Raw genomic sequence first — 57,671 nt, forward strand, 5'->3', positions numbered from 1 at the left:
TACATCCTATATAAATTTATCAACTTACTTAATAGTGTAGAATACACAAATAAACCATACAATTAATAATTTTAACTTTTATTCAATAATACCTAAGTTTATTACTCCCTCTTCTCATCATTAAAATCTCCTTTATAATTAACAAAAATTCTCAATATTTCATCTTCTTTAAATAGCTTTACTGATTATTTTATATTTTAAAAATGACTACTATCATTTTTAAATTCTATATAAAAATCATTCTTTTCATTTACAACAACCTTAGTTAAGGTTGCTTGCCCCATAACCTCAGCAGTTGACTCATAATCTTTAAAATAATGCATTATAGCCTTTAAGGTTATTCCATGAGCTACTATTAAAATAGTTTTACCTATATTTTCTTTAATTATTTTATCCATTGAATTAGCTACTCTTTTTCTAACCTCTTCTAAAGTTTCACCATTTGGTGCAACTAATTTAGTATCACCTTTCATAATAAGCTTTAAATCCCAATTAGGATTTTCCATAATAATCTCCTCAGTCTTTTTACCTTCATAATCACCAAAGCACATTTCCATAAGTCCATCATCAGTTATAATTTCAATATCTCTATCTCCTTTAATTATATTAGCTGTAATAAAAGCTCTTTCCAAAGGACTTGAATATATAGTATCTATATGTATATTCTTCATTCTTTTACTAAGCATTTCTGCTCTCCCTTTACCTTCCTCAGTCAGCTTAGAATTCCCTCTACCTTGCAATCTATTTTCAATATTCCACAAAGTTTGTCCATGTCTTGTTAAATATATTATTGTATTCATTCTTTCTCCCTTTAAACTTCCAATTATAATTTTTATAAAAATACTATTCCTACATTATTATATCAACTTAATAATTATTTAATAAATAATAAAAAATAGCCTTATCCAAATAAAATGGTTAAGGCTATAAGTTAACACTTTATATTAAATTTTTATTTCTTAATTATTTTACTTTCATAAGCACTTAAAGAAACTCCATTAAATTCCTTTGTTAATGCTGTATGATTCATAACAAAATAATATTCCTCATCATTAACAACTCTCTTAACAACTTCTACACCAGCTTCTGATTCAATAACTTCTATATTACCTTCTGATAATATTTTTCTAGCTATCATATTCATAACATTATTATCTACACCAGTACCAATATAATAAGCTTCTCCAGCACCATACTTATTTAATGTTATAGCTGATAATTCATTATAAAATTCATCATCATACATAAATAAGCTTTCTGCTGTAGTTGTTTTTAACATATCTCTAAATACTTCTCCAGTACCTTCTATTCCATTAAAATTATTTATTCCTTTAATTTTAACACATTGACCTTCTTGAAGTGATTCTATTTCTTCAACAAATCCACCAATTAAATCATTATAAAAACTTGGATTTAATTCATTTAATGTTAAGTTATTATAATAATCTTTAATTGCAGTTCTAAAGCTAAATACTACTTTACCACCATTTCTAACAAATTCTTTAATTCTTTGTTGAACTTCTGTTTTAAATACAATCATAGTTGGTATTAATAAAACTTTATATTCACTAAAATCTACATATGATGGAATAACATCAATATTTATATTATTTTCATAAAAAGGTCTATATAATCTATATACTTCATTTTTATAATCCATTAAAAAGCTTTGCTTTTGAATTCTAAATGATGCCATAGACTCATAGTCATAAATAACTGCTACGCTTGATTTTATTTCGCTATTTATAACCTCTTCATTTTCTTTCATATCTTTAAAGAAATCTTGAACTTCATAGAATTTTCTTCTTTTCTTATTATCTTGGTCTATTATTCCATAACAATATTGTTCTGCTCCTTTAGTCGCTCCTCTATATCTAAAATACATAAGAGAATTACATCCATGAGCCATTGCTTGATATGACCACATCTTAGCTTGATTTGGTCTTGGAAGATATCCTATAACATCATGTCCTTGTGCACCCATTATTGCTTCTGTAATCCAAAAGTTTTGTCTTTTAGCACCTCTCATAAAATCTAAACCACAAGCAATTTCATGTGCAGGGATTGGTTCTCTTTGCCCACCCCATACAGGATAATTGTTATATGCAACTACGTCTAAATGTTGTGCTACCTTTGAAAAATCAAAGCTTTTATCAAAATATCCACCTGAAAAATCATGAATTATAACAGAATCTTCTCCTAATATTTCTTTTAAAATACTAACTTGTAGTTTTGCATAATTTTCAACACTTGCACTTCTAAATCTTTCCCATTCCATTCTAAGACTTGGATTATGAGTAGTTATTGTTTTTGCTGGAACTGGAATTTCATCAAAATCGTTGTAAGTTTGAGACCAGAATCTAGTTCCCCATATTTCATTTAATTTATTTATATCATTATTATAATTTTTTCTTAAATACTCCCTAAAAGCATTTTTACATTCATTACAATAACAAACATCACTACCTTCATGTCCAAATTCATTATCTATTTGCCAAGCTACTATGGCTTCTTCATTTTTAAAATGATTTGCAAGCTCTCTAATTATTGTTTCACTATATTTATGATAAGTTTTACTATTAAAACAATATTGCCTTCTTCCACCAAAAATTCTCTTAGTATTATCTTCAAACTCACCTAAAACATCTGGATGTTTTTTTGCAAGCCAAGCTGGCATTGTTGCAGTTGGTGTACCAAATATTACACTTAATTCTTTTTTCTTAGCTTCATTTATTATATGATCAAAATATGAAAAGTCAAAATTACCTTCTTCTCTTTCCATCATGTGCCAAGCAAATTCTCCTATTCTTATTACATTACTGCCTAGCTCTATAATATTATTTAAATCCTCTTCTAACATATCCTCATTCCAGTGCTCTGGATAATAATCAACACCTAAAAACATTTTAACCCATCCTCTTTACTGTAAATTTTACTAAAATATTATACTATTTTTATTACTTTTTTACCATAACTTTAAATAAAAATGACAAATTGGAGAATTAAAAACTTCAATTTGTCATTTTGTGTAATCTATTTATAGATTATTTATTAAACAGCATATTCATTAGCTTCTCTCTTCTTATTTAACTCTTCCATTATCTTTTCTTGATATTCGCCATGTAACTTATATCCTTTAGCATATATAAAGAAGCCTAATATTGTTATTATTGAAGGTACTGCTATCATAAGAATTCTCATACCTAATATTGTTCCTGAAGTTTGTGTTATATTAGGAACATAACCTACTATTGTTAATCCAACACCTATTAACCATCCTGATACAGCTGATGCAGTTTTAACTAATAATGTTTGGAATGAAGCTACTATACTTTCATTTCTTGAACCAAATCTTACTTCACCGTAATCTATAACATCTGCAAGCATAACAGTTGTAGCTCCTAAAGTAAATCCTGAACCTAACTTAACTATAATTCCTGATAAAGCTATTAAGGCTGCATTTCCCGGAACAAAAATTCCTGCAAATAATAGTATTAATAAACCTGCTGCTGGTAAATAACATGCTAATCTAAATACACCTTTTTTGCTCATTCTCTTTGAAAGTAATGGGAAAAGCATAAGTGCTGCTATTTCAGCTAATCCAGCAAATGCTGTAAATACTTGATACATATTTTCATTTCCAACAACGTACTTGAAGTAATAAATTGACATTCCACCAGATAATTGAGCAACTAAGTTATACGCAAGTACAACTCCTATAAATACCATAAGTTGATCGTTTTCTTTTATAAGTTTAAACGCTTTCTTTAAGCTTGTCTTTTCTGCTTTTTTACTTGTTTCAGATTTAGTACAACTACTATCCTTAACGTTTACAACAGTTATAATAGAAGTTATTACAAATACTATTGCTATTACTACAGCAAAAGCTCCATACCCTTTAGTTTGATTTCCACTTCCTAATTTATTTACTATAGAAAGTCCAAAAGCACCCATTATTAACCATGCACAACTTGCAAATATTCTTGGTATAACTGACATTTGAGCTCTTTCTTCATTAGTCTTAGATAAAGAAGGTAACATTGACCAATAAGGAATATCCATTATTGTATAAGTCATTCCCCATAATATATACATAACTGAATAATAAGCATAAAGTGCAGTTCCTTCTAAGCCCTCTGGTCTTTTAAATAATAATACTAATACTAACGCATTTATTACTGTACCTATTAAAATCCAAGGTCTAAATTTTCCCCATTTAGTTTTTGTATTGTCAACAATCATTCCCATTGCTGGATCGTTAACCGCATCCCATAGTCTTGCTACTAAAAATAAACTCCCTACAAATGCTGGAGCCAGTCCAATTGAATCAGTGAAATAAATCATTAGGTAACTAGATACAATTGCATAACATAAGTTCTTCCCTAATGCACCAATCCCAAAAGAATACTTTTCTTTAAATGATAATCCCATAATTCTCTCCCTCCAAATATTTCATATGTTTTACTAAACCCTGTAAATATTTTCATATACTATATTTATATATTAACATACAAGAAAACGTTTTACAAGTATTTTTACAGTAAAAATTTTATATTTTTTACCAACTTTTTATTAAACTTATTATTTAATATTTATATTTATAAATCATTATTAAACTTTTAAGTTTTTTATATAAATAAAGGTAAATTGTTAAACTTCTAAAAAAGCTAATATACTTAATTAAAATTTAACAATCTACCCTTGATTAAAATTTACTAATAAATAAAAAGATTAAAATTTATTAATTCTTATAATATCACTAGCATAATCTCCAACTAATCTTATTTCTAAACCTTTATTCATTAAATAGCTACCAGATTTAATAATCTCTTCTCCATTAATTTTTATTATATATTTAGATTCACTTTCTAATCCTCTAAGTTTAACAGTAGTTCCTCTATGTCCAATTAAACTTTGAGGTAAAAATACAAATAATAAACTTTCCGCATCTTTATTATATTGATAAATCTTATAATCATTCTTTGATGTATTTTCTAATCTATAGAAATCACCTTCTTGAATAATATGTCTTATTTCCTTATACTCTCTTATTAATTCTTGTGATAACTTTACTTCTTCTTCATTAAATTTCAATATATTACATCCAATTCCTAAAGTACCCATCATTGCACTATGATATCTAAACTTCATTGGTATAACTCTTCTAGATAAGAAGTTTGGACAATCAGTTACCCAAGCTCTCATTGCTTTAATTGGATAAATGTAAGAATAACTATCTTGAACAAATAATCTATCATAAGCATCAGTATTATCACTTGTCCAGAAATCATCAAATATACCTAAAATACCATAATCAATTCTTCCTCCACCAGATGCACAAGCCTCAAATAATACATTAGGATGCTTAACCTTTAATTCTCTTACAATATCATATATAGCTTCTATATGTTTATACCAAATATCCTTTTCAACATCTGTTTGTGACATAGGTCTATTAGCATCCCATTTAATATAATCAATATCGTAAGTAGATAATAAATTATCTAACATATCATAAACAAATCTCTTTACTTCTTCCTTAGTTAAATTTAATACATATTGTCCTCTAGATGTATCACTTTCTCTAGTTTCAAAATGATATATCCAATCTGGATTATTTTTATAAAGTTCAGATAAAGGATTTACCATTTCTGGCTCTACCCATATTCCAAACATCATATCCATTTCTTTAACTTTATTAATTAATGGGTTTAATCCTTCTGGAAATTTTTCTTTATTTACATACCAATCTCCTAATCCATTATCTATTCCATGTCTTTCTCCAAACCAACCATCATCTACTACAAATAATTCTGCGCCAATTTTCTTAGCTTCTTCTGCAAGTTTTATTTGCTCATCACAACTTACCTTAAATTCAGTTGCTTCCCAAGAATTATATAATACAGGTCTTGTCCCTTTTCTTAGTACATTATCTTTTGCAAAGTTATGAAGATTGTGTGTCATAGCTTCAAATCCAGAATTACTATATCCAGCTATAATCGCAGGAGTAACAAATTCTTCTTCTGGATTAAGTTTCATTAAGAAGTCGTGTGAATTAATTCCCATTTGAACTAATGTTTCACCATATTGAGTTTGTTCTATTATTCCACTAAAATTACCAGTTAATTTTAAAGCCCCAAAGAATACTTCCCCTGTAGTCTCTGTAGCATCTTTATCTAATACAAAATATGGATTATGGTTATGACTTGATATTCCTCTTCTATTTTCTATAACAATTTTTCCATAATTAACTTTTTGAACAAATCTTTGTTGTTCTGCTCCCCAATGACCATTAACATTTGAAAAATTTAATCCTTCATATGGAATATGGAATTGTCCACTATGAATTTTTTCAATTTCAATAATATCATTAGAATTATTTTTTACACTTACATATCTTTCTATTAAATCATATTGGTCATAAACTTTATAATGAAGATTAATATTAAAATCATAGTGATTATCTTTTAATCTTATTATTAGTTCATCATCTTTAACATCATATCCTATATATTTATAAACTAACTCTCTGCTTTTATCTGCAAAAGTAGCCTTTAAGCAATTTTCCTTATATCTTAAACTACCATATACAGGGTACTCCTCTCTAGTAATTTCATATACTGGATCATTTGTTGATACCTCGCATAATACTGGCATATCATAATCTTCAATATCATTGATTTTGCTTCCCCAATATAAATTTCTTACTAACCCTTCATTATCTATTCCAAATACATATGAAGTATTTTTAGTTTGAAGGCTAAATATATTTTCTAATTTATTAATTAATATTCCCATAATTTTATTATCCCCTTTATTACATATTTTAGATAACGTTTTCTTTAAGAACATTATAATATATTTACAGTAAATTTTTCAATATTTTTAGTAAAATTATTGCAAAAATTTTTTTATTTCTTTTAAATACTCAATAAATATTTCATCATTTTCAAAAAATATTTCATGCTTAGCATTTTCAAACTTTATTTTATTACATATATTAGCACATTTACAAAACTTGTTTTGTCCACGTTCTCTTACAAAAGTATCCTTTCCTGATTGAAAAAGTAATATAGGAATATTTATATTTTTAATATTTCTTTTTTTAAGTATATAATCAGTAGCTCTTAAAGCTTCAAAACACCATTTAAAAGATCCTCCAGATCTTTGTAATTCTTCATTTGATTTTAATTCTTCTAAGTGATTTTTATATCTATACTTATTACTTGCTCCTGACATTTCTAAATTATATTTTCCATCAAATGGGCCATGTCCAAATAAATAACTTTCTCCTTTTCCAGCCATTATGTATATAGAGCTTACTATATATACTATAGGTTTTGAAAATTTCCCTGTTTCTATTTCCATCATAGGTGCACTTAATATAGCCTTTTTAAAATATCCATTATATTTTTCTAAAAACATCGTTGCTATTGCACCCCCCATCGAATGTGCATATAGATATAAATCCGAGCTATTTTTAGTAACTATTTTATCTAAAAATATCTTTAAATCTTCCACATAATTTTCAAATTTATCTATATTAACTTGAGTTTTATCAGTTTTACTTAAATGCCCTGATCTTCCATGACCCCTATGTTCAATAGCATAAACTGAATATCCCATTCCTATAAAGTAATATATCATTTCTATAAATTTATCTATACATTCAGAAAATCCATGAGATATTACTATTGCACCTTTTTCTTCTTTTATATAATATTTCTCATAGTATATGTCTAGATTATTCTTTCCCTTAAAATATCCACAAACCTTTATTTTACTTAATCTCATTTTCACATCTTTTACTTTACATTTATCAATCCCATAGTTATAAATATATCTACTAATTTCTTCATTCATTTATATAACCTCCATATTTGTTAATATCTTAGTAATTCTATAATATATCATTTTATCTCTTATTTACAATTTTTAATATTGTGAATAAAAATAAAGAGAGTATCTTTTAACATTAAATACTTTCATTTAATTAAATTAATATTATATTTTTCTAACACTATTTCTAAGTACAAATTCACTTGGTATTATAACTTTTTTGGCATAATTTCTACCATTTAATCTTTCAACCATAAGACTTACTGCAACTTCACCTAAATATTCTATATGAACTCTTATAGCTGTTAATGGAGGACTTGTATATTGTGATATTATTGTATCATTAAATCCTATTATACTTACTTCATTAGGAACCTTTATTCCCCTTTCACATAGTCCTTTAATAACACCACTTGCAATAGCATCATTTGCTGTAAAAAAGGCAGTTGGCATTTCATTATTTTTATCAATATAATTAATTATAGCTTCATGACCGCCCTCTGATGTCATATCACTATTTATTATAAATTTTTCATTTAATAACTGATTATCATTCATATATTCATAAAAATATTTTAAACGATCATCAAAATTAGGAATTTTATTATCTCCTAATGTATACTTTTCTCCAACAAATCCAATATTTTTATGACCTTGATTAACAAAATAATCTAACCCTTGCCTTACTCCTAATTTATAATTAACTTTCACACTATCATATAATTCATCATTAGGAGCAGAATCTATAAACACAATGTTTGAAGCTTTATCTGATAACTTTTCTACCTCTTCTGAAGTAAATTTTCCTATAGCAATAATTCCTTGCAATTCAATATTCCCAAGAAATTCATAATCATCATCTTTTTTAAAAAGCCTTACAAGTTTTATATCATTTTCAAAGGCTTTTTTTTCAACAATATTTCTTAAAAGCAAATAATAAGGATCTTGTAATTGCTTAACTACATCATACATTTCTACAATTCCTATAGTAACTAATTTCTTTTCTAAATTTTTATTTTTTCTTTGTTTTGCAGTTTTATAATTTAATTCTTCTGCTACCTTTAGTATTTGTACCTTAGTTTCATCAGCCACTAAAATTCCACTATCATTATTTAATACTCTTGATACAGTTGCTAAAGATACTCCTACTTTATCCGCTATTTCTTTTAATGTAGCCATTATTATATTTCACCTCAATATTCCTTTTAACTTTCTGTATTTTATTAACATTATAATACAAATTAATTTAACTTTATAGTATTATAATAATTTTTATCCAAAGAGCTTTTTGTATTTTTCTAAATTTCTAATAGAATTAAGCTCTTCATCTTCCTTCATGTAACCTTCAAAAAACTCATTTAACTCTATAGATTTTAAAACATCTTCAAGTGCTAAATCTAATTTATTTATTCCTACATAAAAACAAGCTCTATTATAATATAAAAATCCTTCATCTTCATTTTGTAAAATTCCTTCATTTATTATATCTATAGCCTTAAAATAATCTTCTTTTTCTCTATACATAACAGCATAATTTAAATAACTATAAGGATAATAAGGATTTTCTTCTATTGACTTTTTATAATATTCCTCTGCTAAATCTAAATTTCCTAGCTTTTTATAAAAAACACCTAAATTAAATAATATTCTAAAATGATTTTTATCTATTTCAAGTGCTTTTTCCATATATCTTAAAGCTAAATTTATATTACCTAATTCATCATAAATACATCCTAAATTAGCATTTGCCCATAAATCCTTTGGATTTAACTCTAGTACCTTTTTATAATTTTTTATTGCTTCTTCTTTATTTCCTATTTCATCATAAGCATTAGCTAAAAAGAAATATGCTTTTTCATACTTTTCATCATATTTTATAGCCTTTTTGTAATACTTAATGGCTTTTTCATATAATTCATCATCGTCATAAATTATTCCTAGTCCATAATATGCTATAGAATTAGTTTCATCTAGCTCTAATACTTTCTTATACATTTTTTCTGCTAAATCAAAATTTGCTATCTTATCATAAAGAAATGCTAAATCTAAAATTAAGTCTATGTCATTTTTTCCCCCTTCACACTTATAGGCTTTTTTAAAAAACTTTAAGGCCTTCAAATAATTTTTTTCAGTCATAAAGTTACGTCCTATAGATATATAATTATCAAACATATATATATTATCCAAATAAATTTCCTCCAAATCAAATAAGATTGTACCTTAACTGGTACAATCTTATTTTTTATACTCATTTTAATATTATATTAAATTACAATTGCTCCATCAACAGATAAAACAGCTCCACTTATATAACTTGCCATATCTGAAGCTAAGAATAAGAATGCATTTGCAATATCTTCAGGATTTCCGATTCTTCCTACTGGAATATTAGCTGCCATTGCATTTATCATGTTTTGGTCTAGTGCTGCAACCATATCAGTACCAATTATTCCTGGTGCTACTGCATTAACTCTTATTCCGTCTTTACCTAACTCTCTTGCTAAAGATTTAGTTAATCCATTAACTGCAAATTTAGAAGTTGGATATCCAACCCCTGATTTTTGTCCATTAATACTTACTACAGAACTTGTATTAAGTATTACACCTTTTCCATTTTTCTTCATCTTTTCAGCAGCTATTTTACTACAATTAAATACTGCTTCTACATTTATATCTATTACCTTTTTAAAATGATTTGCATCTTGGTCATATATACTAACGTTATCGCTTATTCCTGCATTGTTTATTAAAACATCTATAACGCCCCACTTATTTATAACTTCTTCCATCATTTTTTCAACTTCTGATATGTCTAATAAATTTGTTGAAAAACCAATAACTTCATAACTAGAATTTATTTTATTAAGCTCTGATAATGCCTTATCTACAGTTTCCTTTCTTGATCCACATAAAGCAACCTTTGCTCCATTTTCAAGAAATGTCTTTACTGTTGAAAATCCAATTCCTCTAGTTCCTCCAGTTACTATAACAACCTTATTTTTTACACCTTTTTCTAATATTCCCATAATTCTCTTCTCCCTTCTAATTAATTAAATATAATTTTTGCAATAATATATTTAATTATTCTATATATTTATTATTAAATTAGTTAAAAAATTGGCTCTTGATTATTCATTGAATATCCATCATTTCTAACATCTTTCATATCTACAATATTATCTTTTATCTCAAGTCTACTAAGTTTTTTAACTGCACCATAAGGTTCCTTTAATGAAAGCTTATCTCCTCTTCCAGAAATAACCCATAAAACCTTATACCCTCTAGGCTTAATCTGTAGTCTATCCTCCCCCTTTCCATCAGTAAAATATACTAATAAATTACTATTTTTATTATTTGCATATTCAAAAACAGGCGTGAACCTAGTTCCTCCACCAGAAGAACACCTATCTTTTATATCATATATATTTTTTACCTTGTATGCATTTTTAATTTCCTTATCACATTCAACTATAGTTATTTCATGATTATAATTTTTTACTATCGATAAAACTTCCTTAACTGCTTGTTTAAATTCTTCATCACTAATACTTCCACTTATATCAATTGCTACTATAATTTCTGCTTTATGATTTCTAAGTTCACCTCTTAAGTCTAATCTATTAGGTTGTCTTCTATTTCTTCTTGTTATAGTTTTCTTTTTGTTACTTTCTACAGTACCCATTAACTTTTTAAGATAGAGATTCCAAGGCAATTCGCTATTGCTTTGTCTTAAGTTAGATATCATTCCTTCTATATGAATTGGAATTACACCCTTTTCAGCATTACTTATAAATTTTTCTGTAAAATCTTTAAGCATTTTTTCATCTAAACTTTCATTTTCGTTCCATAAATCATGTGCCTTTTCTATATCAAATCCATTATCTAGATTTTCCCCTGTACTATCATCTTCCTCGCCCTCATCACTTTCTTCAAGAACATTTAATACATTTTGGATATTTTCTGCATAATATTCAAATGTATTAAAGGGTTCAAGATTTAACTCATACTTTAAATTTACTCCCTTTAAAGTAATTGCATATGGTGGCAAATTATTAATATATTGATTTACTACTATATCCATAGCTAAATTAATTGCAAGAGTGCTAAAGTTTCCTTTTAATTCCTTAGCTCTAACTAAGTGCATAGATAATATATGATGAATTTCATGCTTTATTGTACTTTCCATTTGTTTTATATTAAGTTGTAAAAATATTATAGGATTAAAATATATAACATATTTTGCGCCCTTAAAATTTATAGCAGTAGGAGTGTTTATATCAAATCTTATTTCTCTATCCATTTGAAATAAGAAGTATCCATAAAAATTATCTTTTTCCTCCATAAGACTTAAATTTACTTTATCAATAAGCTTAAAAAACTCTACTTCAAAACTTTTTTCAACTTCTATATCAAACTTTTCTCCCATGCGAAGCTTCTTAAACATAACTGAACTATTTATTATTTTTTCAGCATCAAAATAAAGTTCATTTTTTAATTTTTCAAAGTTACTTTCCATAAATTATCCCCTTATTGCACTATAAGCTTCAAAATAACTTTCTACAAACTTTTCATTTTCTAAAGCTCTTTTGTAGCTTTCAGGATAACTACTTTTCATATCTTTCATTATTCCAACCATTAAATCTATAGGATATTCATTTAAAAATTCAATAAATCTATTTATATAATAAACATATTCTTCATTAATATTTTTTATGTTTTCCTCTAAACTCTTTAAAATGTTCATAGCTGTTAAATAAAGTCTAGTATGACTTTCACTTTTTATTTTTTCTATAATTTCACTATTTAAAGTATCACCTAAAAAAACTTCATAAAAAGATATTAAAGGAGTATGGTCCGATTCAACAAAATTTACAAACTCTTCAGCTATAACCTTTCCAACATTACCTTTTATAACATTTAAAAATACCGACTTAGGTATTGAATCCTTTCTTTCTTTATATTCTTTAAAAGCTTTAGAAACCCTTTCATAACTTCTTGGAGTTGCTCTTACATCATCTTCATTTATCTTATGTAAATATTCTGGAAAAACCCCAATAAACTCTATTACTTTTTGTTCAATTCCAGATTCCATAGCCCATTTAAGCCAAGCTTTATGATCACTTTCCATATTAAGCCATACAAATCTATTTTCCTGAGCAGCATCCATATCAACCACTTGATAATCAAAATCTGAACCATATTTGCTTGATGGATTCATTGCAGCTAATATATTTACATCATCATGTAACCTGTAACCATTTATTTCTCTATTCAATATTAAATTCATAAGTTCCTGCTGTACTGTATGCTCACAACGATTTATTTCATCTATAAATAAAAGAACCCTTTTTCCCTTATTTATTTCCTCATCAATTTCCCTAAGCTTCGTATGAACAGCATATATTGTTGTTTTCTTTTCTAGCCTGTTTCCATTAGAATCCACAGTCATATATGATTCTATCGTAGGCAATCCCCCTATTTCTCCCTCTTTAAGAAGATTACCATCAATAACTACTAAACTCCAATTATTATCTTTAGCTAACTTCTTTGCTAATGCTGTTTTTCCAATTCCACTTTCACCTATTACTAGTGGAACTTCCTCTGTTGCTAATACTAATTCTACACTTCTTAATGTATCTATAAAATTCATTTTTAATCATCCCCCTTATATCATCTTTAGCTTTTCGTCTACTGCAATTCTTTTTGATTTTTTGCTTCCATATTCATAAATAAACATAATTTTATCAATATCTATAACTTCACTACCCTTATCAATAACATTACAATTTAAAAAATCCCTTACATACTTTTCTTCTACATCATCTTTTGATAATACTTCTCTTAATATTTCTTCTATTTCATATTCAGATATTTCACTTAGTAAACTCTTAGTAACATACCTTATAACTAAAATATTTTCCTTTAAAAAACTTAATAACTTATCTTTACTTAAATTATTAATAAACTTTACTGCTGCTTCATTATTTTTAATAGCTGCAATTTCTGCTCTATAGCATGGTTCTTTAATATACCTTAATGCATCATAACTTATCTTTACAGCTTCTTCTTGAACACTTTCATAAGGTTCTCTAATATATTTAATTGAATCATAATCTTTTTTTACTGCTAATAATTGAAGTTCTTCACTAGGATTTTTAGCATATCTAATAGCCCATCCTCTTTGCTCTATTGCTAATTTAATTATATAATTTGAAGGATTCTTAATATAATTTAAATTACTCCAGCCGCTATTTATTGCTTTTATCATCATTTCCTCTGTGGGATTATCTATAAACTCAATAGCCCTAGGATTGCTATTCATAGCTAAATTTTGAATATCTATAGTTGGATTTTTTATATATCTTAATAAAAGCCCATCTTTTTCTATAGCTATTTTTTTCATTTCCTCTGTAGGATTACTTATATTTTTTATAACAATTGGATTTATCTTAATCATTTCAATTACTTTTGCTTCATCCATAAAAATTCCTCTATCTTTATTGTTAATTTCAACTTTTACTTAATAATAATTATTATATATTTATTATAATACTTTTTAAAAATTTTTAAAGTAGATAAATATAGTATGATTTATTATTTTTTTAAATTATACCTATATTTAATTAATATTCTCAGCTTTTTATACAAAAAAGCCTCTATATATTTAAACTAAATAAATATATAGAGGCTTTATTATATACTCTTAAAACTTTTATTTACTATTACTTGTATTCATATTCATATTTGTTGTATTATTAATTCCTAAAGCTCTAGATTTATTTATAGCATCATAAACTTTAATTGTTGGTGCAAGCCATACAGTTCCTGTGCCACGATATACATTAACAAGCCCTTCTCCACTTACAGCTGATCCAATTAATGTCTTAGCAGACCTCTCAACTGTAAAATTAATATTTCCACTCCTTAATATTGCAAAATTTCCATCCACCTTTAAAGTTTCATTATCTAAATGTATTTCATCTATTTCAGATACTGGTACTCTACTTTCTAATACAACTATACCTTTTCCCTTTAAAGAAATTTGAAATATTCCTTCTCCTCCAGCAAAAGCTGATGATATTGTTTTTACAGATACAGGCTTAACTTGTACTCCACCTTGTGCACAGTAAAACATTCCCTTATCTACTATGACTTCACCATCAATTTTTAAAACTAAAAAGTGATTAAAAGAAGGCTCTAAAACCACCGTTCCAGTTCCCTTATACTCTGGTTGAGCAACAGATTCACCTGTTACAGCTGCTGAAAACATTTTTCCTATTAACTTACCTGGCGTTACCCCTGAAACCATTTCTAAATTTCCTTTAAAGTAACTCATTGCACCAGGTTCTACCTTTACCTTATCATTATTTAAATATATTGCAACTTGTCTAGCTTTTATATTTTGCTGTTCCATAAAATACATATCCATAGCAGCTGATGTATCTGTAGAACCTTGTAATTTATTATACTCTAATACTTCTACCTTCATTCCCTCATATTCTGTTGTATCAATAACACTTACATTTTTTCTTGTTCCTATTGCACTAATTCCCATCTTCTTCACTCCTAATCAAATACTTTTAATCATTATATCAAAATTTTTTCTTTTAAAATAAGCTAATACACTAAAAAAATTTTTTAATATAACTCACCATATTATTTATATTGAATATATTATACTATAAAGCTAATTTAACAGAAGATGAATTAAGTGTTTATACTATAGGAGGAAAAACAATGGGAAGATGCTGTAATAATTGCAATAGAAATTATTATAATAATAATTGTTGTAATTTTAATAACTGTGGATATGGTAATTATGGATATAATAACTGTGGATTTGGTAACTGCGGTTTTGGAAATTGTGGGTTTGGCAACTCTTGGTTTTTATGGCCATTGTTATTCTTATTTTTCTAGTACACTAAGCTAATAAAACAATATTCTTATATAAATATTCTATCTTGGTACGATTATTATTTATATAAATTTATATAAAAAGTTAGGATTATATCTCCAATCCTAACTTTTAATTTTTTTATATTTTATTATGATAATATATTTTTTACCATTGGATTAATTTTAGCTCTATCAAACTTACCGTTTACCATTGGCATTATTTCTTTCATTATTTTTCCCATATCTTTAGCAGTATAATTTCCTTTAGTTATTATTTCCTTTAACATTGCATTAACTTCTTCTTCAGTTAATTGTTTTGGTAAATAAGGAGTTAAAACCTCTAATGCAAATTTTCCTTCTGCAATTTTTTCTTCATTATTAGCCTTAACTGCATATTCTAAAGCTTCCTTAGTTTGCTTTATACTTTTTTCTATTATTTTAATAACATTTTCATCTGGAATATCTTCTCTATTATTAACTTCATAAGCTTTAATTTCAGAATTAACCAGTCTTAAAACGCTAACTCTTGCCTTATCTCTTGCTTTCATTGCTGCTATTTCATCTTTTTTTAATATTTCTTTTAACATATTATTACAGTTAGTTAATATAACTAACCTACCCTCTCTTTCAATTATTATTTTCCCAAGTAAATTATACCATTTTTAAGTTCAAAATCAAATTCACCTATTTTTTATTATATCCACATTTTATAAATATTATCTAATTTTATTTTTTCCCTTTTTATTAATTTTAGTTTTCTCAATTTTATTTTTTATATCTTTTAAATATTTATAAGTTTTATATAAAGTTGGATTTTTTATTTCTTCCTCCTTTTTATTAACAAATTTAATAAGCTTTATAATAGGGTCTATCTTGTTTATAGTATCATTATAACCTTCAATTATTCTTATACGTTTTGCTGCCGTATCTAAATTTAATGTCCCTGTTATAGTATTTTCAGATAGGTTTTCTGGTGAAATTATTATAAGACTTGAGTTTGGATAAAGGGATCTATCAATTTGCACATCTTTAGATAATAAAACTACAATTATAATATCACAACCTTCCCCATATACAGGCTGAATTGGAACATTATCAGCTATTCCACCATCTATATATTTTTCTCCAAAAATTTCTGTACTATCATATATTAAAGGTAACGAAGCTGATGCTAATACAATTTTTTTTGCAGTTTCATTATCATAATCATTTATTCTAAAATATTTAGTATTAAGATTAGGTAACTTTGTACATGCTGCATAACATATCCTTCCATTTTCTTTAATCTTATCAAAATCTAAATACTTCTCTACCATTTCTACAGCTCCATCATTGCTAATAGCTCCATGCTCTAACTTATCAGTTAAAAACTTTTTAGCTAACTGTAAATTCTTACCTCCAATGTATAGCCCAATTCCCCTTTTAATTAATTCTGTTTTGCTAACAGGAACTAATTTTTCCATAGTTACCTCTTCCCAAAGCTTTTCAGCTTTTTCCATTTCATCCATAGCAAATAATACAGAATTAAAAGCTCCTATGGAAGTTCCAGAAAAAACTGATATGTATTTAGTTAAATTTAATTCCCTTAAAGCTTTCCAAACTCCAAGTTCATATGCTCCCTTACCTCCACCACCAGCTAATACTAATCCTATTTTCATATATCACCCTCGCTATTACCATTTTTTCTCAAATAAATTATACTATAAAAATCAAATTTATAAAATATTCTCAGTTTTTATAGATAATAATTTTATTTAATATAATTAAAATTTATTATTAAAATTTTAATTTTTATATAATAATTATTATTATCTATGTTATACTATTTTTGACATTTCACTTAGGAGTTGATAAATTTGAATAATAAAAATTTTAATATAATTATTTCACCAGCAAAAAAAATGAACATAAACAATGATGATATTATAAGTGAATCTATTCCATGTTTTATAGAAAAAACTGAAAATTTACTTAATAATTTAAAAAATTATAAATATGATGACCTAAAAAAACTTTTAGCTTGCAATGATGAAATTGCAGAGCTTAATTATTCTAGATATAAAAATATGAATTTATATAAAAACTTATCTCCTGCAATTCTTTCTTATGAAGGAATTCAATATAAATATATGTCACCAGATTCGTTTAGTAATTCTGAGTTTGATTATATATCAAATCATTTAAAAATTTTATCTGGCTTTTATGGAATTTTAAATCCGTTAGATGGTATTGTTCCATATAGGTTAGAAATGCAGGCAAAACTAGCAATTGAAAGTAATAAAAACTTATATTCTTTTTGGGGAGACTCTATATATAAAGAACTAATTAAAGATACTACAACAATATTAAATCTCGCTTCAAAAGAATATAGTAAAACAATTGAAAAATACTTAACTGAAGATATTAAATTTATTACTTGCATTTTTGGAAGCCTAGTGGACTCTAAAATTAAAGTAAAAGCTACAGAAGCTAAGATGGCTCGTGGAATTATGATAAGATATTTAGCTGAAAATAATATTACTGATATAGAAAAAGTTAAAGATTTTAAAGAGCTTGGATTTTCTTACTCAAATGAATATTCAACCCCTACTGAATTTGTATTTTTAAAATAATAATTAAAAATTTTAGCGAAAAATTTCTTATACTTTTAAAATTTAATTTTCGATATTTTATTTTAAACTTCTCAATTTTCTTATTATTTTGTAATTTTTAGTAAAAAATAGCTGTCTATTTTTATCAAATTAACTTGTATGAAAATCCCATTTGAAATGTTTACTTTATTTTCCATAGGTGTTATTATATATAACTGTAGGGTGGCCAAACTACTTATAATAAAATTAGTAAAATTATTTTAAAAAAATTATTATATAAATATTTTTAAATGGGGAGAGATTTTTTATGAGATATTACATTTTAAGAACTAATGCTAAAGCAGAGCATACAAATAACAAATTACTTACTGGGTACAACTTCAAAATAAACAATTTAAATGCTGAAAGATTAATTAGCGATGCTAAAGATGAGGAAATTTTCTATTTACTTTATAATATTTCTGAAAAGAAGTTCATCGAACAAGGATTAATTAAAAGCGTTGAATCAAATAAACCATCTAACAAATATGAAGCTTTATTTGATGAAAGAAAGCCTTTAAATATAAATTATTTACCATATTCTACTCCTAACTGTGGAATCATTCCAACTTCTAAAAGTAAAGTAGAAGAAATTTTAAATGTTGCAGTTTAGTTTTAAGAAACTATACCTCTTATTATTTTAAGTATATACTAGTTTAACCTTGGAATAATAAAGGAGCTAATTTTTTATTAGCTCCTTTAATTTTTTATCTATATTATTTTAATTTCCAAATATCTTCATTATATTGAGCTATTGTTCTATCTGATGAGAAGAATCCTGCTTTACTTATATTTATTAAAACTTTTCTATTCCAAGCTTCTCTATCTGAATAATCTTCAAATACTTGATTTTTAGTTTTAATATAATCTTCAATATCAAGTAATGTCATGAACCAATCTTTATTTATTAATTCATTATGAAGTCTATTTAAGTTAATTGTATCTCCTACCTTTAACATTTCATCACTTACTATAAAATCAACTAACTTTTTAATATTTTCTTTTTCGTAATAATGTTTTGAAATGTAATCACCCTTCTTATAGTGTTCAATTACTTGCTCACTTGACTCACCAAATATATAAATATTTTCGTCACCAACTAATTGATGAATTTCAACATTAGCACCATCTTCAGTTCCTAAAGTTAATGCTCCATTTAACATAAACTTCATGTTACCTGTTCCTGAAGCTTCTTTAGATGCTAAAGAAATTTGTTCTGAAACATCACAAGCTGGTATTAACTTAGATGCTTTAGTTACATTATAGTTTTCTACCATAACAACTTTTAAATGTTTGCTGACAACAGGATCATTATTTATAATTTCTTGTAAGCAAAGAATTGTATGAATTATATCTTGTGCTATTACGTAAGCTGGTGCAGCCTTTGCCCCAAATATCATTGTTATTGGAGTTGTTGGAATATTTCCAGCCTTAATATCTAAATATTTATGAATGATATATAAAACATTCATTTGTTGTCTCTTATATTCATGAAGTCTCTTTATTTGAATATCAAAAATAGAATTTTCATCTATTTCAATATCTTGAGTATCTTTTAAATATTTTTTTAATGCAATTTTATTATGTTTCTTTATTTCACCAAGCTTTGCTAATACTTCTTTATTATCAACGTACTTATATAAATCTTCTAATTTAGTTGCATCAGTTTTAAATTCATCACCGATAAGCTCTGTAATATAGTTAGTTAATTCATTATTACAGTGGATTAACCATCTTCTAAATGTTATACCATTTGTCTTATTATTAAACTTTTCTGGATATATATCATAAAATGGTCTTAATTCTTCTTGTTCTAAAATTTCTGTATGAAGTGCTGCAACACCATTTACACTAAATCCGTAATGTATATCCATATGAGCCATATGAACTCTATCATGATTATCTATAATATGAACTCTTTCATCATTATATTTTTCTTTAACTCTATTATCTAATTCTCTTATAATTGGCATTAATTGAGGTACAACTTTTTCTAAATAAGCTACTGGCCACTTTTCTAATGCTTCAGATAATATTGTATGATTTGTATATGCACAAGTTTTGGTAACGATTCCGACAGCTTCTTCCATTTCTATACCTTTTTCTCCTAATAATCTTATTAGTTCTGGTATAACCATTGAAGGATGTGTATCATTAATTTGAACTACAACATGCTCATGTAATTTACGTAAATCATATCCATTTTCTTCTGCTTCTAAAAGAATTAATTGTGCAGCATTACTTACCATAAAATATTGTTGATATATTCTTAATAAATGTCCTGCTTCATCACTATCATCTGGATATAAGAATAATGTTAAGTTTTCTTTAATAGCTTCTTTATCAAAGTTTATTCCATCTTTAACTAAAGTTTCATTTATTGTATCTACATCAAATAATCTTAATTTATTTGAAGATTGATTATATCCAGTTACATCTATATCATATAACGTTGAAGTTACTTTAAATCCACCAAATAATACATCAAATTTAATATTAGATTTATTTAACCAGCTTTCCTTAGTTATCCATGGATTTTTTTCAGCTGTTTGTTTATTATTATTAAACACTTGCTTAAATAATCCGTAGTGATAATTTAATCCAACTCCATCTCCATTTAATCCTAAAGTTGCAATTGAATCTAAGAAACATGCAGCTAGTCTTCCTAATCCACCATTTCCTAATGAAGGTTCTAATTCTATTTCTTCTATTTCAGTTAAATCTTTCCCATTTGCCGCTAAAACTTCTTTAACTTCATCGTAAAGACCTAAATTTATTAAATTATTTGATAATAGCTTTCCAATTAAAAATTCTGCTGATATATAATATAATTTTTTATTTCCTTTATTTGTTCCCTTATTCTTAATACATCCTTTAGTCATTTCTAATAATGCTAAATATACTTCTTCGTTTGTTGCTTCTTCTATGGATTTCTGAAATCTATTTTTTAGGATTTCAGCTAAATTATTTTTAACCATAAATTATCCCACCTTACATTCATTATTTTTTAATAAATATATACTCAAAAAATTAATTTTATGATTATTTCGTTTACAATATCTATAATATCAATTTTTCAAAAAAACATTTGTATATTATTTATATTTTTTGTATATTCTTTATGTTACTTTTAAAAATCACTAAATTTTTTTTTAAATTCATACGTTTTCATGAAAACATTCCCAAAATTCTTTTAAATTTTACAAAAAATAATAGATATACTTTAAGCATATCTATTATTTTTAAATAATTATTTAATTAAATTCTATCAAAATAATTTGTAACTGTTTCTTTATCACTAAAATGATGTTTTACTGTTCCAATTATTTGATAATCTTCGTGTCCCTTACCTGCTATAACAACTATATCATCTTTGCTAGCAATTTTACATGCATACTCTATAGCTTCTTTTCTATCTTCAATAACTATATGACTATCTCGTATTCCTTCCAATATATCTTCTATTATTTTACTTGGTTCTTCTGTTCTTGGATTATCAGATGTTACTATTACAACATCACTATATTTTTCAGCAATTGCTCCCATTAAAGGTCTTTTTGTTTTATCTCTATCTCCACCACAGCCAAATACTGTTATTAATTTTCCATTAACAACTTCTTTCATTGTTTCTAAAATATTTTCAAGTCCATCAGGAGTATGAGCATAGTCTACAACTATCGTAGAATTCATTTTATCGTGATATACTCTTTCACATCTTCCAGAGACTGCTTTCATTGTATCAAAGCCTTCTATAACATCCTCTACACTTACATATCCATAAACAACGAGCATTCCTATAACACCTAATGCATTATAAATATTATAAAGTCCTGGAATATGAAGCTTAACTTTTCCTTTTAACTCATCACCTATATATAAATCAAATGTTGAACCATTTGCTTGTAAATCTAAATTCTTAGCTCTAACATACCCATCATTTACACCATAAGAAGTAACAACTTTGTCATCATTACTATTTTCATGTAATGTATCTAACATTTTCTTTCCATATTTATCATCACAATTTATAACAGTAGTTTCTGCATTCTTAATAAATTTAAATTTTGCATTATAATAATTTTCAAATGTCTTATGATAATCCATATGATCTTGAGTTAAATTTGTAAACATTCCTCTACTAAAGTTAAGCCCTTCTACTCTGCCCATATCAGAAGCATGTGATGACACTTCCATTAGGCAGTATTTACAATTAGCCTCTTTCATATCTTTAATAAGTCTAAATAATTCTATAGCTTCTGGAGTTGTCATTGTTGTTGGAATCATTTTTTCTCCAATATAGTTTGCTATAGTTCCTATAAGCCCAACTTTATTTCCTGCATGTTCTAATATATGTTTCATCATATATGTTGATGTAGTCTTTCCATTTGTACCTGTTACCCCTAAAAATGTTAAATCACCATCTTGTATATTAAAGAATGTTTTTGCAATAATAGCCATACATTCTCTTGTGTCCTCTACTTTTATATAAGCAATTCCCTCTTTAATATCATTTATATCTTTACTATGAATAATTACCTTTGCACCTTTTTTTATTGCATCATCTATTAAATCATGTCCATCTACTTTTAATCCTATAACTGCAATAAAAAGACTACCCTCAATTACTTGTCTTGTATCCCTTGTAATATCTATAACATTTATGCTTTTATAATCTATTTCATTTGTAGAAGTATAACTCAAATTTGAATTTTTTAATAATTCACTTAATAACATATAAATTCTCCTTATATTAAAATTTTATTTATAGCAATATAATATATTGTATTTAAAAAACACATTATTTTCTTATAATATTGTACATTATTTATATTGCTTTATCTATAGTTCGTATTTATAATCTATCAAGTTCATGTATTTATAGTTTAAAATAATTAAATAAAATTATTTTATAAAAATTTATAACTTTTTTATTTTCTTAAAATATAAAAATATATTTTTATATTTTGTTACATTTTTAATATATTATTAATATAATTTAACAAATAGATTTTTTAATATATCATCAAAGGCGATGATTTTGTAATTTAAAAATTAAGAATTTAATTTTTATTTACTATCTTGAGCCTTTGTGTAAATTAGGATTGTTTTTAAGGCTCGCTTTTAGCGGGCCTTTATTATTTTTATAAAAAGGGGGCTTTAAACTTGTGTAGTTTTGTTGTATTTTCTTCTAATAAATTAAATATTTATGATCTTTCAAATTCATTAAAAAGTCTTGAACATAGAGGACCTGATAACAGTTATTCTACTATTGAAAATGATTTATGCTTTGGATTTAATCGCTTATCAATAATGGACTTATCTTCTAATGGAAATCAACCTTTTAAATACAACGAATGTTGTTTAGTATGTAATGGTGAAATTTATAATTATGAACTTTTAAGAAAACTATTATCCTCTGAGTATAAATTTCATTCTAATAGTGATTGTGAAGTTTTACTTCCATTATACTGTAAATATGGAATTGAAATAGCCTGTAAGATGCTTGATGCAGAATTTGCATTAGTTTTATATGATTCTAAGTCTAATTCTATAATGGCTGCTAGAGACCCAATGGGAATTAGACCTATGTTTTACGGATATACAAAAGAAGACCATAAAATTTCTTTTGCAAGTGAGGCAAAAGCATTAATAAATTATTGTGAAAATATTATGCCTTTTCCTCCTGGTCATTATTATAAAGATGGTGAATTCATTTGTTATAATGACCTATCTCAATCAAAATTTATTAATAATGACGATTTAAATGTTATATTTACTAATATAAAAACCAAGCTTATATCAGCTGTAGAAAAAAGACTTCATGCTGATGTTCCTATTGGTTATTTGTTAAGTGGAGGATTAGATTCTTCTCTTGTATGCTCAATTTCCCAAAGATTTATGGATAAACCAATTAAAACATTTGCTATTGGAATGGACACAGACCCAATAGATTTAAAATATGCAAAACAAGCTGCTGAATTTTTAGGAACTGATCATACCGAGGTTATAATAACTAAAGATGATGTTCTAAACTCATTAGAAGAAGTTGTTTATCACTTAGAAACCTTTGATATTACTACAATTAGAGCTAGTATTGGAATGTATTTATTATGTAAATATATTCACGAAAATACTGATTTAAAAGTTATTTTAACGGGTGAAGTAAGCGATGAGTTATTTGGTTACAAATATACTGATTTTGCACCTAACCCAATGGAGTTTCAAAAAGAATCTCAAAAAAGAATAAAAGAGCTTTATATGTATGATGTTTTAAGAGCAGATAGATGTATTTCTGCTCATGCATTAGAAGGTAGAGTTCCTTTTGCAGATATTGATTTTGTAAATTATGTAATGAGTATTAATCCATCAAAAAAAATGAATGTTTACAATAAAGGAAAATATTTGTTAAGAAAGGCCTTTGAAGAAGATAACTATCTTCCTAGAGATTTACTATATCGTGAGAAAGCTGCTTTTAGCGATGCTGTGGGACATTCTTTAGTAGATTATTTAAAAGAATTTGCAGAAAATAAATATACGTCTGCAGACCTTATATTAGCTAAAGAAAAATATAACTATTGCACACCATTTACTAAAGAAGCACTTTTGTATAGAGATATTTTTGAAAAATACTATTCTGGAAATGCTAAATGGATTAAAGATTTTTGGATGCCAAATAAGTCTTGGAATGGCTGTAACGTTAATGATCCAAGTGCTAGAGTTCTTTCTAACTATGGCGATAGTGGAAAATAATTAATTATATTTTAATTAAATAAAAATATTACTCTTAAAAAGAGCTATTTAAAATTTTAAGTAGCTCCTTTTAAGAGTATTTACATAGCACTTTACTATATTTTTAATATGATGTTTTATTAATTTTATCTTATAGCTTCTTCTTCTAATATTCTTGCAACATTATATTCTTCAGTACTATTTAATGTTACAGATGTTGATATAGGTGTATACCAAGGTTCATTAACAAAAAAATCCTTCCATTCATTACTTACAAAAATATATCCATTCCTTGCATATATTTCATTTCTTGCAACTGCTAATTGATGATTTGATAAATACTTCAATTCATCTGTTGTAACTTTTCTATAACTACTGTCTGGTATAACAAAATCTCCATAATAAATTTCATTATTGTTAGACATACCTTCATCTTCAAACTTTTGTATGAATACAACATTTGCATATTCCAGCTCACTTAAGTCATCTGTTGTAACTTTCTTGTTACTTTTTACATACCAACTTTGATTATTAAAATAATTAATCATTTTTTGTTGTTGAAATTGATATCCATGTCTTGCATATATCTCATTTCTTGCTATTTCTAATTGATCCTTAGTTAATCCACTTAAATCATATTCTGTTAGATATCTATCACTACTATCTGGTATAATAAAGTAATTATCCTTATATGAATAAGTAGCTACCTGTTTATTTATTACTTTTTCATCTCCCTGTGTTTTAACTATAGCATTAGTAAATAAACAACTTACTAATAATGTGCCTCCAATTTTAAATATTGTTCTTTTATTCATAACCTTTCCCCCTTAAAATTTTCATTCATATATAATATTAAACATCTGTAAATATTTTCCTTTTTAATTAAGGTATTTTTTTAATTAATGTTAAAATTATTTTTATGATATAATTATTAATATAAAACTTTTATTTTAGAAAGTGAGTTTATGAATGAAATGCTAATAGTTTTATTATGTTTTATAATTATATCTTTAGTAATTTTAATTTACTATGGTGGAAACTATTTATATAACTTAGGAATAAACCCTAAATATCCTAAGGATTTAATATTTAAACCTAAAAATAATGAAAATACAAAAGAAAATGAAACTAGTGGCGTTTCTAATGTGAATAGTAAAACATGGCTACTTAAATACAGTAACTATGAAGATTTATTTATTAAATCTAAGGATAAATTAAATTTACACAATTATATTATAAAAAATAAAAATAATTCTAATAAATGGGTTATTGCTGTTCATGGTTATAACTCTAATGGTATATATATGGCTTCATATGCTCAAAACTTCTATAATATGGGATACAATATTATAATCCCTGATTTAAGGGGGCACGGTAAAAGTGAAGGAAATTATATAGGAATGGGTTGGCACGAAAGATATGATGTTTTAGACTTATCAAATTATATTGCTAATACTTATAATAATTCTCAAATTGTTCTTTTTGGTGTTTCCATGGGGGCAGCAACTGTTATGAGTACGTCTGGAGAAACTCTTCCTAAAAATGTTAAAGCTATAATAGAAGATTGTGGCTATACATCTACTTGGAATCAATTTTCTTATCAACTTAAATCTTTATTTAAATTACCACCATTTCCACTGATGCATATAGCAAGTATTATTTGTAAACTTAAATCAGGATATTTTATTAGTGAAGCATCTCCCATAAAACAGATAAAAAAATCAATAACTCCAACACTTTTTATACATGGGGATAAAGATGATTTTGTTCCATTTTTTATGCTTGATGAACTATATAATGCTTCAACAGTTGAAAAGGAAAAACTAATTATTAATGGTGCATCCCACGCTAAGGCAAGTTACGTTAACCCTAAATTATATTGGAGTACTATAGAAAACTTTTTAAATAAATATATTAAATAAATTAGTCGTTACGTCTGAAATTCCTAAGTTTAAAGGTAATAAATCCTTATATGATTAAATATTATTGAATTAGTATCCTTTTTATAAGATTTTCATTACGTAACGACTAAATATTTATTATTTTAAGTTTAATATTGATCTTGCTTTTATTATAAATTCCTCTTCAGTTTTAGCTTCAATAAAACTTCCATCTACCATTGCAACTATAGTTCCATCCATCCTTCCCCCACATTCTCCTATACATCCAAAAATTATCTTTACATTTTTAAATTCTTTTTTAACTAAGTCTACATCTATTCCTGAGCATCCTGGACATACTACTATCATTTTATCTTTCCTCCTATATTACCTAAAATAAAAAAACTTTTTAATAATAATTTTATTAAAAATTATTTAACTTCTACTTTAAAATAAATCTTTCTTTTTAAAATTATATCAAAACAATCTGAATTATTTAAATATTTATCTTTTAAAATATTTAAATAATATAACGTAAAATCAATATTTTTATTTATAATAAATAAATTCTTATTATTTTAAACATAATAAATATTATTAATAATTTTAAGGAGTGAAACAAATGAAAAAAATTATTTGCTTTCTTTTAGCAATGCTTTCTTTAGTATCTATGTTGCTTTGCAGTATACCAGTATCTGCATCTTGCATAGAAAATCCCTATTCACAATTTATAGATGATCCATACTATGAAGTTACATCTGAATATTTAACTGGAATAGTAACTAAACTTTCAAAACTTTCTGCTTCAGGTAGCACTTGTATAGATTATTTAGGTGAAGAAATACTATTACATAGAGCTATATTATTTGCTACTCACAATATAGAAAGCTATTCAAGCAATCCAGAATTAACAGATATTAGTGAAGATATTATTGACAACTATACTGGTGAAGTAAAGGAAATGAGAATTGAATTATCTAAAATAATTGATACACTTGGTAAAAATAGTGAACAACTTAAAAACGATACAGAATACATAAAAGAATATAAATTAATAATAGATAAACTTCAAAAAGAATTAAGTGAAATTAAAACATCAGATAGCAATGAAATAGTCTATATTAAACAAGCAATTTCACTTTTACAAGCATCTTATGATATTTCATCACTTGATAATAAATGTTCTAAGAGTGAATTAGTTAAAGAAATTGCTAAAAATGAAGTTACAAATACTCAAGCTTATATTTCTAGATTAAAAACCCTTGAAGCTACTTTAAAATAAAATTTTTATAACTTACCAACAAAATTATATGTAATAAAAAGGGACTATACTCATATTTAATTTAAATATTTTAATATGAGTATAACCCTTATTTTTAAATTTTCATATATTTAAATGTCATAGGATATACTCCTATTGCGATTAAACTTATTAAAAAGTATCTTAAAAATGAAAATACTATTTCACTTGGTAGTAAATGTTTTAATCCAACCTGTAATACTAATAAAATTAATATTCCTAATAATACCCTTATTATTTTATTACCATTATTTGATTCTAAACTAAAATTAACATATCTTTTTTCAATAAATATCCCAATAATAAAACCTAAATAAGTTCCCATTCCCTTAATAAAATCTGGAGAATGTGCAAATGTTAATGCAGGAATAAATATTATAAATGTTATTACATATAACAACATTTTATTTTCAAATCTATTATATAATTTATAGCATATTAATGATACCAATACTCCTAGTATTCCACCAACTATAACATCCTTTGGATAATGCACACCTAAATATAATCTAGAAAATCCAATCAAAACAATCATTATAGTTGCAATAATATATATTGCCTTCTTTTTCAAATAAATTGCTATAGCTCCATAAAATGAAGAAGCACTTTGGGTATGACCACTAGGAAAAGAATATCCAGTCGCTGTTTTTTCTCTTAATGACCTAATTCCTTCTTCCCCTATTGGTCTTTTCATTTTAAAAATATCCTTTATTGTATTATTTAAAAGCACACTAGTTAGAAGAGAGTAAGCTATATATTCTCCAAACCTTTTATCTAATGACCAATAAATAATTGCTATTACTGTAATAATAATTATTTGTTCACCACACATAGTTATTAATTGAAATAAAAAATCTAAAAATGGATTTGCTATACTTTGAATATGTCTTAAAATTTCTAATTCCATAATTCCCCCTAATTATTAAGATTTCTTTATATCTTTAACCATAGCTTCTATAGCATATGCTAAATACAATTCAGCACTAATTAATACAGCCCTTTCATCTATATTAAATTTATCATTATGATTTGGATAATCCCTACCAATTTCCTCATTTCCAGCACCAACAAAAGCAAATGTTCCTGGAATCCTTTTTTGATATATAGAAAAATCTTCACCTAACATCATTCTTGGGACTTTTATAATGTCTTCTGCTGGAAATATTTTTTTAGCAGCCTCTAATGCTGTCTTTGTTACATTAGGATCGTTAATTACTGCTGGATGATGTGCAACATCATATTCAACACTTGCAGTTGCACCATACGCTAATGCTGTACTATATGCAATTCTTTTAATTGATTTTATAATGTGCTTAGCTGTTATTGCATTAAATGTTCTTATTGTTCCTTCTATTATAGCCTCACCTGAAATAATATTATGAGTATAACCTGATTGAATATGACCTATTGTTACTACTGCTGAATTAACAGGATCTATTTCTCTACTGATTATAGATTGCAAATTCATTACTATAGATGAACAAACTAAAGTAGAATCAACACATTGATGTGGCTTTCCTGCATGCCCAGACTTACCAATAACCCTTATAGTAAATTTATTTGATGCAGCCATTCTTGGACCTTCCTCTATAGAAATTTTTCCACATTCTATATCTCCAAATACATGTAAACCAAAAATTTCATCTACTTCATCCAAATACCCATGTTCAGAAACCAACCTTGCTCCACAGGAATTTTCCTCAGATGGCTGAAATATAAAAATTATTTTTCCTGGAATACTATCTTCATATTTTTTTAATACAATAGCTGCTCCAAGTAAAGCTGCCATATGAGCATCATGTCCACAAGCATGCATTATTCCCTTATTTTGCGAAGCATATCTAACTCCTGTATTTTCTTGTATTCTCAAAGCATCCATATCTGCTCTTAATGCTATTACTCGTCCTTCCCCCTTACCAATAGTAGCAACCACTTCAGTTTTTATTCCATCTTGATATTTAACACCTATTTTATCCAATTCTTCTTTAATTCTTTTAGATGTTCTATGCTCCTCCATGCTTAACTCAGGATACTTATGAAAATCCTTTCTTAATGAAATTATATAATTACTTATAAGTTTTATTTCTTTTAAAATATCCATAATTCACCACCCCTTTTTTAATTATATATATTTTTTCTTAAAATTATATATTATTTTAAATAAATCATTTAATTATTTGTAAATATATGTTAATATTTTTAGTGTAAATAATTTATTTGAGGTGATATTATGAAAAGAAAATTAATAACTTTAAGCTGTACCATTGCTTTATGTTTATCTTTAACATCATGCGGATTAAAGAGTGCAATTATGGGACAAGAATCTCCTACTACTGATGATTCAAATTCTGCACCAACTGCTGCTGAAACTGGAAATGATGTAGCAAATACTGATGCTAATAACTCTACAGCTGAAACTAATACTAAGCCTACCACTGAAAATACTACTGCTAATAACACAAATGTTCCTGCTGATTCAACTTTAGCTAATAGTAGTTCAGTAACACAAAATAATACTTCTAATATTACTCCCGATAAATCTTCAAGTCCATCAGCTCCTACTACTAAGAGCAGAAACTGTAGGGTTTTCTATTTTAACAAAGTTGACCTTAAAACCTATTGCATTGATACAAGTGTAAAAGTAACAGATAATGCTTTTGTTACTGCATTAACTGAACAACTATATAACGCACCTAAAGGAAATAAAAACTTTTTTACATTATCTAAAGATTATGGAGTAAGTTCTGCGACATTAAATTATGAAACTAATGTATTAAGTGTTGTATTTAATGAAAACTTCATTAAAGATATGGAACTTTCTAAAGAAATAGCTAACGGAGTTATACAAGCTATAGTAAATACTTACGGATATAACTATTCTGTAAATAAAGTAGCAGTTTATTTTGGAAATGAATTATATACTGACATTGATGGAACAAAAGATAATGGCTATTGTTCTGTAAATTATACTGATGTATTAAAACTTGATTAATAAAATAATTAAACAGTAAATAGATTAACATAATTTTTAATCTATTTACTGCTTAAATTAATTTTAATAATTTTCTATAGTAGTAAAAAAGTTTCTTTTTATTAACAAAAATTCTTCCATATCATTTAAGAATTGAAGCAATTGAGCTCTACTTTCAAATTCTTCCCTAGTCTTTGGTAATTCCATTTTTTTAAATTCACTTCTTAAAATTTCTAAATCACTTAATAATGATTTACAATCATTCATTTCACGTATATTTTCTGCAACACACAAAGTAAAATCAGACATAATATTCATTTGTTCAACTGGTATATTAAATCTTTGAAAATGTAATCTCATTCTTTTTATTGTATCAAATTGATTAATTCTCATATTTATATAATCAGTATAATATGATGAAACTTTAAAAAAATGATTATTTATTATCTTATATGCAGTTTCCTTACTTTCATATAGTCTTTTTTCAACTTCAATTATAATTTTTTGTTCATTAACATCAACTGTATGAGTTATTAATGACTTTGACATTTTGCTTATTATAATTCTATAATGCTCTTCTATCCACTCTTTATCTGCTTTAAATTTATCTTCAAGGGAAGGCATAAAGATATTAGCAATTGCAGCTATTCCAATTCCGATTATCATTAATAATATTTCATTTAAAATTAATTTAACTGTTATTTCATTTGCAACTAAAAAATGAGTTGATAAAACTACAGCTGGTACCATTCCTTCTTGTACTTTTAATCTTGATGTAATAGGAATTAAAGTTATTAAAAATAATCCAAAAACTAATGCTTCATTTCCTAATATATTATATAAAATTGATGATATTAAAATTCCAATACTACAAGCAATTACTCTCTTGCAGCTTATAATTAATGCCTTTTTTCTAGTATCTTGTATGCTTAATATAGCAATAACTGCTCCAACTGTTGCATACTGTAAACCTAATATATTTCCTATAATTAATGCAATAGTTGCTGATACTGACATTTTAAATGCTAAATTATATATGTATTTCAAAATCCTTCACCCCATCTGCTTGTATATTCCATATTATATAATATCTTCACCTTTATGGTCTAGATAATTCCTAGCTCACTTTAAAACATATTTATAAAAAAGGGATTTGCAATACATGCAAATCCTTTTTTTACTTACTTTACTTTTTTATATTAGTTACAACTATTGAAATTAATGAAGCTACTATAAGTATTATTAATAATCCTCCTACAACTTGTGGAAACATCTCATAATTCATAATAGCTCTCGCCCCCTAATACCCCTAACTTTTTATTTGTTTATTTACTTACATTATCTTCCTTATAATTAATAACGTCAAATCTCATATATCGCTGTAATTTATCATATATCTATATTTACTAAAATAAGTAACTATTTTCCTAAGTTAAATACCATATTATGTATTTAATCTTATAAAATAAAACATTATGAGCATTAAAAATAACACTCATAATGTTTTATAAAAAAATATAATTACTAAGATTAAAATTAAATAATTAATATAGAAATACTATATTTTATAATGTCCTTAAGTACTTACATATATATTGTATAACTTCTCTTATTCTATACAATTCACTTTCTTTATTCCTTAATCTCCATGCCTTTGAATAATCATAAAACCATATTTCAATACTTTCAGCTAATTTATTAGGCTCATACATTAAATTTATATTCTCATTTTCTAAATCGTATTTCATAATAGTTATAAAAAATTGATTAAATAACCCAATTCCTTTAGTTAAAATTATAAGCTCTTGAACATCACATTTATTTTCTATATCCTTTAATAAGCTCATTAGTTTATTTTCTATATTGCAAGATTTCTTATATTCATTTTCTAAATATTTCAAATCTATTTTTTCTAATTTTTCTTTAAGATTATAATACTTTTCCTTAAAAGCTACAACCTCTTCCCATCTCATTTTATGTTCATTCGTCAACTCATTTAATAATGAAACTACCTTAAGTGATTTATCTCCATATTCAACTCTAGATATTGCTTTATATATTTCAGTAAAATTATCTTTAAAATTATTACTTAATTCATCATTTGGATTCCATGATAAGGCTGCACCATATATCATTCCAGGAATTGAACTTGATAAAAGATTTATATGTCCAAAGTCTCCCCAGTCTGTATTCAGTACTCCAGTTGCATTATACTTTACTCCATAATTAACCATTCTTCTTATATTTTCAAAGGCTTTATCCATATAACTAACAAGTTGATTCCAGCTTCCTACCCCTGGTGATACATATTGTTCTCTATTAGAGTCAGCTATTATTTTAGTTTTTTCTTCTGTTACTTCATTAGAATAATTCCAATTTAAACAAATTAAATCCTTTGGCAATTCATTTAATAAATCAGCATGATTTAATATTACATCTCCCCAAAACATCACCTTTTTATCATATTTTTTAACAATTGATATTACCTTGTTTAAAAAATCTATATACAATTTTCCTTCGCCTATTTTATCTAATAACTCTTTACTTTTTCCTTTCCCTAAATCAAATGTTTCATCTCCACAAATATTAAACTTATCTGAAGTAAATAATGGTATATATTGCTCTAACATATTTTCTACTAATTTTAAACTTTCTTCATTACTAACATCTAAAGTATGATGTGCCATTCTTTCATAAAATGAATATTTATCCTCTTCCATACCATCAATTTCACATAAATTACAAAAAGATTTGCTACGAAGAACTTCATATAAATGACCAAAGGTTGATAGTGCTGGTACAAGCTCTACATTTTTCTTTTTGCAATACATATCTAATATTAATATTTCTTTTGATGTTAATGGATCTTTATCTAACCATACTTCACTCATACCTTTAAATGCAAAGGTATGTTCAATATATAATTGAATTTGATTTATTTTATAAAAAGCAGCCTTATCTACTAATTGCTTTAATGTTTCAAGTGTTGGAACCTTTCCCCTAGTTACATCATGAAAAAATCCACGATTTTTAAAATGAGGCTTATCCTCTATTTCTAAACATTTAATCAAATTACTACTTTGCTTTAATATTTGCTTTAATGTTTGAATAGCATAAAATATTCCTGAATTAAAGCTAGAAATTATTTCAATAGAATCATTTTTTATAATGAGCTTATACTCTTCATCTTTCATTCCTTTTTCTTTAATTATATTTATAGAATCTTTTAAAGCTTTATTGTTTATGCTTTTATTTATACCAATATTGAATCCATAAATATTTTTAATTTCTTTTTGTAATTCTAATGCACAATCTAATTCATAAAAATTACAACTATATGATAAATTAATATTAGTTTTATTTTCTAATTTAAAATATCCATCTTTTTCACTATACCTATAAGGGTTAGGTATTAAATACATAATTTCCTCCAAGAAACCTAGATTTTAAAAACCATTATTATCAGAAACACTCTTAAACCAGTAACCTGATTTTTTTATAGTTTTAACTTGATTTTCTAAATTTAATGATATAAATCCGTATCTATTTTTATACGAATTATTCCATGACCAGCAATCAATTGGTGTCCATAAATGATAGCCAAAACAATTGCTTCCTTCTTCTATCCCTTTATGAAGATAAGCTAAATGTTCCATTATAAATTCAATCCTATAATCATCTTCAATTATTCCATTTAAATTTCTAAACTTTTCTTCACCTTCTACTCCCATTCCATTTTCAGAAACATACCAGGGTATATTTTTGTAATTTTCCTTAATATTATTTGAAATATCATAAATAGCCTTAGGATATATCTCCCATCCTCTATGTGGATTAATTTTTTTCCCCGGCATATCATAAAAATCAAAATATTTATCTGGCATCCATCCACTACCTTCATCAAAGCTACTCTCTCTAGCCTTTACTCTAGATGGTTGATAATAATTAACTCCTAAAAAGTCTACTGTATTTTCAGCTATTATTTTATCTTCCTCTTCTGTAGAATCCCATATTACTCCATCCTTTTTTAATAATTCAACTAATTCTTCAGGAAACTTTCCATAAACAGCTGGATCTAAAAACATTCTATTAAAAAACATATCACGTATATTAGAAGCTTTTAAATCTTCTATTGAATTACTCCTTGGATAAGATGGTGTTAAGTTTAAAATTATAGATATCTTCCCACCATTTTTATTACACCCTAACTTTTTAAATTCTCTAATAGCTTTTGCAGATGCTAAATTTAAATTATAGGCAACTTGTACTGCTTTTTTGCCATCTACAATCTGTGGATAGTGATGCTTGTATAAATATTGACCTTCTATTATAACTATAGGCTCATTAAAAGTAGCCCAATATTTAACTCTATCACTAAATAACTCAAATGCTTTTTTAGTATACTTTGCAAATAAATCTGTCACGTGCTTTGATTCCCAACCACTATATTTTTCATATAATTCTATAGGTAAATCAAAATGATTTAAATTCATAATAGGAGTAATATTATTTTTAATACATTCATTAATTACTGAATTATAAAAATTAACTCCATCTTCATCAACTTCACAAGTTTCAAAATTTTTTATAAGCCTTGTCCATTGAATTGAGGTTCTAAAAGAATTTAATCCTATGCTTTTCATCATAGCTATATCATCTTTATAGCTATTATAAAAATTTGATGCTATATTTGGTCCAACTCCATTGTGAAATTTTTCAGGTTCCTTATCAAACCAATAATCAAATATATTCTTATTTATTTTATTAAATCTTCCTTCAGATTGTGGTCCTGAAGTTGCTGCTCCCCACCAAAAATTATTAGGAAAATTATATTTCATATCTATCACTCCAATTCCTATTTACAATATAAAAAGTTATATAATGCTCCAATTAAATTTGCATCATTATCAAATTCGCATTTCTCTACCTTAATATCCAATGTTGATTCTTTATTTTTCATTAACTCTAAATATTTATTTAATCTATCTATAAAATCCTTTCTTGCAGATATTCCTCCACCAATTAATATTTTTTCTGGGTCTAATATATATTGAATGTTGTAAATACCCTTTGCCAAAACTTTAAACCACTCTGCAAACTCTTCCTTTACCTCTTCATCATCTTTTTCCATTTCAAAAACTAATTGTCCTGTTAAATCAGAAACATCTATATTTTTTCTATTTGCAACTCTTCTTATCAATGCTCCAGTTGATGCAACTCTGCTCCATACATTTCCTAATCCATTTTCGCCCTTCTCATCTGTAACTTGAATAAAGCCAAATTCTCCACCATGAAGATTTTTACCTCTTAATATTTTCTTATCTATAACAACAGCTCCCCCTATTCCTGTCCCTAAAACTATAGATATAAAATTATCCACATCTTTTGCAGCACCTATCCAACCTTCAGCTAAAGCAGAACAATTCGCATCATTTTCCATAGATATTTCTAATGCAGTAGCTTCTGATAAAAGCTTTTTCATATTCACGTTATGAATACAAGGAACTGCACTTACCCCCTCAATAAATCCTGTTTTTTGATTAACTGCTCCCGGAAAACTACATGCTAACCCTTTAATATTTTCACTTTTAATATATTTTTCTACAATACTTTTAATATCAAAAATAAACTTATCTATATCTTCATTATCAGTTACTATATTTCCCTTTTCTAATATCTCTCCATATTTATTTAATAATCCATACTTTATAGCAGAGCCACCAACATCTAATGCAATATATTTATCTATTATTTTATTTTCTTTCATACTAATAACTCTCCTTTAATCATTTTTAAATTTAAAGAAAAAGGAACTTGTAGAAGCTACAACTACAAATTCCAAATTTTCATATATGACTTAAAATTAAACTAACAAATTTTAATTTTCAGCATATGTAAATGATAACACTTAAGTTTATTATTTTACAGTTTACAATATTTAGTTTTAGTGTACTTTTTTTAGTTTTTTTAATTTATTATAAAAAAATTCTCCTAGGATTAATCTCTCTTAAATTAATCCTAGGAGTAAATATATTTCTATAATTTCTTATAATTCACCATTTATAATTTCATTTAATAAATCTGGATAATCAGTAAAAATTCCATTAACACCAGCTTCAATTAAACTTCTCATATAAATTGGATTGTTAACAGTATAAACATTTACCTTAATATTATTTTCATTTGCTTCCTTTATAAGTTCTTTTGTCACTAATTTTAAATCAAGATGTATTGCAGTTGCTCCAAGCTTCTTAGAATATTCAATTATATTTTCTATAGACTTATAATATAATAACCCTGTTTTAAATCCCCTATCTATTTCTCTACAAAGCTTTATAGATTCATGATTGAAACTTGATAATATTACTTGCTTTTTAAGTTCATATTTATTTACTAATTCAATTACATCTTCTTCTATTCCTTTATAATGTATTTCATCAGTTTTTAATTCTATATTTAATAATATATCTGTAGACTTTACAAGTTCTAATACTTCTTTTAAAGTAGGAATTTTGCACTCTATATTATCTTCAAAGTTTTTGTTTCTGCATTTAAAAGCTTTTAACTCTTCTAATGTCATATCCTTAACTAAGCCTTTTCCTTTAAATGTACGTTCAATATCTTCATCATGTATGACTACTAGTTCATTATCTTTAGTTTTATGAACATCAATTTCAAGACCATTTGCACCACCTTTTATTCCTTCTTTTAAAGATAATATTGTGTTTTCTGGATAATACCTACTAGCACCTCTATGTGCAAAATTTATCATAATACCATCTCCTATTTAAATTTACTATATTATTTTTAATGTTTTTAAAGCATTATATATCCCCTTATTATTAATATGGTCTGTTACTAAGTTAGCTTTTTCCTTTAACTCCATACATCCATTCCCCATTGCTATAGAAAAGTCTACTTCATCAAACATTTCTAAATCATTAAATCCATCTCCAAAAGCAAAATATTTAATATTTTCTTTTTCAGTTATACTTTTAATATATTTAATTGCACCCCCCTTACTACAATAAGCATTAAATATATCATATCCATCATTTATATCTATTAACTTAACAAATTTAAACATATTATAATTATTTACTAATTTATTAATATCTTCTTTATGAATATTAGCATTTATCTGAAAAACTTCATAATTACATATATTATTTAATATTTCATCTTCAAGTTTTTCTATTTTCATATTATATTTTTCTGAAAAATCTCTTATCCATTTACTTTCTATCTTTCCAACACTTCTATCTAATAAATGTAAACAGTATGATATATTATATTTTTCAAAATAATCAATAATATTTTTAACCATTTCTTTATTCATAAATTTTTTATAAATTACTTCATTATCAATTGTAATTAAAGAACCATTCGCACTTACTATAGTATTAAACATATTATAATAACTTTCTTGTTTAACCATAGCAAGTGATCTTCCAGTTGCTATTGCCACATTTACTCCATTACATTTACAAGCTTCTATCCCTTTAATAGTATAATCACATATTCTATTTTTTTCTCTACAAACTAATGTATTATCTACATCGAAAAATATAGTTTTTTTCATATTACTTCTCCTTTAGGTTTTCTTAAATAGATATTATTTATTTGATTTATTATATTTTTCTAATGCACTATTAATTGTTTTTGACATATTTTTTACAGCTTCTTTAGAAGTTATTTCATTATTTAATACTTTTTCAATATTTTCTTCTATAGATGCTCTAGCTTCTGGGAATATACCTAAAATAGCTCCTGAGCTATTGTTTTCTTCTCTTAATTGTTCAATAGCTGTTTTAAATTCTGGGTTTTTATTTAAATATTCAACCATCTCTGGTAATTCATAAGCCTTTTTAGAAACTGAAAAATATCCCGTTGCTTGAGACCACTTAACTTGTGTTTGTTCTGAAACCATAAACTTAATAAATTCAAAGGCTGCATTTTCTCTTTCATCATCACCATTATTCATTATCCATAAAGAAGCTCCTCCAACAGATACTCCTCCATTATCTCTTTCTAAAACTGATGGAAAGTATGCTGTCCCTAATTCAAAATTATCACCTATTTTACTTTTTAAATCTCCTAAACTAGCAGTTGACGCAACTATCATTGCAACATTACCTGATGAAAAAGCATCTAATGTATTTTGCGAGTCTCTACCAAAGTTTCCTACAACACCAGAATCTACAAGCTCCTTCCATCCTTCAATAATATTTAATGCTCCATCATTAGAGTTAAATACAACTTCAGTTGCATCTCCTTTTCTTCCATTCCCCTCATTTGCATAATCTAACCCTTGTTTAATTAAAAATTGTTCAAAAAACCAACCATATATTTGCATTGCATATCCATATCTTGAAACCTTATCTCCTTCTTTAACTGCTAGTTTACTAGATACTTCTATTATTTCTTTAAAGTTAGTTGGAATATCTTTATCTGTTAACCCAGCTTCTGAAAATGCCGTTTTATTATAAAATAAAATTGGTGTTGAACTGTTAAATGGCATAGAATATAATTTTCCATCTATAGTATAATAATCTAAAATATTTTTTTCTAAAGATGCTATATCATAGTCATTTTTATCTATCATATCTTGCATAGGTATTGCATATTCACTATCTATCATCCACTTAGTTCCAATATCATATAATTGCATAACATCCGGTCCTGAATTACTTAAAGCTGAGCTTTTAAGTTTATTTATCGAATCATCATAACTTCCTTGATATTCTGCTACTACATTAATTTTATCTTGTGAATTATTAAATTCATCTACTAATGAATTTATAGCTTCTCCACCTTTTCCCCCCATAGAATGCCAAAATGTTATTTTAGTATTTTCCCAACTTTTATTGCTAGCTAACGAGTTATTTGAACATCCAACTAAAGATGTAACCCCTAAAATTGATGTTAATACTATTGTTAATAATCTTTTTTTCATTTTCATTTCCTCACTATTAATTAAATTTTATTCTTATTTATCCTTTAACTGCTCCAGCAGTCATACCTTTTACTAATTGCTTTTGACCTAATATAAATATTAATATTGATGGTATTAATATTAATATTGCTCCAGCTAAAACCACACTATAACTACTTCCTTCTGAGTATTGAAGCATACTTATTCCTATTTGAACTGTTCTATTATTTCCATTATTTATTGTTAATAATGGCCATAAATATTGATTCCAAGTATTAATAAATACATAAATAGCTAGAGATGCTATTGCTGGCTTTGATATAGGTATTAAAATCTTAAATAAAAATTTTAAATTTCCACATCCATCAATTTTAGAAGCTTCTCTTATTTCCTTTGGAATTGTTAAATAAAATTGTCTCATCAAGAAAACTCCCATAGCTGATGTTAAAAATGGCACTATAAGAACTTTTAAACTATCATTCCATCCCCACGAGCTTACTGTAAGAAAATTTGATATAACTGTGGTTTCTGTTGGTATCATCATAGTTGATAAAACCATTAAGAATAAAAGCTTTTTCCCCTTAAAATCATAAAAAGCAAAGGCGTAAGCTGCTAAACTAGCTGTTATAACTTGTCCTACCGTAACACATATAGAAACAATAAAGCTATTAGCTATAAATTTTAAAAGCGGTACTGTGTTTAGTGCAGTTTTAAAATTTTCTAATGTTAATCTACTTGGAATAATTTTATGTGGATATTTAGTCATTTCTCCTTGATCCATAAAACTTAAACTTAACGCATATAAAAGTGGAAAAGTAATTAACAATCCAACAAATATACTTAATATAGTTAATATCAATTTATTTCTTTTGCTTTTATTCATTATTGATAATGTACTCCCTTCTTTTCAAACTTAAATTGTAATAATGTAACTATCATCATAATTACAAATAATATAAGTGCTTGGGCGCAAGCCATTTCAAATCTACCATTAAAAAATGCTTCCCTATAAATAGAATGAACTAAAACATTAGTTGAATCTCCAGGACCTCCCTGTGTTAATAATTTTATTTGTCCAAAAGCTTGAAAAGCATTTATTAAATTCATAAATACAACTAAAAACATTTGAGGTGATACCATGGGTATTATTATATTCTTAACTTTAGTTAAATAATTTGCTCCATCTATTGCTGCACTTTCCATAAGCTCATTTGGTATGTTTCTTAAACCTGTTAATAAAAAAATAAAATTTAATCCTATATTTAACCAAATAGTTACTATAGCAACTGATATTAATGCAAATTTTGAATTTGTTAACCATCCAATTTGTGTTCCCAATAAATGATTGAGTACCCCATTTGTAGGATGAAAAATCATCGTCCATATTATTGCTGCTGGTGCAGATGCTATTGCCATTGGTAATGAAAACATCAGTTCATAAATTCTACTTCCCTTTAATTTATTATTTGCTAATAATGCTAACAAAAATCCAATAATTACAGATGGTGCTGCTACTATTAATACAAATTTAAAAGTTACAAATATTGAATTATAAAACTCAGGTGAAGTTAAAATTTCTTTAAAATTTTCCAATCCAATAAAATCTTTAATTTGTCCTCTTATATTAGTAGTTGACATACTCATTATTATTGTTTTTATAAATGGATAAAATACAAATAAAGTAAATATGATAAATGTAGGTATTAAATAAAAATATGGTTCTATTTTTTTCCTTAATTTAATTTTACTTTTTAATAATATTTTTCTACTTAAATCTTTATTTTTCATATTTTTTAATTTTAAAGATTGCTCTGCCATATTAATCCTCCCTCAAACATATCTTCTTAATTTAGGATACTTTTCTAAGATTAACTACATATTATGAGAAAGTTAACCTATTTTAACAATATTTTCTCTTATGTTAAAATAAGTTAACTATTTCTATAACAAAAAAGCTGTTCTTTCGAACAGCTTTAAAAATATTTTTCTAATTTTATATTAATATATTTTATTAACACGTTTCTTTTTTTATACTACCTAGTCCTATAAAAACCTTACCTAACTTCATATAAAGTTTATATAAAATTATTCCTAAAATAGCTCCAATAACATTCCATAATATATCATCAATATCAAAATATCTTCCAACAAGATATTCAAGAATTTCTATAGAAAATGTAAATATTAATGAAAAAACAGTTATTTTTATAAAACTCTTTTTTTGATTTAAAAATATCATTGAACATAGAAACCCAAATGGTATAAAAAATACAACATTTAAAAGTATTTGTTCTAATACAATTGATGGATATTGTATAAAATCATTTATTGTGGATTTAAGTGGAATTAAATTTGGTGTTATATGAAATGTATTAAAATCACTTAATTTTATTGTTAAAATATCAGTTAACATTAAAACAATGATTGTATCATATTCATCTCATCCCTTTTTATATTTTAAATTTGCTGTATTTTTATAAAAAAACACTATAAGTTCAATTTAACTCTTTTCAATTTTACCATAAAGTGAAAATTTAGTAAATTACTTAATCATCTTCTTTGCCCCATTATATGTGGAAATAAAATATCCACCATATATAACTACAAGCACTACTAAAGTAATTAATATATATTTCATCATATTTCCATCACCTACTATAGAAACTACTCCTTGTGCGAATTTTAATCCTGCTATAGAATGAATCAATGCAACTAATAATGGAATCATAAAATATATACCAACTTGAACAAATAAAGATTTATTAATTATTATTTCATCAACTCCAACCTTTTTAAGTAAATCATATCTATAAATATTATCTGCTGACTCACATAATTGTTGAAGAGCTAAAACAGCTGCACTCGTTATTAAAAATATAATTCCCATATAAATTGCTAAATATGAAACTGTTGCTCCAAGCCCTGTCATAGTAGATTTAATACTTTCTTTTGTCGCATAATATATTTTAGCTTCATTTTTATCATTATTATCTTTTATTAATTCATTTATGGAATTTTCTACGTTTAATTTATCATTTTTATAATTTAAATTTAAATAAGTGTTAATAGGCTTCAATTCTTCTACTACTTCATCATTTACTACAAATGTACAAATATTATTTTTCATAGTTGAATCGTAAGCCACAATATTAAAAACTTCATTATTTGCTGGAGTTAACTCCTTTCCATTTATACTAATTTTAATTTTGTTATCTATAGATTCTTCTATAGACTTTTGCATATCTTCTATATCACTAAAAACTAAATATTCATCTTTATTTAAATTTATAGCTTCTTTTCCTAATAATCTTAGTAATTCATTAAAATCAGATATTGTAATTGCATTAATATAACTATCTGTAAATACAGGATAATAACTACTTCCCGTCTTAATTCCATCTTCATTTAAAAATTCACTATATTTTACATCAGTAATATAATTTGTGTATTGGGCATAATTACATATACTACTTAACTTATCTTTTCCTAACTCATTTTTAATATTATCTCCATTTAAATTCCACAAACTCATATCAAATTGAGTTAAATCTTCGACATCCTTATTAAGTCCCTTACTAATTCCAAGTCCACTCGAAAATGTACATATTGCAATAAATAACATTAAGCAAATAAAGGTCATTGAAATAAAGGTAGTATTTATTTTGCTATTTATTTGTCTTAAAACAAACATATTTAAATCTTTTAAATAGAATTTTTTATTACTTTGCATGACCTTTAATAAAAATCCTGATAATGAAAAGAAAAATAATAATGTTCCAATAGCTCCTAATAATACTGGAATCCCTAAAGTTACTGGACTGGCTATTGCAACTCCATTTTTTATCACTATATAATAAGCTAAACCTATCATTACAACACTTATTATAAATACTACTACAGATACCCAAATATTTTTTACTCTTAATCTTTCATTTTTCTTTTCAGAAGTTAATAAATCTATTAATTTTACTTTTCTTATAGTAAAAGAATTAAAAATTAAAACTACTAAATAAATTAATCCAAAACAAACTATTGTTTTAATAAATGCAACCTTTGAAAATACGAAAGTAAAATTAACTAAATTTACTTTAAATAACTTAGCAGTAAATATAGATAGCATTTGTGAAAGTAAAATTCCTAAGGCTATACCAACTGCTAAAGAAATAATTCCAATTAACATTGTTTCTACAAATATCAATTTAGAAAGTTGTGTATTTTCCATACCTAATGTCATATAAATACCAAATTCTTTTTTTCTTCTTTTAACTAAAAAGTTATTAGCATAAACTATTAAAAATCCTAATACAAACGAAATAAATACCGAAGCAACTCCCATAACTAAATTTATCATTTGAAATGCTGTTGCTTGTTCTTCTGTTAAATTCATCATTATTTTTTGAGATTCAATAGAATTAAAAGTATAAAATATACAAACTCCAAATACTAATGTTAAAAAATAAATTGTGTAATCTCTTAAACTCTTTTTTAAATTTCTTGTAGCTAGTTTAAAATACATCTCGTTGGTCACCTCCAAGAAGAGTAACAACTTCGATTATTTTATCAAAAAACTCTTTTCTAGTATCATTTCCTCTAATTAACTCATTAAAAATTTTACCATCTTTAATAAATAAAATTCTACTTGCATAACTTGCTGTAAAAGCATCGTGAGTTACCATCATAATAGTTGCACTTAATTCTTTATTTAAATGTTCTAAGCTTTCAAGAAGCATTTTTGATGATTTTGAATCTAATGCTCCTGTTGGTTCATCAGCTAAAACTAATGACGGATTTGTTATTATCGCTCTTGCACATGCAACTCTTTGTTTTTGACCACCAGATACTTCATAAGGATATTTATTTAAGATTTCTATAATTCCAAGCTTATCTGCAATTTTCTTAACTCTGCTGTCAATTTCCTTATGATTAACTCTTGAAATAGTTAATGCTAATGCTATATTCTCATAACAAGTTAATGTATCTAAAAGATTGAAGTCTTGAAATATAAATCCTAACTCTTCTCTTCTAAATTTGGCTATCTTTTTAGAGTTTAATTTTGTAATGTCATTATTATTTATAAAAATATGACCACTACTTACTTTATCAATTGTTGAAATACAATTTAACAACGTAGTTTTACCACTTCCTGAAGCTCCCATTACCCCAATAAATTCTCCCTCTTCAACAGTAAAACTAATGTTATTAATTGCCTTTGTTATATTGCTTTTATTTCCATAATATTTCTCTATACTACTTACCTTTAAAACTTCATTTTCCATATATAGCCTCCAAAATTATTTATATCTTATATTTCTAAAGCGCTTCTTGATATATTTAAATTTTACAACCACTATTTCTTACTATCCATAGAACTATATAACATAAACCTTACATTTTTGTTAGATTAATTGTATAATTATTTTTAAAAGATAATAATTTTCTAATAAGAGGTGAAACACATGAAAAAACTATTTAACTTATCATTTTTTTATCTAATTTTAGGACTAGCATTAGGTGTATTTTTTAGAGAGTTTACTAAATTTAATAACTTTACTGGTATTACAAAATTAAGTTCAGCTCATACACATACTTTAGTTTTGGGATTTATTTTTTTCCTAATTCTAATTATTTTAGAAAAACTATTTAATATCTCAACTGCTAAATACTTTATTGGTTGGCTTATAACTTATAACATTGGTTTAGTATCTTTAATTTCTACTTTAGTTGCACGTGGAATATTAGAAGTATTAAATAAAGATTTTATAGGTCTTCCTCATATTGCAGGGACTGCACATACCATTTTAGGTATATCTCTTATTTGGTTTATGATACTATTAAAAAAATCACTTTTTACTAAATAAAAAATATTTAACCCATAACAACTAATAATTATTTGTTATGGGTTAATTTATCTTTAAGACTTATTTCTTTTAAACTATTCTTTTCTTTAAATATTATAATATATTTTTGTCCCTTCTTTTTAATAAAGTTATTCTAGTTTTAATATTAAAATTTCACCATATCATTTATAGGAAATAATATAGAAACTTCTGTTCCTTCTCCTTCTTTTGATTTAATGCTTATTCCCAATCCTAATTTATCACAAAGCTTTTTGCACAAATACAATCCCATTCCAGTTGATTTTCCAAATTTTCTTCCATTTTCACCTGTATATCCTTTTTCAAAAGCCTTAAATATACACTTTTTATCCATTCCAATTCCATTATCACAAACCTTTAAAAGAATATCATTTCCTACAGTTTCACTATATATTTTTAAAACACTTTCTTTTTTATCCATATATTTAATACTGTTACTTATAATTTGATGCAATATAAATTCAATCCACTTGCCATCACAATAAACTATCTTTTCTATATCTTTAATATCAACCTTAATCCCCTTTGCTATCAAAATATTAGCATTTTTTCTAATTACAGAATTAATAGAACTCTTTAAATTAATTTCCTTAATTAAATAATCTTTTTCTACTGCATTACTTCTTGCATAAAATAAAACTTGTTCTATATAGTTTTCTACCTTTAATATTTCCTCTTCAATACTTTCAGTAACCTTATTTTCATTATTTTCTATTAAAAGCCTACAAGTAGCTATAGGAGTTTTTATTTCATGAACCCATAATTCTATATACTCTTTATACTCAGTAACATTTCTTATTGCTTCACCTATATCATCCTTCATAGATTTTGTTGATTTTTCTATAATTTCATTTAAAATTTTATCTTCTAAAAAATCTTCTGAACTAGTAACATCACTAATAAAATACTTCTTATCTAATTCATATAACTTTTTTAATAAAATATTATAACGCTTACTTTTTCTTAAATAATCATAAATAAAAAAAGATACATTAGATAAAAAATTAAAAATACATACTAAAAATATTGCATATGAAGATACATTAAGCCCATTTAACAAATAAGATGTAACAATCAAAACAAATAAATTAATTATTATAAATATAGCTTTTTCCTTAAAATATTCTACAAATGTCATATTAAAATATATCCCTGCCCCCTCTTAGTTTGAAGATAATCAATTGCTCCTATTTCCTCTAACTTTTTTCTTAACCTATTTATGTTAACAGTTAATGTATTATCATCTACAAACTCATCATTTTGCCATAATAATTTCATTAATTCATTTCGCGATACAATTTTTTCTTTATTCTTAATTAAAGTATGAAGAATTTTGCTTTCATTTTTAGTTAACTCTAACTTATTATTATTAAACTCCATTTCGCTAGTAGACATATTATATTTAAGACCTTTAAATTCAAAAATTTCTAATGATATATTTTGATAAGTTCTTCTAAGGAGTGATGAAATTCTAGCTAATAGAATTTGAGTATTATACGGCTTAGTAACAAAATCATCTGCTCCTAGATTCATGCTCATAAGTTCATCTATTTCACTATTTCTACTTGTAACCACTATTATTGGAACATTAGACTTCTTTCTAATTTCTCTACAGATATAATATCCATCATAATACGGTAAATTAATATCTAATAAAATAATATTAGAATTTGATTTTAATGCAATTTCAACTATATTTTCAAAATCATTTGAACATTCTATTTCATAACCATATCTATTTAAAAACTCACTTAATTCTCTTCTTATTTTTTCTTCATCTTCTATAATAAAAACTTTATTATTCATTTTATATCCCCTCTCTTTATTCCTTTTAATTATATCCATAATTTTCATAAAGACAACCTCCTGTTAATAAACTAAAATATATAAGGCTTCGCTATTAAACTTTACTAAATTTATGATTACAGATTATTAATTTTTTGTTACATTTTTTATTTTTTTCTTAAATATTACATGTTACCGATTTCAAGTTCTTGGAATATGTAATTAATAGTTGTATAATTATTTTGATTTAACAATAACTTAACTTTTGTTTAAAAAATATTTAATACACAAATATAAATTACAGGAGGATTTTTTATGAAATTTTCTTTTAAGGAGCAATCAAATCGCTCATTTTTGAAATTTTTATTAGCTCCATTAATTATTAACCTTATTATTGAACTTTGTAGTAGAAGAAATTTAGGTAATACTTTTGGATATATCTTAGGATCTCCATTAGTATTTTTATATAATTCATTAATTATATTATCTACACTATCTATTGTATTATTATTTAAAAGAAGAACCTTTTTATTTGCTTTAATAAGTACTATATGGTTAGGCTTTGGTGTAACTAATGGAATAATACTAAGTAATAGGGTAACCCCCTTTACTGCTACTGATTTAACTCTTGCTGATTTAGGACTTGGAATGATATCTAAATATTTATCTCCATTTACTACTACACTTATAGCTATTCTTTTAGGTGTTGTAGTTTTAGGAATTATAGTACTATTTTTTAAAGGACCTAAATATAAAGAAAAACTTAATTATAAGAAAAATATATTAATCATTACATCAGTATGGGCTTTCCTTTTCCTTTCAACAAAAGTTGCTTTAGGATTTAATATAATTGCATCTTATTTTGGTAATATTGCATTTGCTTATGAAGATTATGGATTTCCTTACTGTTTTTCTAATACTTTATTAAATACAGGTATTGATAAACCAAGAGATTATTCTGAAGAAAAAATAGCTTCTATTTCTGATTTAATTTCATCAAATAATCTAAATAATAAACTTGGAAATAATAATATTTTACTAGCTAGCAAAGATGGTGGATTAAATAACGAAACAAACTCTGATAAACCAAATATAGTAATGGTTCAATTAGAATCATTCTTTGATCCAACATTAGTTAAGTATTTACAATTTTCTCAAGATCCAGTACCTAACTTTAGAAAACTTAAAGAAAACTTTTCTTCTGGATATTTAACAGTTCCATCTGTTGGTGCTGGTACTGCAAATACAGAATTTGAAGTGTTAACTGGTATGAGCTTACAGTTCTTTGGGCCTGGAGAATATCCATATAAAACTATTCTTAAAGAAAGTACTGCTGAAAGTGTAAACTACGATTTAAAAGAATTAGGTTATTCAACTCATGCTATTCATAATAACAAAGGAACTTTTTATGGTAGAAACTCAGTATTTTCACAGTTAGGATTTGATACATTCACATCTTTAGAATACATGAATGTTGAAGAATATACTCCAAAGGATTGGGCAAAAGATTTTTACCTTACTGATGAAATTCTTAAATGTTTTAACTCTACTGAAGGTTCAGATTTTGTATATACAATTTCAGTACAAGCTCATGGTGATTATCCAAGTGAACCAATACTAGAAAACCCACAAATTAAAGTTAGTGGATTACCTGATGAAGCTACTACAAATTCTTTCACATATTATATAAATCAAGTTTATGAAGTTGACCAATTTATTGGAGAATTAGTGGAAACACTTTCTAATATTGATGAAGATACTGTTTTAGTTTTATTTGGAGATCACTTACCAACATTAGGTTTTAAAGATGAGGATTTAGTTAATAACTCTATTTTCCAAACTGAATATGTTGTTTGGAGTAATTTTGATATGGAAAAAAATGATCAAGATTTAACAGCATATCAATTAACATCATCTGTATTAAATAGTGTAAATATAGATAATGGTGTCTTAACAAAATATCATGATCAATTTAAAAATAATAGTGACTATTTAACAGATTTAAAATTATTACAATATGATATGTTATATGGTGAAAAATATATTTATAATGGTACTAATCCATTTATAGCAACTGATTTAAAAATGGGAACTTATGATATTTCTATAACAGATGTCTATGAAGAAATTGTTACCCAAAACGAAACTGATATAAATGAAGAACCATCTATTGAAACTGAAAATACTGAAGAAAATATCTCTTCAGAAAATATTGAATCATTTGAAGAAACAAATAAATTACACACTAAAAACCTTGTTGTAAAAGGTATAAATTTTAATGAATTTAGTAAAATTTATATAAATGGTAAATATACTAAAACTGAATTTATAGATTCTAATACACTTGTAGTAAATGATATAATATTAGAGCCTAACTCATCGATAGTTGTTATTCAACGTACTAGTGGTGGTGGTAAATTAAGCTCTACAAATGAATTTATTTATCCATGTGTAATTCAGGAATAAGTTGATAATAAAAGTTAATTTTAAAAATTTCATATAAAAAATAGATAGGATATAAATTCCTATCTATTTTTTATATGAGGCTAATTCTTTTAATTTTTCAACCTCTTCAAAAGTAAGATTTCTCCATTTTCCATACTCTATATTATCTAATTTTATATTCATTATTCTAACTCTCTCTAATTTTACTACATTATATCCAAAAGCTTTAGTCATTCTTCTTATTTGCTTATTAAGTCCTTGTGTTAAAACTATATTAAAAGTATCATCACTTATTTTATATACTCTGCACTTTCTTGTTATTGCATAGCCTATATCTACTCCATTTTCCATATTATTAATAAACTCATCATCAATTACTTTATCAACAGTCACTATGTATTCTTTTTCATGTAAATTATCCGCTTCTAATATCTTATTTGATAATATTCCATCGTTTGTCATTATTATTAATCCTTGAGAATTTTTATCTAATCTCCCAACAGGAAATATATATTGACCATAATTCATATAATCTATTATATTATTTTCTACACTTTCTGCTGCTGTGCAAGTTATACCTATTGGTTTATTTAAAGCTATGTATATTCTTTCTTTTTCCCTTACTCTTTCTCCATCTAATAATATTTCATCACACTCTTCTACCCATTGTCCCTTTTCACATAAAACACCATTTACAATAACTCTTTTCTCTTCAATTAATCTATTAGTTTCCCTTCTTGAACAAATTCCCAAATTACTAAAATATTTATTTATTCTCATTTAAAATTTTTATCCTTCCCTAATTAATTTTAATATTATAAAGATATTTTAAATTAATAATTTATTATACTTCTATTAAACCCAAAATTACAAATAAAAAAAGTCAGATAAAATCCGACTTTAAAATAAGCTTAATTTTTATAAGGTTCTGTATGAATATTTATTTCTTTAATATAATTTAAATTAGAAATTATACTTTTTTCTAATTCATCTGCAATATCATGAGCTTCTTCTAAAGTTTTATCATTATCAATTAAAATACTCATATCAACATAAGCAACTGAACCATACTTTCTAGACTTAAAATCCTTTATCCCATATATATTATCACTTTTACTTACTAATGCTTCAATTTCACTAATATCCTGCTTACTAATAGAACTATCCATTAATTCATCACAAGATGATTTTAATATATCTACTCCTACCTTTACAACAACTATAGCTACTATTATTGATGCAATGGGATCTAATATTTTAAATCCAAGCATTGCACCTCCAATACCAATAAATGCAGCTATTGAAGAAAGTGCATCTGATCTATGATGCCATGCATCTGCCTTTAATGATGATGAATTAATTTTCTTTGCTACTCTTATTGTAATTTGATATTGATACTCCTTAATTCCTATTGAAATAATTGCTACAATAAGAGGTAAAGCATTAGGAACTAATATATTATTTATATTAAATAACTCTTTGACACCATCATATCCTATTTTTATGGCTACAATAATAAGTACTGAAGATAATATAAAAGAAACTAAACTTTCAGCTTTTTCATGACCATATTGATGCTCCTCATCTCTTGGCTTTCTTGAAATTTTATTTCCAATAAGAATTCCAATAGAAGTTATAATATCTGATGCTGAATGTAATCCATCAGATATTATTGCTGTAGAATTTCCTAAAAGCCCTGCTAATATTTTTAATATAGTTAATACTACATTAAGTAAAATTGATATTAATGTTACCTTATTCGATTCGTCATATCTATGTTTCACAATACCACTCCTATTATCATTTGATAATTTTATTATATGTTTATAACTAATATGTGTACTTATTTTATGGTATTATCAGTTATATCATTTGATAATGAATTTAAATTATAAAAATAAAAAATAAGTAGATTATTTTAGAATTATGACTATTTACCTTAAAACAAGCTAAATTCTATTAATATCTACTTATTTTTTTATTTATATTAATATACAAATTCTAAATTTTCTTTTTCATTAAAGAAATCAGAATAATCTATATCAAATATTGATTTTTTAACTTTTCTTATATCAATATTTTCTTTTATAAGTTGTGTTAATACTCCCACATAAGATAAATCACCTTGAACTATAGCACCATATATTATTCCATCTTTATGAATTATCTTTTTGTAGTCTTTTCCTTTTACTTGCGTTTCTTCTGTATAACTATCATCTGGCTTATTTACTAATCCTAAAGACATTGTTGCAACTCCACAAAAGTTCATGGTGTTTTTACTTCCAAAAAAGTCATTCATATAAACTTCTTTACCTAACATATTATTTGCTGCAATAATTCCTTCTTTAACGGCAGTAGGCCATATAGGATTTCTTCCTGTTATATCTCCAGCTCCATAAACATCCTTTATATTTGTTTCACCTTTTGAATTAATTATAAGACCAAATTTATCACATTCTATACCACTATCTTTTAAAAATTCTATATTTGCTCTGACACCTGTACATGCTATTATTAATTCACAAGGCACTTCTTCTCCAGTATTTAATTTTATTGAAACTGGATTATTATTATCATCTACTATAACTTTTTCAGCTCTTACTCCAAATTTAAAATTTACTCCTTCTTCTTTTAATCTATCCTGATAAACTTCTGCAGAGTAATTATCTAATTGAAGTGGTAGTATTCTATCTCCCATTTCAATTAAAGTCATATTTATATCATAACCTAAAAGACCTGCTAATACATCAACGCCAACTAATCCTGCTCCTAAAATAGCAACATTTTTAACCTTAGTAGCTTCTTCTTTAATTTTTATTGCATCATCTAAATTTCTAAGTCCAACTATATTGTTTGCTGTTCTTAAATTTTCTATTGGCGGTAAAAATGATGATGAACCAGCAGCTAACAAAACTTTATCATAATTTAAGTCTTCTCCATTTGATAATTTTAATTTTTTTACACTAGTATCTATTCCTGTTACTTCTACTCCTTTTATCCACTTTATTTTATAATCTTCAAAAAAGTTTGCTGGAGTAAAATCTAAAGCTTTTATTTTTCTTCTTCCATCTAAGAAATGATGAAGTATGCATCTTGAATAAACGTATTCATCTTTAGAGACTAATATTATTTCTATACCTTTATCATTTTCACGCAAAGTTTTTGCTGCATTAATTCCAGATGCAGATGCTCCTACTATAACATATACCATTATTCTTCCACCTCCTCTAAAGTTAATGCATTCATTGGACATTTATCTACACATTGAGGAAAATTTTGTTCTGTTGATATACACATATCACATTTCATAACCTCTCTATTAGTTTGATAATCCATTTTTAAAACTCCATAAGGACATGCCATTATACACATGTAACAAGTTGCACATCTACTTTTATCATAAAGCACATACTTACTTTCATTATCCCTACTCATTGCTCCAGTTGGACATGCATAAACACATTCTGGTCTAGTACAATGTCTACAATAAATTGGTACAAATCTTCCTTCACTATTAATAACTATCCTTCCTCTTGTATCTCTTGAACCATGAGACACCTTACAAGCAGTTGTACAAGTCAAACAGCCAATACATTTTTTTCTATCTATTTTTATTCTTTTCATAGAAATATCTCCTAATCTATTTTTTCTATTTTTACTGGTACATATTTAAAGTTAGGTTCTTTTGAATATGTATCAAATATAGATGGTAATAGTGAATTTGTTTCTATATAGTGCATTGGTGCATATATTTGATTCTTTTTAATAGTTCTACTTAATTTAACAACAAAATTATTACTTACTCCATTTGGTGATGTTAATTTAATTGTTTCATTTTCCTTAATTTTAAGCTCATCAGCTAAATCTGTATTTATATTTACATAACCCTCATGTGGAACTATTGCAGAAACATCTGGTATTTCTCTAGTTCTTGTTTGTGTATGCCATTGACCAACAGTACCCCTTCCTGTATTAAATAAATATGAATACTCTTTTGATTGTTCGTAAGGAACTGGTGCTACATCTTCATATATAAATTTAGCCTTACCACTTGGTGTATAATACTTATTGTCTTCAAATAATCTTCTCTCATCCTCTTCTAACCTTTCTCCTTTTCTAAATGGCCATTGAACGCCTCTTGAATCTTTTAGCATATCATAATCTACACCTGTAATGTCACAAGGCATCCCCTTAGTACATGCTTTTAATGTTTCAAAGGCATCTCTTGGTGTTTTCCATTTATCTAGTAATTTTCCCATTCCTAAAGCTTTTCCTATGCCAAGCATAATATCATAATCTGTTAGTTCATTTTCTTTCTTTTCTAATACTGGATTAAGTTTAGATAATCTTCTTTCTGTATTTATTAATACTCCTTCTTTTTTTAATCCATTAGTTGAAGGTAATAATAAATCACAATACTCTGCTGTTTCTGTATCTGAATAAATATCTTGTAAAACTAAAAATTCTAATTTTTCAGCTGCTTTTTTAAACTCTGAATTATTTATCCAAGAAATTATTGGATTAGTTGCAATTATCCATAAAGCTTTTATTTCTCCAGAATTTATCTTATCTATTATAACGTTATATGGTAATGTAGGTTTCTTAGGTAACATTTCAGAATCTATATCTAAAGCTTCTGCTACTGCCTTTCTTCTTGCCTCATTATCATATTCTCCTCCACCATAAAGACCAGTAGTATTACTAAAAAGTCTAGAACCCATAGCATTACATTGACCAGTTATAGAATTTGCTCCAGTTCCAAGTCTACCTATATTTCCTGTCATTAAAGCAATATTTATAATTGCTTGTGCTGTTCTTACAGCTTGATAACTTTGATTTACTCCCATAGTCCACCAAAGCGATACTCGTTTTCCATTATGTATTATTTCTGCTAGCTCTAATACTCTTAATTTTGAAATTCCTGTTTTTTCTTCAACATCATCTAATGTATATTTTTTTACATGTTCCTTAAAACCTTCAAAATCTTCTGTATAGTTTTCAATATAATTATTATCAATCCATTCCTTTTCAATAAGAACATTAGCTAATGTATATAAAAGTGTTAAATCTGATTTTGGCTTTATGTCTATCCACATATCACAATTTGTTACAGTTTCTGTCCTTCTTGGGTCTATAGCAATTTTTATACACTCTTTATTATTTTTAGTCTTTCCCCAAAGAATTGGATGGGCAACTATTGGGTTAGAACCAATAAATATAATTACATCTGAATGTTCTAAATCATTTAATGTATATGGTGGTGCATCAAATCCAAAACTTTGTTTATAAGCAACTACTGATGTAGCCATACAAAGCCTTGTATTTCCATCTCCATTTCCCCCTAAAAATGTTCTTCCTATATGTCCTGCTAATGCCATTTCTTCTGTAGCTAATTGACCTGTACTTAAGAATGCAAAGCTTTCTTTTCCATATTTCCCCTGTATTTCAGTTACTCTTTTTGCAAATAAATCAAAGGCTTCTTGCCATTGAATTTGTTTTAATTCTCCACTTTTATCTCTTACAAGTGGTAATACCGGATTTTCAAATTCTGTATTTTGCTTATCTAAATTTAATCCTTTTACACAACAAAATCCCTTATTTACAGGATAATCAACGGTAGGTACTACCCTTTTAATAAAACCATCATCTTCAACATGAAAATCCATATTACATGCTATAGAACAATAATTACAAGTTGATCTTATAACCTTCAATATAAATCACTCCTTATTTATAATTTTCACTTTTTTAATAACTCTTTTAATTTTTATTTCATTTTTTTATATTTAAAATTTTTATTTTCTCATGTAATGTACTCCACCCCAATTTACATTCTCACTTACTTCTGCTAATTCAGGTAAATCAACTCCATCTAAAGCCCATTTTTTATATTCTTTATATCCAACTCTATCTACTATATATCCAATATGTTCTTTTCCATAAGGTGCATCTGGGCTTATATATTCTCTAACAAATTTATAAGTATTATCTATTACTTTTAATACTGTATCTTCATCTGCCCATTTTATAAAGTCTTCCGCAATTCTAGGATTTGTTTTTCCTGTCCTTCCCATAATAACAATTCTATAATATTTTTTTGGACTTCTAACCCAAGCATTATTAGGACATGCCAAGACACATTCTCCACATCCAATACATTTACTTTGATCTCTAACTACTTTATAATTTTTTGCAGATAATGCTGTAGTTGATACTTGTTTACACTTTTTTACACAAGCTCCACAGGATATACATCTATAAGAATCATAAATAGGTAAACACATTCCTATTATTCCTATATCATGCATTCTAGCTTTTATACAGTCATTAGGACATCCTGTTGCTGCTATTTTTACATGTAAATCATCTGGATAAACCATGTCTTCAATTTTTCTTGCTAATTCTGTTGTGTTATATTGGGCTTTTGGACAAATATTATTGCCTATGCAAGATGTTATATTTCTTGTTCCAGCTGATGGATATCCTGTTCCCTTATGTTGTTGATTAGTTCCCATATTATCAATGATAGGTTGAAGTGCTTGATTAACTTCTTCCATCTTCTCCATTGGAATTCCTAATACCTCAAACCCCTGTCTTGTTGTAATATGAATTCTTCCATCTCCATATTTATCAGCAAGCTCTGCAACTAGCTTTAATGTATCCGTATAAATAGAACCTCCAGGAACTCTAATTCTTACAGCTGTCATATATTTATTTTTAGTTATTCTAAAAGCATTTTTCATTGTCTTTTTCGTATTTAAATCATGTAAAAAATCCATTGCATCAACCTCCTAATCATATAAATTCTTTCCAAAAGCATAATTAAACACTGGGCCATCAGTACATATATAAGTTGTGTTCATTCTACAATGCCCACACTTTCCAAGTCCACAACACATTTTTCTTTCATAAGAAACCCACATATTATAATCTTGTATGCCTATCTTTTGGAATTCAATTATTGTAAATTTCATCATCATTGGAGGACCAACAATTACAACTGAAACATTGCATTTGTCATTTATACTTAGTTCTGGTACATATTTTGTTACAAGTCCAACTTTACCATTATAATTATCATCGCCTTTATCCACGGTTAATATAACATTAAATTTAGCTTTCCATTTTTCTATGTCTTCCTTAAATAAAATATCATCTGGAGATCTAAATCCACATATAAGTGTTACACTTTTACATTCATCTATATTTTCATAAAAATACTCTAAAATCCCTCTAACTGGCGCTAATCCACTTCCCCCTGATACAATTATTATTTCTTTATCTATATAATTTTTAAGTTCAAAGCCATTTCCATAAGGTCCTCTTACTCTCAAAGTATCACCTATATTTAATTTAAATATTTCTTCAGTAACCTTTCCTACCTC

General features: G+C 25.9%; 50 protein-coding genes (1 of these 50 cut by a window edge). 9 read left to right on the forward strand and 41 right to left on the reverse strand.

Features of this window, described 5'->3' with window-relative positions:
• Positions 1 to 197: 197 nt before the first annotated feature.
• The 12 genes from QZ321_RS04345 to QZ321_RS04400 all read right to left on the reverse strand — a co-directional run bounded on the left by QZ321_RS04345 (position 198) and on the right by QZ321_RS04400 (position 15,394).
• On the reverse strand, positions 198 to 800 hold the full coding sequence (locus QZ321_RS04345) for a histidine phosphatase family protein (protein ID WP_291747558.1): 603 nt from the start codon (positions 798 to 800) through the stop codon (positions 198 to 200).
• Between the two features lie 152 nt (positions 801 to 952).
• Positions 953 to 2,905, reverse strand: coding sequence for a beta-galactosidase (locus tag QZ321_RS04350; RefSeq protein WP_291747555.1), 1,953 nt, complete (start codon positions 2,903 to 2,905; stop codon positions 953 to 955).
• Between the two features lie 146 nt (positions 2,906 to 3,051).
• Complete coding sequence (gene melB / locus QZ321_RS04355; protein WP_294196290.1) at positions 3,052 to 4,431, reverse strand: melibiose:sodium transporter MelB; 1,380 nt, start codon at positions 4,429 to 4,431, stop codon at positions 3,052 to 3,054.
• Between the two features lie 300 nt (positions 4,432 to 4,731).
• Complete coding sequence (locus QZ321_RS04360; protein WP_291747551.1) at positions 4,732 to 6,798, reverse strand: alpha-galactosidase; 2,067 nt, start codon at positions 6,796 to 6,798, stop codon at positions 4,732 to 4,734.
• Between the two features lie 96 nt (positions 6,799 to 6,894).
• Positions 6,895 to 7,863 carry an alpha/beta hydrolase gene (locus tag QZ321_RS04365; RefSeq protein WP_291747548.1) on the reverse strand — a complete coding sequence of 323 codons (969 nt, stop codon included), beginning with the start codon at positions 7,861 to 7,863 and terminating at the stop codon, positions 6,895 to 6,897.
• 141 nt (positions 7,864 to 8,004) lie between these two features.
• On the reverse strand, positions 8,005 to 9,018 hold the full coding sequence (locus QZ321_RS04370; protein ID WP_291747545.1) for a LacI family DNA-binding transcriptional regulator: 1,014 nt from the start codon (positions 9,016 to 9,018) through the stop codon (positions 8,005 to 8,007).
• Positions 9,019 to 9,111: 93 nt separating this feature from the next.
• On the reverse strand, positions 9,112 to 10,026 hold the full coding sequence (locus QZ321_RS04375; RefSeq protein WP_291747542.1) for a tetratricopeptide repeat protein: 915 nt from the start codon (positions 10,024 to 10,026) through the stop codon (positions 9,112 to 9,114).
• Positions 10,027 to 10,103: 77 nt separating this feature from the next.
• Positions 10,104 to 10,865 (reverse strand): SDR family NAD(P)-dependent oxidoreductase, encoded by a 762-nt coding sequence (locus QZ321_RS04380; protein WP_291747538.1) that lies wholly within the window; start codon positions 10,863 to 10,865, stop codon positions 10,104 to 10,106.
• Between the two features lie 83 nt (positions 10,866 to 10,948).
• Positions 10,949 to 12,355, reverse strand: a complete 1,407-nt coding sequence (locus tag QZ321_RS04385; protein WP_291747535.1) for a VWA-like domain-containing protein — start codon at positions 12,353 to 12,355, stop codon at positions 10,949 to 10,951.
• Positions 12,356 to 12,358: 3 nt separating this feature from the next.
• Positions 12,359 to 13,489 carry an ATP-binding protein gene (locus QZ321_RS04390; protein WP_291742160.1) on the reverse strand — a complete coding sequence of 377 codons (1,131 nt, stop codon included), beginning with the start codon at positions 13,487 to 13,489 and terminating at the stop codon, positions 12,359 to 12,361.
• Positions 13,490 to 13,504: 15 nt separating this feature from the next.
• Positions 13,505 to 14,320: a hypothetical protein gene (locus QZ321_RS04395; protein ID WP_291747531.1), complete on the reverse strand. Its 816-nt coding sequence runs from the start codon at positions 14,318 to 14,320 to the stop codon at positions 13,505 to 13,507.
• Between the two features lie 231 nt (positions 14,321 to 14,551).
• The gene (locus tag QZ321_RS04400; RefSeq protein ID WP_291747528.1) at positions 14,552 to 15,394 is read right to left on the reverse strand and encodes an AIM24 family protein; all 843 of its coding nucleotides are present in this window, start codon (positions 15,392 to 15,394) and stop codon (positions 14,552 to 14,554) included.
• Between the two features lie 182 nt (positions 15,395 to 15,576).
• On the opposite strand from QZ321_RS04400, the gene QZ321_RS04405 reads away from it, so the two are divergent.
• Positions 15,577 to 15,756: a hypothetical protein gene (locus QZ321_RS04405; protein WP_291742152.1), complete on the forward strand. Its 180-nt coding sequence runs from the start codon at positions 15,577 to 15,579 to the stop codon at positions 15,754 to 15,756.
• A 128-nt stretch (positions 15,757 to 15,884) separates the two neighbouring features.
• Here the strand turns inward: QZ321_RS04405 and QZ321_RS04410 are convergent, their stop codons facing one another.
• Positions 15,885 to 16,322 carry a GatB/YqeY domain-containing protein gene (locus tag QZ321_RS04410; RefSeq protein WP_291742141.1) on the reverse strand — a complete coding sequence of 146 codons (438 nt, stop codon included), beginning with the start codon at positions 16,320 to 16,322 and terminating at the stop codon, positions 15,885 to 15,887.
• A 129-nt stretch (positions 16,323 to 16,451) separates the two neighbouring features.
• The gene (locus QZ321_RS04415; protein WP_291742138.1) at positions 16,452 to 17,393 is read right to left on the reverse strand and encodes a patatin-like phospholipase family protein; all 942 of its coding nucleotides are present in this window, start codon (positions 17,391 to 17,393) and stop codon (positions 16,452 to 16,454) included.
• 198 nt (positions 17,394 to 17,591) lie between these two features.
• Here QZ321_RS04415 and yaaA point away from each other — a divergent pair, with 198 nt between their 5' ends.
• Together yaaA and QZ321_RS04425 are read left to right on the forward strand one after the other, a co-directional pair.
• Positions 17,592 to 18,347, forward strand: coding sequence for a peroxide stress protein YaaA (gene yaaA / locus QZ321_RS04420; protein ID WP_291742137.1), 756 nt, complete (start codon positions 17,592 to 17,594; stop codon positions 18,345 to 18,347).
• Positions 18,348 to 18,633: 286 nt separating this feature from the next.
• The gene (locus QZ321_RS04425) at positions 18,634 to 18,978 is read left to right on the forward strand and encodes a hypothetical protein (protein WP_291742133.1); all 345 of its coding nucleotides are present in this window, start codon (positions 18,634 to 18,636) and stop codon (positions 18,976 to 18,978) included.
• 103 nt (positions 18,979 to 19,081) lie between these two features.
• On the opposite strand, the gene QZ321_RS04430 is transcribed toward QZ321_RS04425, so the two are convergent.
• A complete protein-coding gene (locus QZ321_RS04430; RefSeq protein ID WP_291747524.1) occupies positions 19,082 to 21,343 on the reverse strand; it encodes a glycogen/starch/alpha-glucan phosphorylase in 2,262 nt (753 codons plus the stop codon).
• Positions 21,344 to 21,623: 280 nt separating this feature from the next.
• Positions 21,624 to 23,099: a UDP-N-acetylmuramoyl-L-alanyl-D-glutamate--2,6-diaminopimelate ligase gene (locus tag QZ321_RS04435; protein WP_291742128.1), complete on the reverse strand. Its 1,476-nt coding sequence runs from the start codon at positions 23,097 to 23,099 to the stop codon at positions 21,624 to 21,626.
• 429 nt (positions 23,100 to 23,528) lie between these two features.
• Between QZ321_RS04435 and asnB the strand changes: the two genes are divergently transcribed.
• Positions 23,529 to 25,115 carry an asparagine synthase B gene (gene asnB / locus QZ321_RS04440; protein ID WP_291744444.1) on the forward strand — a complete coding sequence of 529 codons (1,587 nt, stop codon included), beginning with the start codon at positions 23,529 to 23,531 and terminating at the stop codon, positions 25,113 to 25,115.
• 125 nt (positions 25,116 to 25,240) lie between these two features.
• Here asnB and QZ321_RS04445 read toward each other — a convergent pair whose 3' ends face one another.
• The gene (locus QZ321_RS04445) at positions 25,241 to 25,909 is read right to left on the reverse strand and encodes a YARHG domain-containing protein (protein WP_291744446.1); all 669 of its coding nucleotides are present in this window, start codon (positions 25,907 to 25,909) and stop codon (positions 25,241 to 25,243) included.
• Positions 25,910 to 26,059: 150 nt separating this feature from the next.
• Here QZ321_RS04445 and QZ321_RS04450 point away from each other — a divergent pair, with 150 nt between their 5' ends.
• Positions 26,060 to 27,016, forward strand: coding sequence for an alpha/beta hydrolase (locus tag QZ321_RS04450; RefSeq protein ID WP_291747522.1), 957 nt, complete (start codon positions 26,060 to 26,062; stop codon positions 27,014 to 27,016).
• Between the two features lie 117 nt (positions 27,017 to 27,133).
• Here the strand turns inward: QZ321_RS04450 and QZ321_RS04455 are convergent, their stop codons facing one another.
• Complete coding sequence (locus tag QZ321_RS04455; RefSeq protein WP_291740747.1) at positions 27,134 to 27,343, reverse strand: DUF1450 domain-containing protein; 210 nt, start codon at positions 27,341 to 27,343, stop codon at positions 27,134 to 27,136.
• A gap of 253 nt (positions 27,344 to 27,596) precedes the next feature.
• Between QZ321_RS04455 and QZ321_RS04460 the strand changes: the two genes are divergently transcribed.
• A complete protein-coding gene (locus tag QZ321_RS04460; protein WP_291740749.1) occupies positions 27,597 to 28,256 on the forward strand; it encodes a hypothetical protein in 660 nt (219 codons plus the stop codon).
• A gap of 94 nt (positions 28,257 to 28,350) precedes the next feature.
• On the opposite strand, the gene QZ321_RS04465 is transcribed toward QZ321_RS04460, so the two are convergent.
• Entirely contained in the window at positions 28,351 to 29,181 is an 831-nt protein-coding gene (locus QZ321_RS04465; protein WP_291747519.1) for a phosphatase PAP2 family protein, read from the reverse strand.
• A 15-nt stretch (positions 29,182 to 29,196) separates the two neighbouring features.
• The gene (locus tag QZ321_RS04470) at positions 29,197 to 30,375 is read right to left on the reverse strand and encodes a M20 family metallopeptidase (RefSeq protein WP_291740753.1); all 1,179 of its coding nucleotides are present in this window, start codon (positions 30,373 to 30,375) and stop codon (positions 29,197 to 29,199) included.
• 129 nt (positions 30,376 to 30,504) lie between these two features.
• Between QZ321_RS04470 and QZ321_RS04475 the strand changes: the two genes are divergently transcribed.
• Positions 30,505 to 31,266 (forward strand): hypothetical protein, encoded by a 762-nt coding sequence (locus QZ321_RS04475; RefSeq protein ID WP_291740755.1) that lies wholly within the window; start codon positions 30,505 to 30,507, stop codon positions 31,264 to 31,266.
• 63 nt (positions 31,267 to 31,329) lie between these two features.
• Here the strand turns inward: QZ321_RS04475 and QZ321_RS04480 are convergent, their stop codons facing one another.
• The 12 genes from QZ321_RS04480 to QZ321_RS04535 all read right to left on the reverse strand — a co-directional run bounded on the left by QZ321_RS04480 (position 31,330) and on the right by QZ321_RS04535 (position 45,456).
• Positions 31,330 to 32,292 carry an aromatic acid exporter family protein gene (locus tag QZ321_RS04480; RefSeq protein ID WP_291740756.1) on the reverse strand — a complete coding sequence of 321 codons (963 nt, stop codon included), beginning with the start codon at positions 32,290 to 32,292 and terminating at the stop codon, positions 31,330 to 31,332.
• Positions 32,293 to 32,810: 518 nt separating this feature from the next.
• Positions 32,811 to 34,667 (reverse strand): glycoside hydrolase family 20 zincin-like fold domain-containing protein, encoded by a 1,857-nt coding sequence (locus tag QZ321_RS04485; RefSeq protein WP_291747516.1) that lies wholly within the window; start codon positions 34,665 to 34,667, stop codon positions 32,811 to 32,813.
• Between the two features lie 24 nt (positions 34,668 to 34,691).
• A complete protein-coding gene (locus tag QZ321_RS04490; RefSeq protein WP_291747513.1) occupies positions 34,692 to 36,083 on the reverse strand; it encodes a glycoside hydrolase family 1 protein in 1,392 nt (463 codons plus the stop codon).
• Between the two features lie 17 nt (positions 36,084 to 36,100).
• Entirely contained in the window at positions 36,101 to 37,012 is a 912-nt protein-coding gene (locus QZ321_RS04495; protein ID WP_291747510.1) for an ROK family protein, read from the reverse strand.
• 279 nt (positions 37,013 to 37,291) lie between these two features.
• Positions 37,292 to 38,017 carry a glycerophosphodiester phosphodiesterase gene (locus QZ321_RS04500; RefSeq protein WP_291747507.1) on the reverse strand — a complete coding sequence of 242 codons (726 nt, stop codon included), beginning with the start codon at positions 38,015 to 38,017 and terminating at the stop codon, positions 37,292 to 37,294.
• Positions 38,018 to 38,041: 24 nt separating this feature from the next.
• Complete coding sequence (locus tag QZ321_RS04505; RefSeq protein ID WP_291747503.1) at positions 38,042 to 38,827, reverse strand: HAD-IIB family hydrolase; 786 nt, start codon at positions 38,825 to 38,827, stop codon at positions 38,042 to 38,044.
• Between the two features lie 33 nt (positions 38,828 to 38,860).
• Positions 38,861 to 40,201 carry an ABC transporter substrate-binding protein gene (locus tag QZ321_RS04510; RefSeq protein ID WP_291747500.1) on the reverse strand — a complete coding sequence of 447 codons (1,341 nt, stop codon included), beginning with the start codon at positions 40,199 to 40,201 and terminating at the stop codon, positions 38,861 to 38,863.
• Between the two features lie 37 nt (positions 40,202 to 40,238).
• Complete coding sequence (locus QZ321_RS04515) at positions 40,239 to 41,063, reverse strand: carbohydrate ABC transporter permease (RefSeq protein ID WP_291747498.1); 825 nt, start codon at positions 41,061 to 41,063, stop codon at positions 40,239 to 40,241.
• Positions 41,063 to 41,998 carry a sugar ABC transporter permease gene (locus QZ321_RS04520; RefSeq protein WP_291747494.1) on the reverse strand — a complete coding sequence of 312 codons (936 nt, stop codon included), beginning with the start codon at positions 41,996 to 41,998 and terminating at the stop codon, positions 41,063 to 41,065. Before QZ321_RS04520 ends, QZ321_RS04515 begins: the two co-directional genes overlap by 1 nt.
• Positions 41,999 to 42,191: 193 nt before the next feature.
• Positions 42,192 to 42,593 (reverse strand): VanZ family protein, encoded by a 402-nt coding sequence (locus tag QZ321_RS04525; RefSeq protein ID WP_291747491.1) that lies wholly within the window; start codon positions 42,591 to 42,593, stop codon positions 42,192 to 42,194.
• Between the two features lie 129 nt (positions 42,594 to 42,722).
• A complete protein-coding gene (locus QZ321_RS04530) occupies positions 42,723 to 44,696 on the reverse strand; it encodes an ABC transporter permease (RefSeq protein ID WP_291747488.1) in 1,974 nt (657 codons plus the stop codon).
• On the reverse strand, positions 44,686 to 45,456 hold the full coding sequence (locus QZ321_RS04535; protein WP_291747484.1) for an ABC transporter ATP-binding protein: 771 nt from the start codon (positions 45,454 to 45,456) through the stop codon (positions 44,686 to 44,688). Before QZ321_RS04535 ends, QZ321_RS04530 begins: the two co-directional genes overlap by 11 nt.
• 180 nt (positions 45,457 to 45,636) lie before the next feature.
• Here QZ321_RS04535 and QZ321_RS04540 point away from each other — a divergent pair, with 180 nt between their 5' ends.
• Complete coding sequence (locus tag QZ321_RS04540) at positions 45,637 to 46,038, forward strand: DUF2871 domain-containing protein (protein WP_291747481.1); 402 nt, start codon at positions 45,637 to 45,639, stop codon at positions 46,036 to 46,038.
• Positions 46,039 to 46,183: 145 nt separating this feature from the next.
• Here the strand turns inward: QZ321_RS04540 and QZ321_RS04545 are convergent, their stop codons facing one another.
• Together QZ321_RS04545 and QZ321_RS04550 are read right to left on the reverse strand one after the other, a co-directional pair.
• Complete coding sequence (locus tag QZ321_RS04545) at positions 46,184 to 47,194, reverse strand: sensor histidine kinase (RefSeq protein ID WP_291747478.1); 1,011 nt, start codon at positions 47,192 to 47,194, stop codon at positions 46,184 to 46,186.
• Positions 47,191 to 47,901 (reverse strand): response regulator transcription factor, encoded by a 711-nt coding sequence (locus tag QZ321_RS04550; protein ID WP_291747561.1) that lies wholly within the window; start codon positions 47,899 to 47,901, stop codon positions 47,191 to 47,193. Before QZ321_RS04550 ends, QZ321_RS04545 begins: the two co-directional genes overlap by 4 nt.
• Positions 47,902 to 48,156: 255 nt before the next feature.
• On the opposite strand from QZ321_RS04550, the gene QZ321_RS04555 reads away from it, so the two are divergent.
• Positions 48,157 to 50,307: an alkaline phosphatase family protein gene (locus QZ321_RS04555; protein WP_291747475.1), complete on the forward strand. Its 2,151-nt coding sequence runs from the start codon at positions 48,157 to 48,159 to the stop codon at positions 50,305 to 50,307.
• 63 nt (positions 50,308 to 50,370) lie between these two features.
• Here the strand turns inward: QZ321_RS04555 and QZ321_RS04560 are convergent, their stop codons facing one another.
• The 7 genes from QZ321_RS04560 to asrB all read right to left on the reverse strand — a co-directional run.
• Entirely contained in the window at positions 50,371 to 51,066 is a 696-nt protein-coding gene (locus QZ321_RS04560) for a pseudouridine synthase (RefSeq protein WP_291747472.1), read from the reverse strand.
• Positions 51,067 to 51,197: 131 nt separating this feature from the next.
• Positions 51,198 to 52,070, reverse strand: a complete 873-nt coding sequence (locus tag QZ321_RS04565; protein ID WP_294196307.1) for a cation diffusion facilitator family transporter — start codon at positions 52,068 to 52,070, stop codon at positions 51,198 to 51,200.
• A gap of 203 nt (positions 52,071 to 52,273) precedes the next feature.
• Complete coding sequence (locus QZ321_RS04570; protein ID WP_291747467.1) at positions 52,274 to 53,497, reverse strand: FAD-dependent oxidoreductase; 1,224 nt, start codon at positions 53,495 to 53,497, stop codon at positions 52,274 to 52,276.
• Positions 53,497 to 53,910: a 4Fe-4S dicluster domain-containing protein gene (locus QZ321_RS04575; RefSeq protein ID WP_291747464.1), complete on the reverse strand. Its 414-nt coding sequence runs from the start codon at positions 53,908 to 53,910 to the stop codon at positions 53,497 to 53,499. Before QZ321_RS04575 ends, QZ321_RS04570 begins: the two co-directional genes overlap by 1 nt.
• A gap of 11 nt (positions 53,911 to 53,921) precedes the next feature.
• Complete coding sequence (locus QZ321_RS04580; RefSeq protein WP_291747461.1) at positions 53,922 to 56,000, reverse strand: molybdopterin-dependent oxidoreductase; 2,079 nt, start codon at positions 55,998 to 56,000, stop codon at positions 53,922 to 53,924.
• 81 nt (positions 56,001 to 56,081) lie between these two features.
• Positions 56,082 to 57,065 (reverse strand): sulfite reductase subunit C, encoded by a 984-nt coding sequence (gene asrC, locus QZ321_RS04585; RefSeq protein ID WP_291747458.1) that lies wholly within the window; start codon positions 57,063 to 57,065, stop codon positions 56,082 to 56,084.
• A gap of 12 nt (positions 57,066 to 57,077) precedes the next feature.
• Positions 57,078 to 57,671: the 3' portion of an anaerobic sulfite reductase subunit AsrB gene (asrB, locus tag QZ321_RS04590; RefSeq protein ID WP_291747455.1), read on the reverse strand. It continues 201 nt past the right edge of the window; 594 of the gene's 795 nt are visible here — the last part of the coding sequence; its start codon lies off the right edge, out of view — the gene reads right to left on this strand; its stop codon occupies positions 57,078 to 57,080.

This window comes from uncultured Clostridium sp. (assembly GCF_910588715.1).
Lineage (GTDB): Bacteria > Bacillota > Clostridia > Clostridiales > Clostridiaceae > Clostridium.

Coding starts and splice junctions, on each gene's coding strand:
- QZ321_RS04345 (WP_291747558.1), bottom strand. CDS start 800: ATGAATACAATAATATATTTAACAAGACATGGACAAACTTTGTGGAAT.
- QZ321_RS04350 (WP_291747555.1), bottom strand. CDS start 2,905: ATGTTTTTAGGTGTTGATTATTATCCAGAGCACTGGAATGAGGATATG.
- melB (WP_294196290.1), bottom strand. CDS start 4,431: ATGGGATTATCATTTAAAGAAAAGTATTCTTTTGGGATTGGTGCATTA.
- QZ321_RS04360 (WP_291747551.1), bottom strand. CDS start 6,798: ATGGGAATATTAATTAATAAATTAGAAAATATATTTAGCCTTCAAACT.
- QZ321_RS04365 (WP_291747548.1), bottom strand. CDS start 7,863: ATGAATGAAGAAATTAGTAGATATATTTATAACTATGGGATTGATAAA.
- QZ321_RS04370 (WP_291747545.1), bottom strand. CDS start 9,018: ATGGCTACATTAAAAGAAATAGCGGATAAAGTAGGAGTATCTTTAGCA.
- QZ321_RS04380 (WP_291747538.1), bottom strand. CDS start 10,865: ATGGGAATATTAGAAAAAGGTGTAAAAAATAAGGTTGTTATAGTAACT.
- QZ321_RS04385 (WP_291747535.1), bottom strand. CDS start 12,355: ATGGAAAGTAACTTTGAAAAATTAAAAAATGAACTTTATTTTGATGCT.
- QZ321_RS04390 (WP_291742160.1), bottom strand. CDS start 13,489: ATGAATTTTATAGATACATTAAGAAGTGTAGAATTAGTATTAGCAACA.
- QZ321_RS04395 (WP_291747531.1), bottom strand. CDS start 14,320: ATGGATGAAGCAAAAGTAATTGAAATGATTAAGATAAATCCAATTGTT.
- QZ321_RS04400 (WP_291747528.1), bottom strand. CDS start 15,394: ATGGGAATTAGTGCAATAGGAACAAGAAAAAATGTAAGTGTTATTGAT.
- QZ321_RS04405 (WP_291742152.1), top strand. CDS start 15,577: ATGGGAAGATGCTGTAATAATTGCAATAGAAATTATTATAATAATAAT.
- QZ321_RS04410 (WP_291742141.1), bottom strand. CDS start 16,322: ATGTTAAAAGAAATATTAAAAAAAGATGAAATAGCAGCAATGAAAGCA.
- QZ321_RS04415 (WP_291742138.1), bottom strand. CDS start 17,393: ATGAAAATAGGATTAGTATTAGCTGGTGGTGGAGGTAAGGGAGCATAT.
- QZ321_RS04425 (WP_291742133.1), top strand. CDS start 18,634: ATGAGATATTACATTTTAAGAACTAATGCTAAAGCAGAGCATACAAAT.
- QZ321_RS04430 (WP_291747524.1), bottom strand. CDS start 21,343: ATGGTTAAAAATAATTTAGCTGAAATCCTAAAAAATAGATTTCAGAAA.
- QZ321_RS04435 (WP_291742128.1), bottom strand. CDS start 23,099: ATGTTATTAAGTGAATTATTAAAAAATTCAAATTTGAGTTATACTTCT.
- QZ321_RS04445 (WP_291744446.1), bottom strand. CDS start 25,909: ATGAATAAAAGAACAATATTTAAAATTGGAGGCACATTATTAGTAAGT.
- QZ321_RS04450 (WP_291747522.1), top strand. CDS start 26,060: ATGAATGAAATGCTAATAGTTTTATTATGTTTTATAATTATATCTTTA.
- QZ321_RS04455 (WP_291740747.1), bottom strand. CDS start 27,343: ATGATAGTAGTATGTCCAGGATGCTCAGGAATAGATGTAGACTTAGTT.
- QZ321_RS04460 (WP_291740749.1), top strand. CDS start 27,597: ATGAAAAAAATTATTTGCTTTCTTTTAGCAATGCTTTCTTTAGTATCT.
- QZ321_RS04465 (WP_291747519.1), bottom strand. CDS start 29,181: ATGGAATTAGAAATTTTAAGACATATTCAAAGTATAGCAAATCCATTT.
- QZ321_RS04470 (WP_291740753.1), bottom strand. CDS start 30,375: ATGGATATTTTAAAAGAAATAAAACTTATAAGTAATTATATAATTTCA.
- QZ321_RS04475 (WP_291740755.1), top strand. CDS start 30,505: ATGAAAAGAAAATTAATAACTTTAAGCTGTACCATTGCTTTATGTTTA.
- QZ321_RS04485 (WP_291747516.1), bottom strand. CDS start 34,667: ATGTATTTAATACCTAACCCTTATAGGTATAGTGAAAAAGATGGATAT.
- QZ321_RS04490 (WP_291747513.1), bottom strand. CDS start 36,083: ATGAAATATAATTTTCCTAATAATTTTTGGTGGGGAGCAGCAACTTCA.
- QZ321_RS04495 (WP_291747510.1), bottom strand. CDS start 37,012: ATGAAAGAAAATAAAATAATAGATAAATATATTGCATTAGATGTTGGT.
- QZ321_RS04500 (WP_291747507.1), bottom strand. CDS start 38,017: ATGATAAATTTTGCACATAGAGGTGCTAGTAGGTATTATCCAGAAAAC.
- QZ321_RS04505 (WP_291747503.1), bottom strand. CDS start 38,827: ATGAAAAAAACTATATTTTTCGATGTAGATAATACATTAGTTTGTAGA.
- QZ321_RS04510 (WP_291747500.1), bottom strand. CDS start 40,201: ATGAAAAAAAGATTATTAACAATAGTATTAACATCAATTTTAGGGGTT.
- QZ321_RS04515 (WP_291747498.1), bottom strand. CDS start 41,063: ATGAATAAAAGCAAAAGAAATAAATTGATATTAACTATATTAAGTATA.
- QZ321_RS04520 (WP_291747494.1), bottom strand. CDS start 41,998: ATGGCAGAGCAATCTTTAAAATTAAAAAATATGAAAAATAAAGATTTA.
- QZ321_RS04525 (WP_291747491.1), bottom strand. CDS start 42,593: ATGTTAACTGATATTTTAACAATAAAATTAAGTGATTTTAATACATTT.
- QZ321_RS04530 (WP_291747488.1), bottom strand. CDS start 44,696: ATGTATTTTAAACTAGCTACAAGAAATTTAAAAAAGAGTTTAAGAGAT.
- QZ321_RS04535 (WP_291747484.1), bottom strand. CDS start 45,456: ATGGAAAATGAAGTTTTAAAGGTAAGTAGTATAGAGAAATATTATGGA.
- QZ321_RS04540 (WP_291747481.1), top strand. CDS start 45,637: ATGAAAAAACTATTTAACTTATCATTTTTTTATCTAATTTTAGGACTA.
- QZ321_RS04545 (WP_291747478.1), bottom strand. CDS start 47,194: ATGACATTTGTAGAATATTTTAAGGAAAAAGCTATATTTATAATAATT.
- QZ321_RS04550 (WP_291747561.1), bottom strand. CDS start 47,901: ATGGATATAATTAAAAGGAATAAAGAGAGGGGATATAAAATGAATAAT.
- QZ321_RS04555 (WP_291747475.1), top strand. CDS start 48,157: ATGAAATTTTCTTTTAAGGAGCAATCAAATCGCTCATTTTTGAAATTT.
- QZ321_RS04560 (WP_291747472.1), bottom strand. CDS start 51,066: ATGAGAATAAATAAATATTTTAGTAATTTGGGAATTTGTTCAAGAAGG.
- QZ321_RS04570 (WP_291747467.1), bottom strand. CDS start 53,497: ATGGTATATGTTATAGTAGGAGCATCTGCATCTGGAATTAATGCAGCA.
- QZ321_RS04575 (WP_291747464.1), bottom strand. CDS start 53,910: ATGAAAAGAATAAAAATAGATAGAAAAAAATGTATTGGCTGTTTGACT.
- asrC (WP_291747458.1), bottom strand. CDS start 57,065: ATGGATTTTTTACATGATTTAAATACGAAAAAGACAATGAAAAATGCT.